This is a genomic window from Phaeobacter italicus, from assembly GCF_001258055.1.
GTDB classification, from domain to species: domain Bacteria; phylum Pseudomonadota; class Alphaproteobacteria; order Rhodobacterales; family Rhodobacteraceae; genus Phaeobacter; species Phaeobacter italicus.
In genome coordinates this window covers 335,377-391,389 of sequence record NZ_CVRM01000022.1, presented here as the reverse complement: position 1 = coordinate 391,389, position 56,013 = coordinate 335,377, and the positions used below count along the sequence as shown (strand labels likewise).

Sequence of the window (56,013 nt, the reverse complement as noted above, 5' to 3'; positions counted from 1 at the left end):
CTGTTTGACCCAACAGCCGGAGGCGATGTGGTCCAGCGCCTGCAACGCGACGCCCGCATCAACATCATTGCAGGGGTGCTGTTGCCCTTTGGCTTGCCCGCCGCCGCCAAAATGCTGAGCGGGATTGCCGATCCGACGCTGCTGTCGTCGCCTCAGACCCTTGTCTGGGTGATGTCGTTCTGGGCCTTTCTCCCCGCCTCCATGATCATGCGGGGGTTGGCGATGCAACGGATTGCCGAACTGATCACCTTCAAACGGCGCGCAGCCTATGCCGACGCCGAAGCCTTGCAGATCGCATGAGGTTTTGGGCCGCCCTCTGCACGGCCCTCCTGCTGCCGCTCGCTGCGCAAGCCGAAACAGCAATAGCACTGCAGACAGATCGAATTCGGATTGCGACGTTCAACACGGAACTGTCACGCAAGGGACCGGGCCTGCTGCTGCGCGACCTGCTCCGACAAAAGGATCCGCAGATCGCCGCAGTGGCAAAGACAATCACCGCGGCTGACCCTGATATCCTTCTATTGCAAGGGATGGACTGGGATTTGAACAGCGCGACCCTAAACGCCTTTGCCGACCTCCTGGCAGAGACCATCGCCCCTTATCCTCATCGTTTTGCCCCCCGCCCAAACAGCGGTCTCGCAACGGGGCTTGATATGGATAGCAATGGCAGACTGGGAGAAGCGCGCGACGCCCAGGGATATGGTCGTTTCACGGGCCAGGGGGGCATGGCCCTGTTGTCCCGTCACCCCATCCATTCAAGCCAAGTTCGTGATCTCTCTGCCCTGTTGTGGAAAGATCTGCCGGGGGCGGTGCTGCCTGTCCATCCTGATGGCTCTCCCTTTCCATCGGCAGAGGCGAGAGACGCGCAACGTCTATCGAGTACGGGCCATTGGGTTGTGCCGATCCAACTGCGAGATGACGTCACCCTGACGCTCATGGCGTTTCAGGCAACCACGCCGCTCTTTGACGGAGAGGAAGATCGCAACGGCCTGCGAAACCGCGATGAAATCCGGCTCTGGCAGGTGCTGCTGGATGGAGATCTCGGCCCGGTGCCAACGCCCCCATTTGTCATTGCAGGCGGCGCCAGTCTGGACCCCAGACGCGGCGCGGGCCACCGCGATACAATCTCCCGCCTGCTGCAAGACCCACGCCTGCAGGATCCCCGCCCAACTGGCGCAGACGGGCGTGTTGCAACAGTGGATTGGGGCAAGTCAGGTCGCATGCGGGTGGATTATCTGGTGCCGTCCCGCGCCATGAACGTGCTGGACGCGAGGCTGATCTGGCCCGCAGAAATTCCAGCCCCGGATGGCGACGGCGACCGGCTGGCCAGCCGCCATGCCCTCGTCTGGATAGATCTGGAAATTCCCAGCAGCGCCGACTGAAACAACATGGCGCGAAAACCCCACTTTTAGCCATAAAAATAAAGCGACGCGGCGCTATATATGGCCCCGAACATTGACCCAAGAGCGATGTGCCGTTACCCCGGCGGCAACGGTTTCAAGGAGTACCCATATGTCCAACCCATCGATTCTGATTCTGCCCGGTGACGGCATCGGCCCCGAGGTCATGGCAGAGGTTCGCAAGATCATCACATGGTTCGGCGACAAGCGCGATCTGGCCTTTGATGTGAGCGAGGATCTGGTTGGCGGCGCGGCATATGACGTGCACGGCAAACCGCTCGCGGATGAGACCATGGACAAGGCCCAGAATGTGGACGCAGTTCTGCTGGGTGCTGTGGGTGGTCCGAAATACGACGATCTTGATTTCTCGGTGAAGCCCGAGCGCGGCCTGTTGCGTCTGCGCAAGGAAATGGACCTCTACTCCAACCTGCGCCCTGCCCAGTGCTTTGATGCGCTGGCTGATTTCTCTTCGCTGAAAAAGGACATCGTGGCCGGTCTCGATATCATGATCGTGCGCGAACTGACCTCCGGCGTCTACTTCGGCGAGCCGCGCGGCATCTTTGAAGAGGGCAACGAGCGCGTTGGCATCAACACCCAGCGCTACACCGAATCCGAGATCGAGCGCGCGGCACGTTCCGCGTTTGAGCTGGCGATGCGCCGCAACAAAAAGCTCTGCTCGATGGAAAAAGCCAACGTGATGGAATCCGGCATCCTGTGGCGCGAGGTGGTGACCCGCGTTGCAGCGGATTATCCCGAAGTAGAGCTTTCCCACATGTACGCCGACAATGGCGCCATGCAGCTGGTGCGCGCGCCCAAACAGTTCGACGTGATCCTGACCGACAACCTGTTCGGCGACATCCTGTCCGACTGCGCCGCAATGCTGACCGGTTCGCTGGGCATGCTGCCCTCCGCGTCTCTTGGTGCACCAATGGCAAACGGCCGCCCCAAGGCGCTCTATGAGCCGGTGCACGGCTCGGCCCCCGACATTGCGGGCCAGGGCAAGGCAAACCCGATTGCCTGTATCCTCAGCTTTGCGATGGCGCTGCGCTACAGCTTTGATCAGGGCGCCGAGGCTGACCGCCTGGAAGCGGCGGTTGAAAAGGTGCTGGCAGACGGCCACCGCACGGCGGATCTGCTGGGTGAAGAAGGCGTATCGCCGATCAGCACCTCAGAAATGGGCGATGTGATTGTCGCGGCGCTCGACGCAAGCCTCTGAGCCGATAGATTTGCACAGTTTCAGGAAAGGGCCGGGTCACCGGCCCTTTTCGCTTTCTCGGACCTCACGCACCATCTAGGCGCAAAAGCCGATTTCTGTTAAGTCACCACCATCTGTTAGCGCTAGCCGCTCGCGGAACCTGTCAGCCCAGCATAAATCAGCGATTTCACATGAACGTCAAAGCCGCCCTGCTTGCCCTGCTTGCCTATGCGATTTTCTCCACCCACGATGTCGTGGTTAAGGTCTTGGGCGCAAATATCTCGCCGATTCAGCTGGTTTTCTTCAGCAGCCTTCTGTCCTTTCCGCTGATCATGCTGATGCTGATCAAGGATGTGACCCCCGGCCATCTGCGCCCGGCCCATCCGTGGTGGACCGCGCTGCGCTCTATCACGATGTCTCTGGTGCCGGCCTCTGCGTTTTACGCGTTTTCAGAGCTGCCGCTCGCGCAGGCCTACGCGCTGCTGTTTGTCACCCCGTTGCTGATTACACTGTTGTCGATCCCCATTCTGGGTGAACGCGTGGGACTGCCGCGATTGGGTGCCGTTCTGGTTGGATTCATCGGCGTCATGGTTGTCCTGCGTCCCGGGGCAACGACACTTGGCCTGGGCCACGCTGCCGCCTTGTTTGCCGCGTTGTGTGCAGCGTTCCAGTCGGTTGTGCTGCGCAAGATCAGCGCCGATGAACGCCGGGTGGTTCTGATGATTTACCCAATGCTCACCACATTTGCCGTCATGGGGATTGCACTGCCTCTCGTCTACGTCCCGATGGAAGGCAGCATGTTCGCAGGAATCGCGGTTGTGGCGTTGTTTGGTTTCTGCGCCACCTTGTTGACGGTCAGTGCATACACCATCGGCGAAGCCGCCATCGTGGCGCCGATGCAGTATTCGCAGATCATCTGGGCCACTTTGTTTTCAGTGCTGATGTTTGGAGAAACGGTCGATGTGATGACCCTGACAGGCGCCGCAATTATCATCGCCAGCGGTATTTTTATCGTTTTGCGCGAAGCATTTGGCGGCCGGTCGGACAATACGCCAGTGCTGCGGACCCGCACCCGTGGCTACACCGCCGGCGGCACCAATGTGTCGCTGATCCTCAAACGCAAAGGCGTGCAAAAAGCCAGCGAATAGGGCTTGCATATCCCGGTCACCCCGTGTACTCCCGCGCCACGGTCGGAGCGTAGCTCAGCCTGGTAGAGCACTGTCTTCGGGAGGCAGGGGCCGGAGGTTCGAATCCTCTCGCTCCGACCAATAAAACAAGGCGCCCTTGGGCGCCTTTTGTTTTGTCTGCAACCCGCAAAAAAACGGGCCACAGCAGATTTCTACCGAGGCCCGATTGAATTACAGACAGTGATGGGGCGATTACCCGTTGTGCAGTCGGTCCAAAAGCGCGCCCAGCACCTTTTTCTCGTCGGCCGAGCATTTTGCCGTGCGGCTGCGCCAAAGGGTCGCCTGAGACCGCAAGACCGGGCCATCTGACAAAAGCTTCAGGTGGTTTGCACGCAGGGTTTCGCCGGTGGAGGTGATATCTGCCACCATCTCGGCGGTTTCATTCTTCACCGTGCCTTCGGTCGCACCTTGGCTGTCAACCAGCTGATAGTCCGCCACCCCGGCATCCATCAGGTATTCACGCACCAGGCGATGGTATTTCGTTGCAATCCGCAGGCGGTGGCCATGTTTGCGACGAAATGCGGCTGCAACCGCATCAAGGTCATCCAGCGTGTCCACATCGACCCAAAGCTGAGGAACAGCCAAGATCAGATCCGCATGACCGAACCCAAGCGGTGCAACTTCCTCGACCTGTTGCTCCCAGAGCGGCAGCTTTTCCTGCACAAGGTCAGTGCCCGTCACCCCGAGGTGGATCCGCCCCGCCGCCAGTTCACGCGGAACTTCCCCAGCGGACAGCAGCACAAGGTCGACGCCATCGACGCCCTCAACAGCGCCCGCGTATTCGCGATCAGAGCCCGTGCGGCTCAGCGTGATGCCACGCTTGGCAAACCACTCAAAGGTCTTTTCCATCAGCCGCCCCTTGGACGGCACACCAAGTTTGAGGGTCATTGCTCTGCCCCTTCCAGTCGCAGCATCAAGTCCGGGCGCAGTACGCCACCCACGGCGGGAATCTCGGCGCCCTGCCCCAGTTGGCGGGTCAGAGCATCATAGCGACCGCCGCTGGCGATCACCGGCAGATCCGGGCGCGCATCAGCGTAGAAGCCGAACACAAAGCCATCGTAGTATTCCATCGATGTCCGACCATAAGACGCTTCGAAGTCGAGCGTTTCGATATCAATTCCGCGGGCTTTCATTGCTGCCGTGCGCGCATCAAGGCGATCAAGCGCAGGATTGATGGATGGCAGATCCACCGCGATGTCGCGCAGCTGCTCAGACGCGTATGGGATGGTTTCCCGCACCGCCATCAGCGCCTCAAGCGCGAGAATCTCATGCTCTGCGATCGGGGGTTCCGCCGCATCGGCGCGCAGCGCATCAACCCGCGCATCGATTTCAGCCGGGCGGCGTTTGCCGATTGCGGGAACCTGTCCAGTCAGCACGCCTTCAGTTGACAGAAGCTTGCGCCGGCTGTCCGCAAGCGGAGCGCGGCCCGCAAACCGGTCAAGAAGCGCACGGAACCGGCGCGGGCGCCAGATATGGCGCATCAGCGCGGCCTTGCGCAGGTCCGTCGTGTTCAGCCCCTGAACCGCAGCCATCAGAATACCAATATCACCGGTTGCCGCGCGAACGGGCATGTCGCGCAACTGCAGTGCGATCAGGGCAAAGACTTCGGCATCTGCGCTGGCGGGATCCTTGCGGTCGAAGACCTCATACCCCACCTGGAGATACTCGTTTGCACGGTCTTCGTCGTGCTCCTGGCGACGAAACACCTCTCCTGCATAGGTATAGCGCGCCGGTTCAGCGCCGTGGCTCATATGCATCTGCACGACCGGTACGGTGAAATCGGGGCGCAGCATCTGCTCCCCGCGCAGCGCATCGGTAGTCACATAGGCACGGGCGCGAATGTCCTCGCCATAGAGATCAAGCAGGGTTTCTGCAGGTTGCAGATAAGGCGGTTCGACCACGCGGGCCCCTGCGGCTTCAAAATTCATCCGAAGCCGGGCGGCCAGCGCCAAGGCGTTCATACGATCGCTCATCGGTTCAGTCCTGACTTGCGAGGATTTCCCGCACTTTCGCCACCAGATCACCGCGTGGCACCTCAAACTGGCTGGGGCGTTCTTTCCACTCTTCCAGCGTCGCGCTCTCGGCGATCTTGGCCCCAAGGATGAGATCCTTGATCTGGATGACGCCGCGCTCTTTTTCCTCACCACCTTCGATGATGGCGATGGGAGAATTGCGTTTGTCTGCGTATTTCAGCTGGTTGCCAAAATTCTTGGGGTTGCCGAGATAAACCTCTGCCCGGATGCCTGCGTTGCGCAGTTCAGCGACCATTGCCTGATAATCCGCCATGCGGGCCTTATCCATGACCGTGACCACAACAGGGCCAGTCGGTGTCGTGGACAGACGTCCCTTTTCACGCAGCGCAGCCAGCAGGCGATCGACACCAATCGACACACCAACCGCCGGGACTTCCTGACCGATGAAGCGTTTGACAAGCCCATCATAGCGGCCACCACCTGAGACAGAACCGAACTGACGCTTGCGGCCCTTTTCATCCAGGATTTCAAAGGTCAGCTCAGCCTCAAAGACCGGGCCGGTGTAATAGCCAAGCCCGCGCACGATAGAGGGGTCAATCAGCACCTGATCGGCACCGTAACCACCGGCGGCGATCAACTCACCGATCTGTTCCAGTTCCGCGATGCCTTCGGCCCCGACTTTGCTGTCGCCGACAGCTGCACGCAGGTTGGCCATGGTTCCGGCGACATCATCCGCACGGGAGGTCAGGAATGCGATCACAGGGTCGGCCTGCGCCTCGCCCAGACCGACACCGTCGATATAGGCACCAGATGCATCCAGACGTCCTTTGCCCAGCAGCTCGCGCACGCCTGCTTCGCCGACCTTGTCGAACTTGTCGATGGTGCGCAGAACGTCGTCGCGTTTGGGGTCGTCTTCTGCCAGGCCCATTGCTTCCAGAACGCCGTTCAGCACCTTGCGGTTGTTGACACGCACCAAATAGTCACCGCGCGGAATGCCGACGGTTTCCAGCGTGTCAGACAGCATCATGCAGATTTCGGCATCTGCTGCCATCGAAGCGGTGCCAACGGTATCAGCATCACACTGATAGAACTGGCGGTAGCGGCCAGGACCGGGTTTCTCGTTGCGCCAGACCGGCCCCATCGCGTAGCGGCGATAGGGGTTGGGCAGATGATTGCGGTGCTGGGCATAGACGCGGGCCAGGGGCGCCGTCAGATCGTAACGCAGCGCCATCCAGTCGCCCTTGCCATCGTCATCCGCTTCTTGCCAGGCAAAGACGCCTTCATTGGGGCGGTCGACATCGGGCAGGAATTTACCCAGCGCTTCGACCGTCTCAACAGCCGAGGATTCAAGCGCATCAAAGCCGTAATGATGATAGACACCCGCGATGGCCTGCAACATCTCAGTGCGCTGGCTCACCTCTTCGCCGAAATAGTCACGGAATCCTTTGGGCGTGATCGCCTTTGGACGGGGCTGTTTCTTGACTTTGGCCATCTTGGCCTCCTCGGGGTGTCGAAATGGGACAATTACTCGCCCGGCGGTCTAGCCCAAGGCAGGCTCAACAGCAAGGCGGCAGAGCGGCATGCCCCCTCGCCCACCCCTGCGGCGCCTCATATGCGGGCAGAGTGTTTCAGATCCGTGACAGCATGGACCTACCCGCCCCAACCGCATATGAGAGCATCAGACCAAGGAGACAGCCATGCAACATCTCGAAGAGCAGATCGCCCACCTGACCCGAACTGTCGACGAGCTGAGCGATGTGATCAGCCGCCAGCAAGGCGAGATCGACCGGCTGACCCACCGTGTCGCCATGCTGATGGAGCGCGAACGCGCCCGTGATCAGGAAGGCAACGGTGGTGTTATTCTGGGTGACGAACGTCCCCCCCACTATTGATCCGGATCTGATTGGGCCAAGCCTGCTTCTGTGCCGCAACGGCGCACTTGGCTGACATCGTGAACCGGTTAGTCTCGCCCTGACAACAGATTTGGGGAGAGCGCATCATGCTGCAGGGCATTCGGATCATCGAAATCGAAGGGCTGGGGCCCGGTCCGTTTGCGGCGATGATGCTGGCGGATCTTGGGGCGGATGTCATCTGCGTTCATCGCAAGGGCAAAAAGCCAGATGGCCTTGCTCCGGCCCAGGCGATTTTGGATCGCGGCAAACGTTCCATCGAGCTGGATCTCAAAGACCCGCAGGACGTCGAGACCCTGTTGCAACTGCTGGAGACGGCCGATGGTCTGATCGAAGGGTTCCGCCCCGGTGTGATGGAACGGCTGGGACTGGGCCCTGACGAATGTCACGCGCGCAATCCGGGCCTGATTTTTGGCCGCATGACGGGCTGGGGTCAGGACAGCCCCCTGTCCCAATCCGCAGGCCATGACATGAACTATATCGCCATGTCCGGCGCGCTTTGGCACAGCTCTCTGCCCGGCACCCCACCGATGGCAACGCCTACGTTGGTCGGCGACATCGGCGGAGGCGCGCTTTACCTTGTGGCCGGCATTCTGTCGGCCCTGCTTGCCCGCAAGGACCGTGCAAGCGATGGATGCGTGGTGGATGCCGCAATCTATGACGGCTCAGCCCATATGATGAACCTGTTGATGACGCTGCAGCAGGCAGGTCAGTTCGGTCATCCCCGTGGCGAAAATCTACTGGACGGCCCCCACTGGAGCCGGGCTTATACCTGTGCTGACGGGGGCCATATCACGGTGCAGTGCCTTGAGCCGCAATTCTATCAGGTGTTTTTGAAACACATGGAGCTGACGGACGATCCCGACTTTGCCCGCCAATATGACAAGTCGATGTGGCCCGTTCTCAGCGCCCGGCTTGCCGGGATTTTTGTGACCCGACCGCGCGATCACTGGGCAGCGATGTTCGAGGGAAGCGATGCCTGCGTTGCGCCTATTCTATCCCCCGAGGAAGCGCGGGATCATCAGATGAACACGCGCGGAACGTGGGTGCAGACAGGTGGGGGTCTTCAGGCCGCCCCAGCCCCCCGGTTTTCCAAAGGGATGGACGAGGGCACAAAATGGTCACCACCAGAAAGCCCCACCCGCGGACAGCACACCGCCGAAATCCTGAGAGACCTTGAAGACCTCAGGCGCTGAGGTCTTTCTTTCCCTTGGCAGCAGCGGCCTTCATGCGCTCCAGCAGCTCTGCTTTGTCAGATTTCTTGTCATAGGGGTTCTTTGCCGTCCCCTTGGCATTGTGCTCTGCGTGGCGGGGTTTGTTGCGGCCCGGCTTCACGCCGCCCATTCGGCTGTAGTCCATCGTAACACCTCCGGAAGGTTATGAAGATGCCGCTGATGCCGCATCTTCGCTGCCTTGGCAAGGTCAGTCGCCGCCGGTTCAGCCGTTGCGAACCGTGTCGATCATCAGTTGCACATTGTCCGGATCAGCATCCGGTGTGATCCCATGACCAAGGTTGAAGATATGCGGCCCGTTCTTGAAGGCCGCGACGATGCGCCGGGTCTCGTCGATCAGATCCTGTCCGCCGGTGACCATGTGGCGTGATGCAAGGTTGCCCTGAACGCAGCCATCGACCTGCACATTCGCAGCGGCCCATTCCGGATCAACAGAGTTGTCGAGCGCAACGCAGTCGATGCCCGTCGCCTTGGCAAAGCCAACATATTTATCGCCCGCCTCACGGGGGAAGCCGATGACCGGAATATGCGGATACCGTTCCTTCAGCGCAGCGGTGATCTGGCGGCAGGGTTCCAGCGCGTATTTCTCGAACGCCTCTCCCTTGAGCGATCCGGCCCAGCTGTCAAAAATCTTGACCACTTCTGCGCCCGCGTCGATCTGCATAGACAGATATTCGATGGTTGCCTCGGTAATGCGCGCCAGCAGGGCCTCGAACAGGGCCGTGTTTTCTTCGCGCAAGGCATGAGCCGGGCCCTGATCCGGGGTGCCACGACCTGCGATCATATAGGTCGCTACCGTCCAGGGCGCACCGGCAAAGCCAATCAGAGTTGTCTCGGACGGCAGCTCGCGCGAGAGGATGCGAACAGTCTCGTAGATCGGGTTCAGGGTCTCGTGGATGTCACTGACGGGGCCCAGTTTGGCAAAGTCTGCTTCGCTTGTGATCGTGGACAAGCGCGGCCCTTCGCCGGTCACAAACCACAAGTCTGCACCGAGTGCCTGCGGAATCAAAAGGATATCTGCAAACAGGATCGCCGCATCAAAGCCATAGCGGCGAATGGGCTGCAGCGTCACCTCTGCAGCGAGTTCGGGATTATAGCACAGCGACAGAAAATCACCGGCCTGCGCGCGGGTCGCGCGGTATTCGGGCAGATACCGGCCCGCCTGACGCATCATCCAGATCGGTGGGACATCCTGCGTCTCACCCGCCAATGCGCGCAGCAGCTTTTTCTGTTCGGCCATGTTCACCCTCATTTCTTTGCTGTCACTGAGGTCTAGCCTTGGCGGCAAATTGTCAAGGGCAGCAGGTGGGGTGCTTGTCATGGCATTATGTCGCGATTAAGGGTCAATACATGACACAGATTGACCTGCCCTCTCCCGCTTCGCCCCTGAAAATCGGCACCCGCGGATCGCCGCTGGCCCTGGCTCAGGCCTATGAAACACGCGCGCGACTGGCAGCCGCTTTTGACCTGCCCGACGATGCCTTCGAGATTGTGGTCATCAAGACCACAGGCGACAATCAGGCGCTGATTGCAGCTGACAAGCCACTGAAGGAGCTGGGCGGCAAAGGTCTGTTCACCAAGGAAATCGAGGAAGACCTGCTGTCAGGCGCCATCGACATTGCCGTGCACTCGATGAAGGACATGCCGGTCCAGCAACCCGAGGGGCTGATGCTCGACACCTATCTTCCCCGCGAAGATGTGCGTGATGCCTTTATTTCGCCCTCGCTGACATCGATCCATGATCTGCCCAAAGGGGCAGTCGTGGGCACCTCCTCGCTGCGGCGGCGGGCGCAGCTGCTGCACCGTCGGCCCGATCTGAACGTGGTGCAATTCCGTGGCAATGTGCAAACCCGATTGCGCAAGCTGTCGGAAGGCGTTGCGGAATGCACCTTTCTCGCCATGGCCGGTCTGAACCGGCTGGCGATGGCAGATGTCCCTGCCAATGCGATCGAAACGAATGACATGCTGCCGGCGGTTGCCCAGGGCGCCATCGGGATCGAGCGACGCACCAGTGACAGTCGCGCTGCCGACATGCTGGCCGCAATCCACGATCAGCAGACGGGACAGCGACTGGCCGCTGAACGCGCCTTTCTTGCGGCGCTGGATGGATCCTGCGAAACCCCTATTGCCGGTCTTGCAGAGCTGGACGGCACAACCCTGCGCCTGCGCGGAGAAGTGCTGCGCCCCGACGGCTCCGAGGCAATCAGCGACGATCAGAGCTGCCCAATCGAAGATGGCGCAGAGTTGGGCCGCGCCATGGCAGCAAAGCTTCTTGATCAGGCGGGCGAGGGTTTCTTCGACTGGAAACGCTGAGTTTTTGCTCAGATCTGGCCGGACCAGCGCAGCCAACGCTCTGGTCCGCCACCAAAAACATTCAGGTCCACGTTGCCCTCGATACCCGGCACCCGCCCTGTCCCGGTATATTGCCAGAAGCGCCACAGCGCACCGGGATAGGTGATATGGGGATGGTCCGCCACAGAGCGCAGCCAGAATTCGGTTCCGGGCAAGCGCCCAATCCCGGTGTCGCGGTAGAAATCAACTGTCGTGTAGAGCACCGGTCGACGGCCATAGTGGGCCTCAAGCAGATCCAGAAACCGTTTCGCTTCGGCCCGCACCTTGGCACCTGAGGGACGTTTGGTGCAGGTGCGCGAATGCGGCGTCCACTCCATATCCAGAACATGAGGCAAGGCCGCGCGATCGCGTGGCACGTGGCGAATGAACCAGCGGGCTTGCTCGGCGGCCGGTCTGCAGAAATAGAAATAGTGATAGGCACCGCGCTTCACGCCCGCGCGCCGGGCCGCCTGCCAGTGATCGCGAAATTTGGGATCCAGAAGATCCCCGCCTTCTGTCGCTTTGATATAGGCAAAACTAACGCCCGACCGGCGCGCCCGCTGCCAGTCTATGTCTCCCTGCCAGCGCGACACGTCGATACCGTGAATGGGATAAGACCAAGGTGTGCGCCCCTCCCAAGAATGGGGATCGCTGTCGGCAAATTTGGGGTTCGTAATCAGCCGCGCCTTCGCGGCCTCTAGTGCTGCCTCTGTCGCGCCGGGTTGAACCGGAACACCAATCGGCGGCGTCGGAGGTGGAGCAGAAACACGCGGCGCACACGCCATTGCCAGAAGCAACGCAACCAGACCGATCCCCTGCACCGCTTTGCCAATCCGCATGCCCTGCCCTCCCAAACCCTGCGCGTTCAATCGCGCTTTGGTTTAGTAGAGCCTGTTTGCCACCACCGGGCAATCACCAAGGACAAACAACCGAAAGATCAGCGATAAACCGCAGGAGCGGTTGCACGCCCATCAGATCCATTTCGCGAGCGGCGGCAGGCTCATCAGGACGGCGTTGGCGTCATGACCCGTTTCAAGGCCGAATTTGGTGCCCCGGTCATAGACGAGATTGTATTCCGCATAGAGCCCACGATGCACCAACTGGGCATCCTTTTCTGCCGCACCAAATGCAAGCGTGCGCCGCTGTTCCACCAAGGGCAGATAAGCCGGCAGAAACGCGCGTCCGATGTCCTGCGTCAGGGCGAAATCCGCCTCCCAATCGCCAGAGTTTCGATCGTCCATAAAGATGCCGCCGACCCCGCGGGCCCGCTTGCGGTGGGGGATGTAGAAATAGTCATCCGCCCATTCCTTCAGGCGGGGATACAGATCTTCGCCATGAGGGTCGAGGTGACGCTTTTGCACATGGTGGAAGTGTGCCGTGTCTTCGTCATATTCCAGACAAGGGTTGAGATCCGAACCGCCGCCGAACCACCAGGCGTGGGGCGTCCAGAACATCCGGGTGTTCATGTGGACCGCGGGCACATGCGGGTTCTGCATATGCGCCACCAGCGAAATCCCAGAGGCCCAGAACCGGGGATCATCCTTCATGCCCGGAATACCCTTGCGCGCGGCCATCGCGTGCTGCGCGCGCTCGCCCAGGGTGCCGTAGACTTCTGAAATGTTGACGCCCACCTTTTCAAACACACGGCCACCGCGCATGACGCTCATCAATCCGCCGCCCGCGTCGCTTCCATCCTCTGCTGTCCGTTTGGTTTCGCTGACATCGAAACGACCGGCAGGCTGGTCGCTGAACGGGCCCGTGTCATGGCTGTCTTCCAGCCCCTCAAACGCGGCAACGATGCTGTCTCGCAGGGATTTGAACCAGGCCGCGGCGCGAGCCTTTTCGTCGATCATGTCAGTGCTCATTGCGCAACCTCTGGCAACGGTGGGGGCGTTAGTGGACGGGGACTTCGACGGTGTCGAGCAGCGTGCGCCCACCATCAAGCGTGACGATCTGACCGGTCATGAAGGCAGCCGCGTCCGATGCAAGGAACTGTGCGGCCTCAGTGAGTTCGCTTGGCGAAGCAATCCGCCCCAAGGGGGTGTGTCGTTCGATATCCTGGCGAAAGGCCCGGTTGTCCTTGAGCGTTGCCTGCATCGAGGCACTCATGACGGAACCAAACGCAATAGAGTTCACCCGGATCCGATGCGGCGCCAGCGAGACCGACAGAGAGCGTGTCAGCTGATCCAACGCGGCGGAGGCAACGCAATAGGCCATCAGTTCGGGATGTGATCTGCGTGCCGCAATGGAGGACAAGTTGATGATTGCCCCGTTCGGGCCACCGTTGTCCCGTTCTTCGCCCTGTTTGATCATTCGGCGCGCCACTTGCTGCGACAGCCGCATGGTCGGCAGAAGGGTTTGATTGAGCAGCAATTCGAGCGACTGATCTTCGGGATCGAGCGGATCGGTTTGAACCACCTGACGCGCGCCATTCACCAGAATGTCCACCTCGTCAAAGGCATCAATGGTTGCCGACAAAAGGTTTGCAATCGTCAGTCGTTCACGCAGATCTCCGGCGAAATAGCGGATATTGCTTTCGTCTGCCTGCGTGCCCAGCTCTGCCAACAACGCGGCCTCATCCGTATCGGCAAACATCACGTTTGCTCCGGCAGCGGCGAATTGCTTGCCGATTGCCAAACCGATCCCGCTAGATGAACCGGTTACGATGGCGGTTTTGCCAGAGATGGAAAAAGACATGAATGACCTCCGTCATGTTCCCTGCCGCGCGAGGCGCTGCACGCTAGTGGCAACCTAAACTGCAGGGCGCGGCAAGGAAACCATCGTATTGCGGCACCCTTAGCGGCGATGCCGACGCGGACGGCTGGCGTGAAGCACTTTGAACCGATTGTCACCCGCGACCTCTTCTACCACGGCAAACTGCTCTGCCAGGGTGGTCTCATATGGCAGGTGCCGATTGGCCACCAACCAAAGAGAGCCCGCAGGCGCCAACATGCCCGAGGCCGCAGTGATAAAGGCCTGCCCAAGCGAGGGCTCTGCCGCGCGACCGGTGTGGAAGGGTGGGTTGGAAACGACGCAATCAACCCGGTCTGGTGCTTTCCATCCCCGCGCGTCAGCCCAGTGAAACTGGACCCGGTCATCAGAGATATTCTGCCGCGCACAAGACAGGGCAATATGATCAGCCTCGACCAGATGCAGAGACTGAACGTTTTCCCGTTTGAGAATTTCGGCAGACAGATAGCCCCATCCGCCCCCCAGATCGACGACATTGCGCCCCAGCTTTTCAGGCAACGCCGCCGCCAGAAGGGCCGAGGCCGGGTCGATGTCATCTGCAGAAAAGACACCTGGTGCCGTGGTAAACCCACCTGTGATCTGCTGCGGACCAGCCCGCCAATCTGCCAGATCAGCAGACGCCGCCTCAAACCAAAACGCCTTGCCGTGGGCCTTTGAGATCGCGCTGGAGAGGGTTGCGCGGGGTTTCAGTGCCTTCAGGATCGAATCGATTCCGTCAGTCTTGTTGCCATCAATCAGGACAGGGCCATCACAGACCGCGGTTGCGTCGGCAATCAGACTACGGGCCAAAGCCTTGGCGCGGGGCAGGAACACCACCGCAGCGGCGAAGCGATCATCCCCGGGCAGATCGGGCGAACAGGTATACCCTGCAGCGGCAAAGATTTCATGATCGGGGGCGAATGGCTGGACAATCAGCACCCTTTCTTTAGGCAAATCTGACAGATCCAGACCCGAGGCCGGATTGAAAACAGCGATGCGGCCAGTTTCGGGCACGGAAAATCCGCCCGTCTCGACGGCCAGGGACAGGCGAATAGACATGTTCTGGGGCCTCGTTATTCTTCTTTTTCCATCGTGCACTGCAGCGGATGCTGGTGACGATGCGCAAAATCCATGACCTGCCCAACCTTGGTTTCGGCAATTTCATGACTGAAGACACCCACAACAGCGACGCCTTTCTTGTGAACGGTCAGCATGACCTCGAACGCCTCGGCGTGGGTCATGTTGAAAAACCGCTCCAGAACCATGACGACAAATTCCATTGGCGTGTAGTCATCATTCAACAGCAGCACCTTGTACCGCGGCGGACGCTGTGTCTTCGGTCGGGTCTTGGTCAGGACACCGAATTCGGTATCGTCATCTGAATGGTCCGACATCATTACTGGCGTAGGCAGCATGGGCACTGAATTCCGATCATGGATGGATTTTGGTGTCCCGCTTATATAGCGTTTCTGACGGATAGGAAAAGGGATTGAGCGTGTTCGATTGACCCGAAATTTGACAACAATCGGCTTCGATGCCGACGATACCCTTTGGCATAATGAACGGTTTTTCCGTGTCACGCAGGACCGCTTTGCCGAATTGCTGATGGATCATGTTCCTGACACGGTTGATTCCCGGTCGCTCTCCGAACGCCTGTTGGCAGCTGAAAAACGCAATCTGGGCCGCTACGGCTATGGGGTGAAGGGGTTCACGCTGTCGATGATCGAAACCGCCATCGACGTGACCGAGGCACAGGTGCCTGCCAGCGTCATCCAGGAATTGATCACGGCAGGGCAGATGATGCTGTCCTATCCGATCGAACTGCTGCCTGCAGCACAAACCGCGGTGGAGGCACTCGCCGACAGTCACCGGGTGGTTCTGATCACCAAGGGGGATCTGTTGGATCAGGAGCGCAAGCTCGCCCAGTCTGGTCTGGGAGAGCTGTTTGACGGGGTAGAGATCGTGTCCGAGAAAACCCCCGCAGTTTACACCGACATCTTTGCGCGTCACGGCGACGGAGCCGAGAGATCAATGATGGTGGGGAATTCCATGCGCTCTGACGTGGTTCCTGTCATCGATGCAGGAGGTTGGGGCACCTATGTGCCGCATGGTCTGGTGTGGGAGGTGGAATATGCCCCCGCTCCCGAACACAGCGCACGCTACCGCGAAATTGCCGACCTCTCTGCCCTGCCCGATCTTGTGGCCGGTATCGGGTAGTCCGGCCGTAAGCCTTCATCACATTACACCACGACATTTCATAACATTCGACAGTTCGGACGGCCTTCATCATGCCTCACGCAGAAATCAAATATACCCAAGATATCACCCTCGACGCGCCCGCCATTCTGGAACGCATTGAACAGATCATTCTTGAACATGACGATGGCGCAGGAGCCTGTAAGGGCCGCGCCTTTCGCGTAGACGCGCATCACCACACACACGTCGACATCAAGGTGGCGCTGCTGGTGAAGGCCCATCGCGACGACGCCTTTTCGAACAGGCTGCTGGATTCGCTGAAAGCTGCGGTCATGGCGATGATTCCCCAAAACTGCCATTTTTCGCTGGAACTCATCTATTCCGGCCCCTTCTACTTCACCGGCACCCACGAGGTTTAGCGCCATCTGCGCACCCCAGCGATGACAGGTAGGGCTTGGCTGTTGCGCGGTGGCATCAACTGCCGCCGCTCCGGGCAGGATGACAGCAGTTCTGCAAGGTTTTTTTGCTAACCTTTCATTAACCAACAGCGCATTTAGTGGAGGGTGCGACTTTCATCCACTAGATATCGAAACACCTCACCTGTTCACGAAATTATGTAAAAAACCTCAAGGTTTATTCGGAACTGCCCCTGTGTTAGGGTTTTGCTAATCAGGCAAAAAAAGTCAGTCGGAAAACCGACGGCATAGAGGCATAGATGGCAGATAACGTGCAGGTCAGGCGGACTCCGCTGATCCTTGCGCAGCAGGTATCGCACCGGCTGTCGCGTTGGGTCTTGGGACTAGTTGTTTTTCTCACCATGATCATGGCTGCGCCTCCCAATGTTGGTGCGGCACCCTATGCTGCGATGGTGATTGACGCGCGCACCGGTGAGGTGCTGCACTCCCGCAACGCCGATACCCGTTTGCACCCGGCGTCTCTGACCAAGATGATGACGCTGTACATTGCGTTTGAGGCCGTCCGAAACGGCGAGATCACTCTCGACACCAAGGTGAAAATCAGCCGTAACGCGGCAGCGGAACCTCCATCAAAGCTGGGCCTCAAGGCAGGTCAACGCATTGCATTTCGCTATCTCATCCGCGCCGCAGCCATCAAATCCGCAAATGACGCAGCCACGGCAATTGGTGAAACACTGTCCGGATCCGAAGCTGCCTTTGCACGGCGCATGACCCGTACAGCCAAGGCGCTTGGCATGTCGCGTACCACATTCAAGAACGCGCATGGTCTGACCGAGAATGGCCATATGTCCACGGCGCGAGATATGACGACACTCGGGCGTCATATCCTTTATGACTATCCCGAATACTACAATCTGTTCTCTCGCAAATCAGCCGATGCCGGGGTGCGCACGGTGCCAAACACCAACCGCCGACTGCTTGCGGCTTATCGTGGTGCTGACGGCATCAAAACCGGTTACACTCGCGCTGCCGGTTTCAATCTGGTTGCGTCAGCCCAGCGAGGCAACGAACGGGTAATCGCGACGGTGTTTGGCGGCAAGTCCTCGACCTCGCGCAATGCAAAGGTTGCTGAACTTCTGGATCTGGGGTTCCGCCGGGCCCCCAGTCACGCAAAACTGCGCCGCCCGGCGCAGCCGCCTTATCAGGGCAACCGGGGGCTTGGCACTCAGGTCGCAAACGCTGACGGCACCGCAGGAAAAACAGTGCGCGTGTCCGGCCTTGTCAAAACCAGCCTGCGACCGAAACAACGACCAGAGAGCGAGACACAAGAACCAGCCACCCTGCTGGCGGAAGCAGACACTGAAGTCGACGCAGAGGCCATCGCGCAGCAAGTCGCAGAAGCGCAGGCAGCCGAAGTGCTGGCGACCGACGTTCTCGCAGCGGAGGCCACGCCGCAGCTGGATCGCGACGTTCTGCGCGCCAGCATCACCGCCGCCATTGAAGAGGCAGAAATCGTCTCTGCTGTTGCTGCGCAACCGACGACACCCATTGCGCAGACCTTGGCACGTCCCCGTCCCTTTACCGGTCTGCGCCCACAGGCGCGCCCTGCCCGCCTCGCCGAAAGCCAGGATGCAGCAGATCCGGAACCTGTGATCGTGACCCGCCTTTCCACCTCTGGCGGTCGCTACTGGGGCATCAATGTCGGACGCTACGGCAGCCGTTATCAGGCAGAAAAGGTGCTCCTGCGCACAGCACTGGCTGAGATGGCAACGTTGGACGGTTCCTTGCGCAAGGTGGTGAAAACGCCCCGCGGTTTCGACGCAAATTTCCTGGGCATGACCAAGGAAAGCGCAGCCCTCGCCTGTCGTCGCCTCACAGCCCGCAACATCAGCTGCGAGACGGTTGGTCCATCCTGACGCCAAACACAGACACCACCATCCATCAAAAAAGGCGCCCAAGCGGCGCCTTTTTCGTGTCTGTTCTATCCACCGGATCAGGGTTTGGGATGATCATCCCATTCATCACTCAGGATGCGCCGTGCATCCCCCTCGGGATCGTCATATTGGTTTGATCGTACCGTGTAGAGAAACCCCACAAGGCCAACTCCTCCGAGAAGAAGCGAAATCGGGATGAGATAGGACAAAACACTCATGTCAGGGCTTTCCAGTCAGCGCGCCAGTCACATTCAGCGCAAGCGCAAGGCGTTCAGGGACACCGTAATCGACGAGGTGGACATCGCCAAGGCCGCAACAAAGGGAGTGGCGAGCCCAGCGACTGCCAGCGGCACGGCAATGACATTGTAAAGCGTCGCGATCCGGAAATTCTCGCTGATCCGGCGGGTCGCCTTTTGTGCAACGCTGCAGGCCTCTGCGATCGGCGACAGATCCTGCCCCAACAAAACGATGTCCGAGGCCACCCGCGCTGCATCAAGGGCGGACGCAGGGGAAATCGACACATGCGCAGCAGCCAATGCCGCTGTATCGTTCAGCCCGTCGCCCACCATCAGAACGTGCTGGCCGGCCTCTGACAGCCCCATGATCCGCGCAGATTTGTCCTGAGGAAGCGCAGAGGAAACCCAGTTGGTGATCCCAAGGCGCTGCGCCAGATCGCGCACGGCACCGTCTGTATCGCCAGAGATCAGCCAGACCTCCTTTCCTGCCTCCAGCAGCGCCGATACGGCCTCTGCCGCGCCGGGGCGCAGACTGTCTGAAAAGGTGATCGACTGCGCCGCCCCGTCTCCCCGGTCAAGGAAAGCCGCCGTCTTGCTGCCAGCCTCGGCCCCAACCCAAGCCGCGCGCCCCAGGCGCACGCGCGTTCCATCATGCATGGCTTCGGTGCCAAAGCCGGGAATTTCGCGCAACTCGGTCACCGGTGCAGGTGCGACATTGGCGGCCTCGGCGGCATTGCAGATCGCAACAGACAGCGGGTGATCCGAACCGCGCGCGAGCGCATAGGCCAGCTGCTGATCTTGCGGCGAGAGGGCCGAAAAGTCGTCAGCCTGCGGGGTGCCGTTTGTCAGGGTGCCGGTCTTGTCAAAGACCACGGTGTCCACCTCTGCCAGCCGCTCAAGTGCGGTGGCATCCTTGATCAGCATTCCTCGTTTGAAGAGCCGACCGGACGCCGCCGTTGTCACCGCCGGAACCGCCAGCCCCAATGCACAGGGGCAGGTGATAATCAAAACCGCCGCCGCAATATTCAGCGCCACACGCATGTCAAAGGTGAAAAGATACCAACCAAGAAACGCCAATGCCGACAGGATGTGCACCCCGGGCGCATAGAGTTTGGCAGCACGATCCGCGAGCGACGTATAGCGGGAGCGACCAGATTCTGCGATGGCGACAAGATCCGCGAGCTGATGCAGAGAGCTCTCTTTACCCACTGCCGTCGCCTTGATGACCAGCGGCCCGGTCAGATTGACCTCACCGGCAGAAACGACACTGCCCGCCTCCGCAAAGACAGGCAGGGTCTCACCAGTCAGCAAAGAACGGTCCAGTTCAGACTGGCCTTCCACGACCTGCCCGTCCACCGGCATACGGCCACCCGGACGCACCAGAATGTGGTCTCCCACCGCCAAGTCACCAACCGCCACCTCGGCGGGCTCTCCCCCATCATCCAGACGAAGCGCCCGTGGCACCTCCAGTGCCGCCAGTTCCTCGGCCGCTGAGCGCGCCACGGCGCGGGTGCGGTGATCCAGATAGCGACCCGCGAGCAACAGAAACGTAAGTGTCAGCGCGGCATCGAAATAGGCGTGTTCGCCCGACAGAGATGTCTCCCACAAGGAAGTAACCAGCGTCAGCACCAAGGCCAGGACAATCGGCACGTCCATGTTCAGACGTTTGACCCGAAGCGCCTGCCAGGCATTGCGAAAGAACGGCTGGGCAGAGAACAGAATCGCGGGGAAGGTAATCGCGGCCGAAATCCAGTGAAACAGATCGCGGGTTGCGTCGCTTGCCCCGGACCAGACCGATACGGACAAGAGCATCACATTCATCGCAGCAAAGCCCGCGACGGCAAGCCGCATCAACAATTCGCGCCCGGCCTTGTCGGTTTCTGTTGCGCTCAGCGCCGCGATGTCCAGTTCGTGAGCCTCAAAACCAAGCCCTTCCAGAACCGGGATCAGGTCTGCCGCCTTCATGTCTGGGTCGGCTTCGATCAAAGCCCGTTTCAGGGTCAGGTTCACCCGCGCGCTGCGCACGCCCGGTTGCGCATTGAGACCGCGCTCGACAGTTGAGATGCAGGCCTGGCAATGAATGGTCGGCAATGACAGCGCCAGACGTGCCTCGGTTGGTGCGTCATCCACGGCCCCGTTGGGGGCCGCGACACAGCCGGGACATACGGCCATTTGCGGGCGCACTGCAGTCGTCATGTCAGCTCACCGCGCCACATGCAGGATGACCCGCTGTTCAAACTCGGTCCCGTCATCGGCGCGCGCCTTCATGCGAATATTCCAATTGCCCGGGCTCAGCTCAGCCGGAGCAACATAGGCTTTGCCGTCGAACCGGAAATCAGGGGTCTGGTCATCTTTGACATGGGTCGCCCGCCCCAAGGTGGCAGACAGCGCAGCCACTTCGACCGGCGCACCATCTGCATCGGTGATTTCCAGCTTGATCTGATCGCCTGCGGCAGAGGCATAGACAGACCAGCCCAACGCCTCTTGTGCATCACGGCGGGCGTCAAAACTCTGGCTCGCCACATAGCTGTTCTTCACCTCAAGCCCCGGAAAGGTGCTGACTGCGCTCACCGCCAGTGCGATGTTGACCGCGATGATGATGCCGAATGCACCGCCAAAGACCATCAGCGCGTGCCACCCTGTGAACTGTCGCGCGGGTTTTCCTTCGCTCATTGGTCCGCTCCCTTTCCGTTGAAGCTGCTGTCCTTGAAGGCACGTTCACCATTTGCCACATCCGCGACCCAGATGCGAACCGGCGTGCTGCGGGCCTGCGCTGCGTCGGATCCTTTGGGCGCAACAATATAGACGCGCTGCAAGAGGCTCGTATCGGCTGGGACGTCAACGATGGTACCATCGACCCCTTCCAGCGTCATTTGCAATTCACCTTCGCCCTTGAGCGACAGCTCGAACGGACGCGGCTCTCCGGTTTTGTTGCGCAGACGCACATCATAGGTGTTGCGGATCGACCCATCGGAAAGCGTGACAAAGGTCGGGTTGCGGACCGGTGCGACCGTCAATTCGATGTCCGAGCGAATAAACAAGGCAAACAGCAGCGCCAGGCCAACTGCGCCCCAAAGCGAGGTATACATGATGGTGCGCGGACGCAGGATGTGTTTCCACACACTCTTGGGAGGCTGGCCTGCCCGTTCGTTGGCCTCGTCGCTCAGCGCCATGTAATCGATCAGGCCACGCGGCTTGCCGATCTTGTCCATGATGTCGTCGCAGGCATCAATACACAGCGCACAGGTGATACACTCCATCTGCTGACCATCGCGGATGTCGATGCCCATCGGGCAGACGTTCACGCAGGCCATACAGTCGATGCAATCACCGTGCTGTGTGCCGGGCTCATCGGTTTTGCGGGCTTTGCCCCGCGGTTCGCCACGCCATTCCCGATAGCCTACGGTCAGCGTGTCCTCGTCCATCATCGCGGCCTGAATGCGCGGCCAGGGGCACGCGTAGATACAGATCTGCTCGCGGGCAAAACCACCAAAGAAGAAGGTCGTCCCGGTCAGGATCGCCATCGTGGTATAGGCAACCGGATGGGCATTGCCGGTCACGAGATCCCGCAAGAGCGTCGGCGCATCGGCAAAATAGAACACCCAGGCACCGCCTGTTGCCAAGCCGATCAACAGCCAGACCACCCATTTGGTGACCCGCAGCCGTGCCTTGCGGAAGTCGAGTTTCTTTTGTCGGTGCAGACGCAGACGCGCGTTCCGGTCGCCTTCGATCCAGCGTTCCACCAGGATGAAGAGATCGGTCCAGACAGTCTGCGGGCAGGCGTAGCCACACCACACCCGACCCAAAGCCGAGGTGAAAAGGAACAAGCCCAAGCCTGCCATGATCAAGAGCCCGGCAACGAAATAGAATTCATGTGGCCAGATCTCGATCCAGAAGAAATAGAACCGACGGTTGGCAAGATCGAGCAGCACCGCCTGATCCGGCAGAGCCGGTCCACGGTCCCAACGGATCCAGGGCGTGAGATAGTAGATCCCCAGCGTCACGGCCATGATGTACCATTTCAGATTACGAAACGCGCCCGAGACACGGCGTGGGAAAATCGGCTCTCTCGGGGCGTACAGGCTGGGGGCGGGATCGGAATCGCTCACGGACTCACTCCAAATCTTGCGTTATGGGTGCGGTTGTCCCAGATGCGTCAGGCGCTAACCTTGACGTGGATCAAACGCATATGCAGAACGCATCTTTCGCGTTGCGCGGGCGTGGTCAACGGGGCGTGGCATTGTGTCCACGACAGGAAATTCTGAAATTTCCCTTTTAAAGCAATGACCTAAAATCCCGCACCCCAATTGTCGCGCGGCGCCCTGCCGCAATGTGACACCAGAGCGCAGGCCCGACACTCGCGCATTTGTGACCACCTGCATGAGCTGCAGCATAGGGCAAAACCCCGTTTGCGCACAGGGGTCATGCAAAGCCATATCTTGACACGGAAAAACCGCCTGCGCGGGGTCAGCAGCGGCGGCGGAAAAATGAGCGTCGGCTTTCCAGGAAACGCGCGAACAGATCGAAAAGCCGACGCTGCCCCACCTGCCAAACACGCGGCGGCGGGATGGGAACACCCATGCCTTGGGGTCAGGCCCTCAGGCGGGTGCAACTCTCACCGTTATGTTTAAGACGGCGCTGCCACGGCCGCTTTGATGCAAATCAAGAGCATGCAAATTGACCAAAGAAAAAGCCCCGCGCGATTGGCGGGGCTTTCGATTGTTTCAGGCAACGGTGGGTTATTCACCACCACCCAGCTGGTGCACATAGGCAGAAACCGCTCGGATCTGGGCCTCGCTCAGGCGGGTGTTCCACGGGGGCATCACGCCATAGCGGGAATTGTAGATCGTCTCGGTCAGGGTGTCGTAGTCACCACCATAGAGCCAAATCGCATCCGCAAGGTTTGGTGCCCCCTGGAAGCGGTCACCAGTGCCGTCTTCCATGTGACAGGATGCACAGTTGTCGGCAAAGATCACCGCGCCTGCGTCCACTTTGGATGCGTCCTGCGGTTCACCCGACAGGGACATGACAAAATTCACGACCTGATCGATCTCTTCCTTTTCCAACAGCTCGTCCCGGCCAAAGGCAGGCATCTCGGAGTAGCGCGCTTCGTCGCTCTCTTCGTTGCGGATACCGTGGGTGACGGTCACGTGGATGTCCTCCATCGTGCCACCCCAAAGCCAATCGTCATCCAGAAGGTTCGGATAGCCCTTGGCACCCGCAGCGCCAGCACCGTGACACTGGGCACACCAGGTCTTGAAAACCGCAGCACCGGACGAGACGGCATAGCCGTTCAGATCCGCGTCAGCGGCGATCTCGGTCAGCTCGGTTTCCACCAGGCGGGCGTTGATCGGCGCGTTGGCCTCTTCGACGGCTGCGATTTCCTCAGCCACCAGGGCGCGGGAATTCCAGCCAAGCACGCCTGCAGTCGCTGCCTGGATGCCAGGCCAAGCGGGATAGGCGATGGTATAGCCGATGCCCCAGATGATGGTGGCGTAGAATGTCCACAACCACCAGCGCGGCATTGGATTGTCGAATTCTTCGATACCGTCCCAGCTGTGGCCGGTTGTGTTCGGATCGTCGTCGAACTTCTTCACTTTTTTGCTCATGACCGCGCCTCCTCGGCTTTACCCATTTCTGGGGCGGGTTTGTCTTCATGCCGGAACGGGATGTTGGCGGTGTCCTTGTAGACCTTGGTTGAACCTGGGCGGAACGCCCAGACCACGATGCCCATGAAGAACATAAACAGGAACAGCAGCATCCAGCTGTCCGCGAATTGTCTTAGCAGCGAATAGATATCCATCTCTGCCTCCAATCAGCGGTTAGCGACCGGGGTAAAGGTCGAGAAATCAACCAAAGTCCCCAGCATTTGCAGGTATGCGATCAGCGCGTCCGCCTCGGAAACACCGGGCTGGCCATCGAAGTTGCGCACGTTGATCCCCTCACCATAGCGTTCCAGCAGGCCGTCATAGTCTGCATCCGGATCCGCCTGAACACGGAAGTCCATCTGCGCGCTTTCGATCATCGCGTCGGTGTAGGGCACACCAACAAAGGCGTTGGCGGCCATGACATCACCGATGTATTTGCCGTCGATCATCTTGTCCTCAAGGAAGCCATATTTGGGCATCACCGATTCAGGGACAACCGACTGCGGATCGCGCAGGTGGTCGACGTGCCATTCATCCGAATAGCGGCCGCCCACGCGAGCCAGATCCGGCCCGGTCCGCTTGGAGCCCCACTGGAACGGATGGTCATACATCGACTCCGCCGCCAGAGAGTAGGGACCGTAGCGTTCGACTTCATCGCGCATCGGGCGGATCATCTGGCTGTGGCAGACATAGCAGCCTTCACGGATGTAGATATCGCGACCTGCCAGTTCCAGCGGGGTGTAAGGACGCATGCCCTCCACCTCTTCGATGGTGTTTTCCAGCCAGAACAGCGGTGCGATCTGGACCAGACCACCGATGGTGACAACCAGGAAGCTGCACACCAACAGGAGGGTCGCGTTGGTCTCGAGGATTTTGTGTTTATCGAGAATTGCCATTGTCCGGCCCTCCTTATTCAGCCGGAACCGCGACGGTCAGGCTGGCCTCTTTGGCCGGTGCCCGTCGTACGGTCATCCAAAGGTTGTAGCACATGATCAGGGCACCAGCGAGGAACATGACCCCACCAAGAGCGCGAACCACATACATCGGGAACTTGGCTGCCACGGTGTCTGCAAAGGAGTTCACGAGGAACCCGTTGGCATCGACTTCACGCCACATCAGGCCTTCCATGATGCCGGTCACCCACATGGATGCCGCGTAAAGAATGATACCGATAGTGGCGAGCCAGAAGTGCCAGGACACCAGGCTGAGGCTGTAGAGACGCTCACGTTTCCACAGAACCGGCACCAGGAAGTACAGCGCACCAAAGGTGATCATGCCGTTCCAGCCAAGCGCACCAGAGTGAACGTGACCGATGGTCCAGTCGGTGTAGTGCGACAGCGAGTTCACGGCGCGGATCGACATCATCGGGCCTTCAAAGGTGGACATGCCGTAAAAGCCGATCGAGATCACCATCATCCGGATGACCGGGTCAGTGCGCAGCTTGTCCCAGGCGCCAGAGAGGGTCATCAGGCCGTTGATCATGCCACCCCAGCTGGGCATCCACAGAACAATCGAGAACACCATGCCAAGGGTCGAAGCCCAATCCGGCAGCGCGGTGTAGTGCAGGTGGTGCGGACCCGCCCAGATGTACAGGAAGATCAGCGCCCAGAAGTGGATGATCGACAGCTTGTACGAGAAAACCGGACGTTCGGCCTGCTTCGGCACGAAGTAGTACATCATGCCCAGGAAACCCGCGGTCAGGAAGAAGCCCACCGCATTGTGGCCGTACCACCACTGAACCATCGCATCCTGAACGCCAGCCCAGACGATCACGGATTTGGAACCCCAGATCGAAACCGGAATGGTCAGGTTGTTCACCACATGCAGCATGGCGACAGTGACGATAAACGCAAGGTAGAACCAGTTTGCCACGTAGATGTGCGGCTCCTTGCGTTTGATGACGGTGCCCAGGAACACGGCCAGATAGGCAACCCACACAACGGTCAGCCACAGGTCAACATACCACTCGGGTTCTGCATATTCCTTGGACTGGGTACCGCCCAGAAGATAACCGGTCGCCGCCAGAACGATGAACAGCTGATAGCCCCAAAACACAAACCACGCCAGATTGCCGCCCCAGAGGCGGGCTGCCGAAGTCCGCTGGACCACGTAAAATGAAGTTGCCAGCAGCGCGTTGCCACCAAATGCAAAAATCACTGCAGAAGTATGCAGCGGGCGCAGACGTCCAAAATTGGCAAAGCCTTGGGCCCAATCGAAATTCAGGACCGGAAAGGCCAGCTGAAAGGCGATGTAGACACCGACGAGAAAGCCGACAACGCCCCAGAAGGCGGTGGCGATCACACCGTAGCGGACCACACTGTCGAAATACTCCCTCTGCAACGATCCGGTCGCAGCAACAGGTTCATCAGTATGGCGGAGAGTGTAGAGAAAAAGCCCACCAGCAACGAGCATTACGATAATCGCATGCACCTGGTAGGCCAAATCCCGCGCGTAATTGGTCGCGATCATCGCGAAAAGCGTGATCAGACCAAGCGCTATTAGCTTGATATAATTAGACATCTTGCGTCCCTTTCCTTGTCCACCACGATTCTCTGGGGCGTGCCGGACCAACTTTTTATGTGCTTTGAATGCAAAAATGCGCCCATGCATGCCTTGATCTGCATCAAGACGCGTAAAGGCGGAATGTGACATGCAGTTCCATGATGCAGCGAAAGCGCGAAAAAACCAAACTTCGCCGCCGCCCTTGAGACTTGCGAGGCTGACATGTCCTACAAAACCATACTCACCGTCCTGACCACCCCCGCCAATACGGCGACCCAGCTGGAACAGACCATCTCCCTTACCCGTCAGGTGGACGGCCATGCAGATGCGCTCTGCCTTGGTGTCGACCGCACCCAGACCGGATATTACTACGCCGGTGCAAACGCCATGGTGCTGCAAGAGACCCTTGCCCGGGCCAAGGAAGAGGTCGGAGAAATTGAAAAAACCGTGACCAAACGTCTTGGTCAATCTGGCGTCGCTTTCAACGTGGAAACCGGTGTTGCCCAGATCGCGGATCTCGGGCGCCATGTCGCCCGCTTGGCCCGATTTTCCGATCTGGTGGTGCTAAGCCAACCCTATGGCAAGGACCGCCCGGCCGAGGCCGAGGCAATTGTCGAAAGCGCCCTGTTTGAAGGTCGCGCGCCGGTTCTTGTGGTGCCTGATGACGTCACCCTGCCGGAGCGTCCCAAAACCGTTCTGGTTGCCTGGAACGAAAGCATCGAGGCGATGACTGCCATCCGCAAGGCCCTGCCGATGTTGCAGGCCGCTGACCTTGTCCGTGTCGTGGTGATTGATCCGCCTCAGCACGGGCCGGAGCGCTCTGATCCTGGCGGGTTGCTTTGCCAGATGCTGTCGCGCCACGGGGTGAAATGCGAAATCGACGTGCTGAGCAAATCAATGACTCGGGTGTCCGATGTGCTGAACCGGCATGCGGTGGATACCGCTGCAGACCTGATCGTGATGGGGGCCTATGGCCACTCTCGCTTCCGCGAGGCGATCCTTGGTGGCGCGACACGGAATATGCTCGAAAAGGCAAAGGTGCCGGTTCTGATGGCGCATTAAGCGCAGGTAAGCTGGCAGAAACAACAAAGGGGCCGATTGGCCCCTTTTCGTTTGAACAACCTCAGAGGAAGCCGCCCCCGTCGCTGTCATCACCGGCCTCTTCCATCAGGCGCCCCATGTCAGGGACGGTCACATGGCGTTTGCCTTCCAGCTCAATCACGCCGTCCTTTCGCAGGGCGGAAACCTGGCGGCTCACGGTCTCCAGCGTCAGGCCGAGATAATCCGCCATCGCTTCGCGTGTCAGCGGCAGGTCAAAAACCCGGCGGTTGCTGTCCTTTTCGGGTCGCAGCGATGCGTCCCGTCGCGCCAGAATGGACAACAGGCTCGCGATTTTCTCCCGCGCAGTCTTGCGCCCCAGAACCAACATCCACTCGCGGGCGGCGTCCAGTTCATCCAGCGTCATCTCCAGCAGACGATGAGCGATATGGGGCGTGCGCGACATCAGATCTTCAAAAGGTTTGCGGCGGAAACAGCACATCACCACGGTTGAGGTCGCAACGACGTTGTAGGCCGCAGTGTCCCGCCCCGGCCGCCCCACAAAATCGCTGGGCAGCAAGAGACCCACCATCTGGGTGCGCCCGTCCTCCATCGTCTGGGTCAGGGTCGCAATCCCGGACACGACCGAGCCTACAAAATCCATCCGGTCGCCAGACCATGTAATCGACTGACCGGCATCATAGGTCCGGTAGTATTTGATCGCGTCCAGCGCCTCCAGCTCGTCGGAATCACAGCGGGCACAGACAGCCCGGTGGCGGATGGGGCAATCACCGCAATCAAAGGTTTGGATGGTTGGAACGTTCATGTCTGGTCCGATTTGATCTGGGTCAAGGCTAGGAGCCGGGATCAGAAACTAGGTTAGCCGGATGGAGCAAAAATCACAATTGGCGACGCGCGCATTATTCGACGCAAAGACCCCGCGTTATTCAAGCTATCCGTCGGTGTCACACTTCAGCCCAGAGGTCAATTCTGGGCTTAAACGTCAATGGCTTAGCTCCATTCCTGCGAATAGCTCCATCTCCATCTACCTGCATGTGCCATTCTGTCGCAAACTCTGCTGGTTCTGCGCTTACCGCACGCAAAGCAGCCAGAGCGATGGCCCGATCCGGTCGTATGTCGAGGCTTTGAAACGGGAAATTTCACTTGTATTACAATCCCTTCCGCCCGGCACAACTGTATCCCGGCTGCATTTCGGCGGCGGAACACCAACGATTCTCCCTGCGGATGTGTTTGCGGACCTCTGCGCAACCCTGACCTCTGCCATACCTTTGGCGTCGGATTACGAATTCGCGGTTGAAGTGGATCCGAACGATGTCGATCTTGACCGGGTCGCGGCCTTGCAGGCTGCCGGGGTCAACAGTGTCAGCATGGGCATTCAGGACTTTGATCCCGAAGTCCAGGCCGCGATTGGACGGACGCTCAGCTTTGACAGGGTGTCAGCCGTTGTCGAAGATCTGCGCGCGCACCACATCGGCCAGCTGACATTTGACGTGCTCTATGGCCTGCCACATCAGACCGGTCCGCGACTGACCGACACTTTGCAGATGTTGCTGTCTTTGTCGCCAGATCGATTTTCAGTCTGCAACTACTCCCACGTCCCGGCGCTCGCACGACGCCAGAGCATGATCCCCTCCGAAGCCCTGCCGCCGCCTCCGGACCGCCTGCGCCTGTTTGAAACGGCCGAGCGGCTACTTCAGTGGGATGGCTACCAGCCTATCGGAATGGATCATTTCAGCCGCCCTGATGACAGATTGGCGATTGCCAACCGGCTTGGGAGGCTCCGCCGGGATTTCCGCGGCTACTCCGATGATCCCAACGATGTGCTGATCGGGCTTGGCGCCTCGGCTGTATCCCGGTTCCCGCAAGGCTACTGTCAGAACGAAATCAGCACCTCAGGGTACGAACAGGCGATTGCAGGTGGTCATCACGCCACAACCCGCGGTCACGTCTTCAAGAACGACGACAAGCTGCGAGGCGAGATGATCGAGCGGCTGCTGTGCGACCTGCATTTGTCGGGCACGTCGCTTGCGCGGGATCTGGACATGCCGGTTGCGGTGCTGGACCTGTACCTGGATCAGATCGCAACCGGGCTGTCGGAAATGCTACAGCGAGACGAGCACGGCATCGCAATCAAACCCGAGGCCCGCCCCTTTGCCCGCATGATTGCAAGCCGGTTGGACCGCTACGCGCTACCGGCAATCTGACGTCAGCCGACCGCTGCCAGCAGTTGCTGCGTATAGGGGTCGCTGGCGTTGGAGAACAGATGTTCTGCCGTACCGGCTTCGACCACATCGCCCTGTTTCATCACGATCATCTTGTGCGACATCGCCCGCACCACGTTCAGATCGTGCGAAATGAACAGATATGCCAGCCCATAGCGGGCCTGCAGGTCTCGCAAAAGGTCAACGATCTGCACCTGAACCGTCATGTCGAGGGCCGACGTCGGCTCGTCCAGCACAACCAGTTTGGGGCGCAGAACCATCGCACGCGCAATGGCGATCCGTTGACGCTGGCCGCCGGAAAACTCGTGCGGGTAACGGTCCATGAACGCCGGATCCAGCCCCACCTCGCTCATGACCTCCGCCACCAGTTCGCGGGGATCGCGGTCCTGGTCGACATTGTGGATCGCCAGCCCCTCGGCAATGATCTGAGCACAGGTCATCCGCGGGCTGAGCGCCCCAAAGGGATCCTGAAACACGATCTGCATGTCCGCGCGCAAGCGGCGCAAATCCCGGGTGGACCACTGCCGCAGATCCTGGCCCTGAAACTCGACACGCCCCTCAGAGGCAATCAATCGCATGATCGCCAGCGCCAGAGTGGTCTTGCCACTGCCGCTTTCGCCGACAATGCCCAATGTCTCGCCTGCGCGCACAGAGATTGAGGTCGGGTTGACCGCTTTGACATGGCCGACAGTGCGCTTCAGCAGGCCCCGTTGGATCGGGAACCAGACCTTTAGATCTTCGGTCCGGATTAGTTCCTCGGCACCGTCAGGCACGGGGGCGGGCTGGCCCGTTGGCTCTGCATCCAGAAGTTTCTGCGTATAGGGATGCTGTGGGTTGGCAAACAGCTCCGCTGTTGGCCCCTCCTCGACAATCTCGCCCCCCTTCATCACACAGACCCGGTCTGCGATCCGGCGCACGATGCTGAGGTCATGGGTGATGAACAACAGCCCCATGCCTTCGCTTTTCTTGAGATCCGCCAGCAATTCGAGGATCTGCTGCTGGATCGTCACATCCAAAGCTGTCGTTGGCTCATCCGCGATCAGGATATCGGGCTTGTTAGCCAGCGCCATTGCGATCATCACCCGCTGACGTTGTCCCCCCGAAAGCTGATGGGGATACGCCCCCAGCCGGTTTTCCGAATCGCGGATCCCTACCCGGTTCAGGAGGTCAACGATCCGTACACGCGCCGCTTTGCCGTCGAGGCCCTGATGCAACGCCAGAGATTCCGCCAGCTGTTTTTCGATGGTGTGCAGCGGGTTGAGAGAGGTCATCGGCTCTTGAAAGATAAAGCTGATATCGTTGCCCCGCACCTGCCGCAGGTGACGTTCGGAGGCGCCGACCATTTCCTGCCCATCATACGTTACAGAGCCGCTGACTGACGCGCTGTCACCCAAAAGGGAAACCGTCGAGAGGGCAGTGACCGACTTGCCCGAACCGCTTTCGCCGACAAGAGCCACGGTTTCACCGCGTCCAACAGAGAAGGACACACCGCGCACCGCCTCTGTCACCTTGCCGTCCTGACGGAAGGAAACCCGCAGATCGCGGACATTCAGGAGCTGAGAGGTGTCAGTGTTCATGAGAATGTCTTTCTCGGATCAAAGGCATCGCGCACACCTTCAAAGATGAAGACCAGCAGGGACAGCATGATCGCAAAGGTGAAAAACGCGGTGAAAGCGAGCCAGGGCGCCTCCAGGTTTTGTTTTGCCTGCAGCGTCAGCTCTCCCAGAGAGGGCGCTGATGACGGCAGGCCAAAGCCGAGGAAATCCAGCCCAGCCAAGGTGCCGATCGTTCCTGTGACGATGAACGGCAGAAAGGTCAGCGTCGCCACCATCGCATTGGGCAGCATATGGCGGAACATGATGGTCATGTTCCCAACCCCAAGCGCCTTGGCCGCGCGGACGTATTCCAGATTGCGCGCCCGCAGGAACTCAGCCCGCACGACGCTCACCAAGGCGGTCCAGCTGAACAGGATCATAAGGATCACAAGCAGCCAGAAACTGCGCCCCAGTATCGCAAACATGATGATGATGACGTAAAGCTGCGGGATAGAGCCCCAGATTTCGATCACGCGCTGGAACACCAGATCCAGCCAACCTCCGAAAAATCCCTGAACCGCGCCCGCAGCAATGCCAACCAGCGTTGCAGCACCTGTCACCATCAACGTGAACAGGATGGACAGGCGGAAACCGTGGATCACCCGTGCCAAGACATCCCGCTTGGTGTCATCCGTGCCCAACAGGTTCTGTCCGTTCGGTGGCAAAGGGGCAGCACCTGGCCGGTCGACGGTGGTGTTGTAGCTGTAGGGAATGACTGGCCAAATCGCCCAGCCCTCGTCAAACCCGTCACCCGCATATGTACCAGCCTCTATCTCTTCCAGGATGCCTTCAGGATCATCAAAACAGTCCTCCACCCCGCCAGAGGCGATGAGGCACTGAACCTCCGGGTCGCGGTAGGCGGCCTCGGTCTGGAAGTCTCCACCAAAGGTGGTTTCCGGGTAAAAGTTGAAAATCGGGGTGAAATACTCCCCGCGATAGTTCACAAGGATCGGCTTGTCGTTGGCGATGAACTCGGCAAACAGCGAGATCCCGAACAGCACGGAGAAGATCCACAACGACCAAAAGGCCCGTTTGTTGCGGCGGAAGTTATTCCAACGGCGCTGGTTGAGCGGAGACAAAGCCATCTGTCAGCCCTCTCTCTTTTCAAAATCGATCCGCGGATCGACGATCACATACATGATGTCGGAAATGATACCGACAACGAGGCTCATCAAACCAAAGATGAACAGCGTGCCAAAGATCACAGGATAATCCCGCGCCACTGCCGCTTCAAAGCCAAGGCGCCCCAGACCGTCGAGCGAAAAGATCGTCTCGATGATCAAGCTGCCCGAAAAGAACACGCCGATAAAGACAGCCGGGAATCCCGCAATCACAATCAGCATGGCGTTGCGAAAAACATGGCCGTAAAGGACCCGCCGCTCGCTCAGGCCCTTGGCGCGGGCCGTCATGACATATTGCTTTTTGATCTCGTCCAGGAACGAGTTCTTCGTGAGAAGCGTCAATGTGGCAAAGGCCGAGATGGTCGAGGCCACAACGGGCAGTGTGATATGCCAGAAATAGTCTGCAATCTTGCCAAACAGGCTGAGGTTTTCCCAGTTGTCAGAGGTCAGCCCCCGCAGCGGGAAGATCTGCCAGTACGAACCACCCGCGAACAACACCAGCAGCAAGATCGCGAACAAAAATCCCGGAATGGCGTAGGCTGCGATGATGATGCCACTGGTCCAGGTGTCAAAGCGCGACCCATCGCGCAACGCCTTGCGGATGCCCAGCGGGATCGACACGAGATAGGCAATCAGCGTTGACCAAAGACCCAGAGAAATCGACACCGGCATCTTTTCCAGAACCAGATCAAGCACGTCGATCTTGCGGAAATAGCTCTCGCCAAAATCAAACTGCGCGTAGTTGCCAAGCATGATCAGAAAGCGTTCGACCGGTGGCTTATCCAGACCGAATTGCTCTTCCAGCTCAGCGATCAGTTCAGGTGGCAGACCTTGCCGACCCGCATAATTGTCGTTTGCCGCAATCGCCTCTCCTCCGGCGTCGCCTCCGCCGCCGGCAAAGCCTTCGAACACATCACCGCCGCCTTCCAGCTGGGCGATCATCTGTTCCACAGGCCCACCGGGCACGAACTGCACCAAAGCAAAATTGATCACCAGGATCCCGAACAGTGTCGGGATCACCAGCAAGAGACGTCGAAGGATATAAGCTGCCATGTCAGGCGCTTACCGCAATGCACCAGAGGATTTCAATGCCGCTTCCTTATCGGCATTGACCCACCAGATATCCCGAAGGCCCAGATCAAAGGGGGGCAGGTTTTCCGGATGCTCGTAGAAATCCCAATACGCCACCCAGCTCACGTCCAGATACCATGTCGGCACCATGAAACGCTTGGCCCGCAGCACGCGATCCAGCGCCCGAACATTGCTTTGCAGGGTCTCCTGATCAGTTGCTTCGACGATTGCCGCAATCAGTTTATCCACCGCGGGATCTGCAAGCCCCGCAGGATTGAAAACGGAATATTCATGCGCCTCTGACCCGAACTGCTGATAGAGCCCGGTCGAAGGTTCCAGATACTTCGGGTAAGCGAAGGTGATCATGTCAAAGTCTTTTTCACGCCGGCGGCTGGTGTACTGAGCATAGTCCACCCGGCTCGCAATGGCTTCGACCCCCATCTGGCGCAGGTTTGCCACATAGGGCTGCACGATCCGTTCGATGGTCGGGGAATCCAGCAAGAACTCGACTTTCAGCAGCTCACCATCAGCGTTTCTGCGCAAACCATCGTCACCAACGCTCCAGCCCGCGTCATCCAGCAACTTCATTGCACGGCGCAAATTGCGGCGATCACCGGGGCGGTCAGCCTTTGAACTATGCGCCATCACCGGTTCACTGCTAAGGAGCGCGGGATCGATCATGTCCCCCAGCCCGGTCAGCACCTCCAGCTCGGCCCCTTGCGGCACGCCCTTGGCTTCCAGCGCGCTATCCTGCCAGAAGGAGTGGCGCTGACGGAACAGGCCGTACTGCAGGCTCTCGTTCGTCCAATCGAAGTTATAGGCCAGCTGCATCGCTTCGCGCACGCGCGGATCTTGGAACTTCGGGCGCAACAGGTTCATCACAAAACCACTGGCTGCAGGGACATTACCGTCGGCAAATTCGCCCCTGACCACATGCCCATCGGCCACAGCATCGAATTCATACGCAGTTGCCCAGCTTTTGGAGCTGTTCTCGGGGCGCATCGTGTAGACGCCTGCTTTGAACCCTTCCATCGCAGCGACCGCATCGCCGAAATACTCGATCCTGATCCGATCGTAGTTGTGGCGCCCTACGTTCACATTCACGTCTTTGCCCCAATAGTCCGGGTTGCGCTTGTATGTGATGCGCTGGTTCACATCGAGAGATTCCAGAACATAGGGACCAGATCCGATGCCCGGATCAAGCCGCGGCTCATCCAGACGCCGGTTTTCCGGGTCCGCATCAAACCACGCTTTGGAAAAGACAGACGTGCCGCCAACCTGAGTGATCATGGCGCGACGGGGAAAATCAGGAGAGAAGTAGAATTTCACCCGATGCGGCCCCAGGACCTCGGCCTTGGGAATGCGTTTCTTGACCGCCTCGGCGTAGGATTTCAGGCCCTGTTCCAGCAGCAGATTGTGTGAAAACACCACATCTTCAGCCGTCAGTGGGCTCCCATCAGAGAACCGCGCTTCGGGGCGGAGGTTAAAAACCACCCAATCCTGCGTTTCCGGGTACTCTAGGCTCTCTGCCAACAAACCATAATAGCTGCCCGGCTCGTCATAGGATTCGACCAAGAGAGATTCGAAATGGTCCGCCGACATCGCGCCGCCGCGCCCCTTGCGGGTGTAGGGGTTCATGCTGTCGAACGTCCCGACCGCGGATAGGGACAATTCGCCCCCCTTGGGCGCTTCCGGATTTACATAATCGAAATGCGCAAAACCTGCCGGATACTTCAGCTCGCCGAATTCAGCGAAGCCGTGGCTCTTGATGATCTCCCCCTCTGCCCGGGCAATCGTGGCCAGCAGACACATCACAATCAACGCCAGAAAGCTGGCTGCGATGCTGCGGAAAAACGGTTGCGGATCAATAACTCTGGCCGAAACGGCACGGCGAGCGGTGAGGGGCGTTTTCATCTGCAAGAACCTCCTTGGTGCGGCGTTCACTGTCAGGAACACTTGGTGCAAAGCTAAGCGGCTGCACCGGGAACATTCAAGTTCAGATTGGCTGAATTTCCCGTGTGTCAAGGCGTGAACCCGCCGATCCGCTGCTCTGCACCCTGTCAGAGCACTGCAGACAAAAAAAGACCGCGCTCAAAGCGCGGCCTTTCGAAATTGTCAGAGCCTGCCGGATCAGTTGTCGAGGCTGTCCAGATAGGCGATCAGGTTCACACGATCGCTTTGTTTCTTCAGGCCGCTAAAGCTCATGGTGGTGCCAGGCACGTACGAAGACGGCTTGGTCAGGAAGGCGTCCAGTTCCTCTGCGGTCCAAGTGCCGGACATGCCGGACAGGGCGCCAGAGTAGCCAAAGCCATCTGCGGCGGCAAATTCACGACCCACAACACCATAAAGGTAAGGGCCGGTCGCATTCGCGCCTGCTTCAAGTTTGTGGCAAGCAGAGCATTTCTTGAAGACCTTGGCACCTTTGCCAACGTCTGCAGAGGCCATCAGTTCACCAAAGTCTACAACTTCGGCAACTTCTTCTGCACCTGCCTCTTCCACTTCAATCACATAGGAAGCTTCACCATGTGCTTCGGTGTGATACAGTTCCTCTGCGGCCCATTTGCCCAGAAGGAACACGAGGAACGCGCCGCAAAGACCTGCGGTCGCTTTGGTAAGGGTCATCGTGTCAAACATGATCGCGAGTCCATTTCAGCTGTCTGAGGGGTTGTCTAAGGCTTCCCCTCTCAAGTGGCAAGGTATAGACAGCGCGACGAAACGCCCGTTTTTTGAAGTTTTGCACGGATGCCGCAGTTATGACCCAGAGAATTGCCATTCAGGGGGAGCTTGGCTCCTACAGTCACGAGGCCTGTCGTAACGAACGGCCAGATATGGACGTGCTGCCGTGCCGCAACTTTGAGGACGCAATCAATGCGGTCCGCAGCGGTGAAGCAGAGCTTGCCATGTTGCCTGTCGAAAACTCCACCTACGGGCGGGTCGCCGACATTCACCGGCTTCTACCCCATAGCGGGCTGCACATCATCGACGAGACATTCGTGAGGGTTCACATCAATGTCCTCGGCGTGCCCGGCGCCAAGCTGGAAGACATCACCGATGCGCATTCCCACCTTGTTCTGCTGCCGCAGTGCGCCCGTTTTCTCAATGAAAACAACATCCGCGGCCGTGTCAGCCCAGACAATGCCCGCGCCGCACGCGACGTTGCAGAAGCCAAAGACAAGACCCACGCAGCCCTGGCAAGCGAGCTGGCGGGAGAGATCTATGGGCTGGATGTTCTGGCCCGCCACATCGAAGATCAGGGCGACAACACCACCCGGTTCCTCACCATGTCGCGCACGCCGGACCACAGCCGCCGGGGCGAGCATGGTATGATTACCAGTTTTGTTTTCGAGGTCCGCAACATCCCCGCTGCGCTTTACAAGGCGATGGGCGGATTTGCGACGAACGGCGTCAACATGACGAAACTCGAAAGTTACATGGTCGGCGGCTCATTCACCGCGACGCAGTTCTATGCAGACATCGATGGCCACCCGGATGACCCAAATGTGCGCCTCGCCATGGACGAGCTGGCCTATTTCACAACAAATATCGAGATTCTCGGCGTTTACCCTGCAAATCGCGACCGCCTCTGATTCTCTGTTGCTGCCGACCAACAAAAAGCCGCGCCAGTATTCGCTGACGCGGCTTTCTTTTATCTTGGCACGTCAACGTACCGCAGAACACTTCAGACGGTGCCGCTCAACCTCGCCTCGGTCTGGCGGGCAAATTCGCTCACACGGCGTTCAAATCCCCGCACAAGCCGGGTCTTGGCCAGTTTCAGCGACTGAACCATCAACCGGCCCGACAGCGTCTTGGGCGACAGCGCCAGTTTCACCACCATCCGGGTTCGTTGTGGCGAAAGAGCGAGAAGTTCCACCTCCAGATTGCCATCAACCCCACTGCCCGTTCCTGTCACAGCCATCATGGTGACCGGCTCGTAGGTGGTCAGCGCGACGTTCAGCTTGCGGTCCTTGCCACGGAACTGAAATGCCACGTCCCACGCCAATCCGTTCTCGGGATGCGCAGCATCGCCCATGCGCTGAACCTCGGCACCGCGACGCAGGGCCTGGCGCTCCATATTCTCAAAGTCACACAGCGCGTGAAACACCTCCGCAATCGGGGCATCAATGTCCTCTTTGCCGGAAAACTCCATACGGTCTCTGCCTTTACGCCATGTCTCGGAAGATAGATCTGAAATCTACTATTCGTCTCAATCCAACGTATCCGCAAGCCAGTTCTGCAATAGAAAATGTGCAATTGCGCCTTTGCGCGGCTGGCGGATCGTGGGGTGGTCTCCCGCAAAAACCGTCATCATGTCCTGCCGACTGACCCACAGGGCGTCTTCGATCTCGTTCGGGTCAATCTTGATATCGCGTCCCAGCGCCTCGCCCGCGCAGCCAAACATCAGTGACATTGGAAACGGCCAGGGTTGACTGGACAGATAGGAAACGGCGCCGACTTTCACTCCGGTTTCCTCCTCGACCTCTCGCCGGACCGCAGCTTCCAGCGTCTCGCCCGGCTCCACAAAGCCCGCAAGAAGCGAATACATTCCCTCCGGCCAACCGGGTGAACGCCCTACCAGAACCGATTCGCCATGTGTGATCAGCATGATCACAACCGGATCGGTGCGTGGGAAATGCGCGCCTCCACAGCTCGGGCAAATCCGCTGCCAGCCGGCCTGGGCCATATTGCTCTTCTCGCCACATCGCGCGCAGAAACGATGTGTTTCATGCCAGCCAAAGATCGCTCTTGCTGTGGCGGCAAACTCGGCTTCGGCACGGTTCAGATGGGCCATGATGCGGCGCAGCTCTGCAAATCCGCCGTCCTGCGGCAGCTCAGGATGCCGCTGCTCACTGAGATCAACGAACCCACCGACACTATCGGTGTCCTGCGCCTCTGGCTCCCATGTGCTGATATCTATCGCAAACCGCGCAACACCTTTGGCACACCGCCCAAGAAAGACCGCCTCTGTCTCTTGGCCCTTCACGACGGGATGCGTGGCAGGCAACCACGCCAGCGCGCCCGGCACATCGCCGGCCGCGGCCAGCTGGCACAAAGGCTTGCCGCGCCACATCACCAACACCTGCGCCGTCTGCCATTGCTCGGCCAAGGCCTGTGGGTCATCGCGCAACTGCGCTGCGCGATCGATGTTGCCACCCCCAAAGGTGACCTGCTCTGCATTCTTCATGGACCCGTCCTTAACCTGTCTCTGCCCCGCGCGGCGCTGTTGCACACGTGCTAGCTGCTTGAAATAACCGCACAAACTCCCCCATTGGTTGCAACGCTGTCTCTTCAGGGTCACAGTCAGGGAGAAAACCGTTTTCCCATATAAATCTTGAAAATCGCAAATCACACTTATCTCAAGGGGGAAGAAGCATTTTGTGTCTAATTCTCCGCAAAAAACAGCTTTCCAGTTCGGAGTTTGGTTGCTTCAAACTGCGCCGGTGAGTTGTTAATAAATTCGCAACCTTCGCCATTGCCTGGAAACACCGTGAGATTTGCAAGAAGCGCAACATGACAGGATCGGAGCAAACCGACGACCACGAAGTTGGATGTCTGCGCATTCTGGCGACGACGGACCTGCATGCCAACCTGTTGAGTTATGACTATTATTCGGATCGACCAGATCCGACCGTCGGTCTGTCGCGGGTTGCAAGCCTGATTGATCAGGCCCGTGCAGAGGCAGAAAAGACGCGTGCCAGCACTGTGCTGGTCGACAACGGCGATAGTCTGTTCGGCACGCCACTGGCCGAACTGCCCACCCGTATCGGCGATCCCACTCAGGCCGCTGTTCCGCTTGCCTTTGACCTGCTGGGATATGATGCCATCGGATTGGGCAATCATGATTTCGATTTTGGCATCGACGTGCTGAGCCAGACAGTGGCCCAGATGGACTGCAGTGTGATTTGCTCCAATGTCCGCGCACTCGACCCCGAGTTGTCTTTGCCGTTTTCCACGACCACGATCATTCACCGCGATTTGCATCTTGGAACCGGCACCTGTCCAATCAGGCTGGGCCTGCTGTCGGTGCTGCCACCACATACGATGAAATGGGGCGCCTATCAGCTGCGCGACAAGGTCGAAATCGACCAGATGGTCACCAGCGCCCAACGGACGGCTGCATCCTTGCGCGACGCAGGCTGCGATCTGGTGATTGCATTGGCCCACACCGGTCTTGACCCGCATGACGGCGAAGATGACGCCGAAAACGCGCTAAAGCCGCTCAGCATGTTGACGGAACTGGACGCAATCGTCGCGGGTCACACCCATCTGACCTTGCCGGACGGGCGCCACACATTTGCCAAACCGGTTGTGATGCCCGGCGCCCATGGTTCACACCTTGGTATCATCGACCTTTTCCTGACGCACAGCGCGCAGGATGGATGGCAGATCACGGATCATTCCGTGGATCTGAAGCCAATCATCAAACGTGGACCGGACGGTACGGTCCAACCCCAGTCGCCAGAGCAACAGACCCTGACCGAGGCACTGGCCCCGCAGCATGAACGCACCCGCAGGCGCATGGCGCAACCCGTAGGGGGGACCGCGCAGTCGCTGCACTCGTTCTTTTCCTTCGTGACAGAGGACCGCGCCCTTTCGCTTGCCGCCTGGGCCCAGGCCGCTGCGGTGCGTCCATTGCTGCAAAACACCGTTGCTGCGAATCTCCCCCTTTTGTCGGCCTGTGCACCGGGCAAGTTTGGCGCCCGTTCCGGGCCAAGCAACTACACCGACGTCCCCGAAGGACCGATGTACATGCGCCATGTGGTCGACATTCAGCCCTTCCCCAACGAGCTGCGCGCAGTGGTCGTTGACGGGGCGCAGCTGCGGGATTGGCTCGAGATGTCGGCGGGGCTTTTCAACACAATCCGCCCAGGTGAAGGCGACCAACCCCTCATTGATGAGGACCGCGCAGGCCATAACTTTGATGTGATTTTCGGCCTCGAATACGACATCGATGTCTCGGCGCCACCGCGTTTCAGTAGCAACGGGACCCTCTGCGATCCGCAGTCCAGCCGTATCCGCAACCTGTGCTGGCAGGGTGCACCGGTACGCGACAGCCAGCATTTTGCCATTACAGTGAACAGTTTCCGGATCGGCGGTGGTGGCAATTTCGCCGTACCGCAAACCGCAACACGCCTGCCGCTGCCCTCTGTCAGGGTGCGCGATGCTATCTGTGACTACGTTGCAGGTCGACTTCCCCGCGACCCGCTGGAGGATGCGCCATACCCGTGGCGCCTGAGGCAGATGCCGCAGACCCAGGTAGAAATCTTCACTGGTCCCGATGCCAGGGCCCACCTGCATGAACTGGACCCCGCAACCCACCGTGTCGCCGGTTTGACCCCCGATGGGTTTTTGAAAGTGGTTGTCTCTCTCTGAGTTTTGCAGCGGCCATTGGTTTGATTGCAGACAGGCTTGCCATTCCTGGTCACCCCCCCTATATCGGGCCTTGAGAGGTTGGCGCGGGCGAGCGCCTCGCCAACCTGGTCAGGTCCGGAAGGAAGCAGCCACAACGAGCCCCGCTTGGGTCGATGTCCAACCTCTCACCTTATCCCCCAATCAACCGGTCTCTGCCCCTTTGGGGACGCCTATTGGATCGCATGATCCCAAATCCGGGCCGATGAGGTTGATTGCGCACAACATCTGCCGCCTTCCAGAGTCTTTTCCACAATTTATGGATCCAATGCTTGACGACTCGTCGCGCATCCCGCTAGCCATTGGGTGATGGTTCCCGCGCTGCATTGTGGCCGGGATGAAAAGGGAACACGGTGCGATCGGCTCATTTCAAGCAGATCAATGCCGCGACTGCCCCCGCAACTGTAAGCGGCGAGCGACCCCGGACAAAGCCACTGATGCAGGCACCAAGCCACGGCATCGGGAAGGCCCGGATCAGCTGCGACCCGCAAGTCAGGAGACCTGCCATCTCGTAAGAAACCACAACCGGGCGGGGTGTCCTGGCAGGGTCTGCATGTCCTTCTCAGGCTTGCCAGCTCTGTCCGAATGCGCCGCCAACGCGCGGAGGGCGCAATGAACTGGACCGACACAACACACAGCTACTCTGTCAGCAGCTGCCGTCATTTGGGGCGCCCCTGCCCCGCTGTTGAACGCATGATTGCGCGCCTTGGGATGGCGCTGGATCAGGCCCGACCATCGACAACGGATGATTTTGAAATCACCGGCACCTGCCTGCTTGAACGCTGCGACGCGCGCTGTGCCAGCCGCTGTTCTGCACGATTTGTCGCCAGCCACAGCCGCATCCGTATTTTCACGGGCGTTGGCGAAGACGCCTCGCTCAGCGGTCTGGATCAATTCGCCGATGCCATCTTTGATCCGGCGGCATCGCCCTTTGTGCCGAAACGCAATCAAACCTATCCCAGCGGCCTTGCCCAGGCACTGCCGCGCCGCTCACTGCCGTCACAGCCAAAGGCGCAGGCTGCTTTAGCATCGGCCTGAGCGCCGACAGGAGTTTTGCACTGCAGATCAGTCAGCCGTCACTGCCCGCGCTGGGGATCCGGCGCGGGCCATAGGCCCAGGCCATCTGGGCGTCGGTCTCAATGGCACAAGGGCGCACCTGCCTCAGCCGGGCCAGGGCAAGCTCTGGCTTTTCGCCGCATTCCGTCATCAGGCGCAACACCACCATTCCCGACCGTCCACATCCCCCCCGGCAGTGCACCAACACCCGCCCACCGCCGACAAGCGCCTTGCGCGCCAGATGGCTGACCTCGGGCCACCGTGCCAGAATATCCGGCGGTGGAGGGCTGAAATCCGGCACCGGCAAATGGATCCAGCGACAGCCCATGCCTTGCAAATCCGCGCCAAGCGTTCTTGCGCCGAGCGTTTCGTGCTCTTCTGTGGTGGTCATGGAAATTACCAGCCCCGGTTGCCACTCACGAATATGGGCCATATCCGCCTCATAGTCCCCACCAGCGCCGGGCAAGGGACAAAGGGCCAGGATACCGTCAGCGACAGAGAGCGCATGCAGGGTCAGACCGTCCCCCGGCCCGCCCTTCTGTGTCTCATCGCAGTGTTGCGATCCGTCCTCCACGTCACGCCCCCCATCCCACGTTTCCGCGCATTTCCATATGACAGCCCGGCATAGAACCAGGCGCCAGATCCACGACAGCAGCCAGTCTATCCTCAGCCCGGCGCCGGACCTAATGGAATCTCTCGACCGTATCACGGACCGCAACAGCGGTGGACGAAATGCGCCCGCTTGCCTAGGTTACAGTCTCAACCAAGGCGACAGCGAATCTGGTACGGGGCATCATGAACGAGACAGCAGGCGACACCGGTCAGGCCACCGGCCAATATCAGGTTCTGGCCCGGAAATACCGCCCCGAGACCTTTGCCGATCTGGTCGGTCAGGACGCGATGGTGCGCACGCTGAAGAACGCCTTTGCTGCCGACCGCATTGCCCAGGCTTTCATCATGACCGGTATCCGCGGCACCGGAAAAACCACGACCGCCCGGATCATCGCCAAAGGCATGAACTGCATCGGAGAAGACGGCCAGGGTGGCCCCACCACCGACCCCTGCGGTAAATGCGAACACTGCACCGCGATCATGGAAGGTCGGCATGTCGATGTGATGGAGATGGACGCCGCCAGCCGAACAGGTGTGGGCGACATCCGCGAGATCATCGATTCGGTTCAGTACCGCGCCGCCTCCGCCCGCTATAAGATTTACATCATCGACGAGGTGCACATGCTGTCGACCTCCGCCTTCAACGCCCTGTTGAAGACGCTGGAGGAACCGCCTGCACATGTGAAATTCATCTTTGCCACCACCGAAATTCGCAAGGTGCCGGTGACGGTGCTGTCGCGCTGCCAGCGCTTCGATTTGCGGCGGATCGAGCCAGAGGTGATGATCGACCTTCTTCGCAGGATCGCCACCGCCGAAGGCGCAGACATTGCTGAAGACGCTCTAGCCCTTATCACCCGCGCCGCCGAAGGCTCTGCCCGAGACGCGACCTCGCTGCTGGATCAGGCCATTTCTCACGGCGCTGGAGAGACCACCGCCGATCAGGTCCGTGCCATGCTGGGCCTCGCGGACCGCGGCCGGGTGCTGGACCTGATGGACATGATCCTGCGCGGCGATGCTGCCGCCGCCCTGACGGAACTCAGCGCACAATATGCCGAGGGCGCAGACCCACTGGCGGTGCTGCGCGACCTGGCCGAAATCACCCATTGGGTGTCGGTCGTTAAAATCACCCCCGACGCAGCCGAAGACCCCACCGTCAGCCCCGACGAACGCGCCCGTGGCAGCCAGATGGCCGAAGCACTGCCGATGCGGGTGCTGACGCGGATGTGGCAGATGCTGCTGAAAGCACTGGAAGAAGTCGCCGCCGCGCCGAACGCAATGATGGCGGCAGAAATGGCTGTGATCCGCCTGACCCATGTCGCCGACCTGCCGACGCCCGAACAACTGATGCGCACGCTGCAAGACACGCCGCCCCCGCCGCATCCAGGTGGCGGGCAGATGAACGCCCCTCACATGAACGCCCCTATGGGGGGCGCGGGCGGCCCGTCCAGCGGTGGCCCCGGCGGCTATGTCCCACAGCAGGGCGCCCCCTCCGGAGGGCCTCAGGGTGGGCCGACGATGTCGGCTGGCAACGGACAGGCCACAGCCCTCGCACCACAGGCCGACCTTGCGCTGGCGCGCTATCCCAGCTTTGAACATGTGCTGGAACTGATCCGGGTCAAACGGGACGGCCTGCTGCTGGAGTATGTGAAAACCTACCTGCGGCTGGTGTCCTATCAGCCCGGTCGTATCACCATCCAACCGACAGACGACGCGCCCAAGGATCTTGCCGCCCGTCTGGGTCAGCAGCTGCAGAACTGGACCCATGCCCGCTGGGTGATCTCGCTCGCCAACGAGGGCGGTGGCGAAACCATCACCGAACGCGAAAACGCGGCAGAGAACGCCTTGCGCGCCGAAGCCAGCAAACACCCGATCGTTCAGGCCGTCTTGGAAAACTTCCCGAAAGCCAAGATCACCAAAATCCGCACCGCCGAGGATCTCGCAGCTGAAGTGCAGGCCGAAGCCCTGCCGGAAGTCGAGGATGAATGGGATCCCTTCGAGGAAGAGTAACGCTCACCCTCGCAGCCTGCGCCTATGCCTCGTCGGCAATCGCAGGCGCATCGCCCTGCCTTGAGGGGGACAGTCGCGATCAGGGCGGCTGGGTTTTCCTCCTTGATCTGTCGACCAAGCCTGCGGTTGTCGCCCTCTACCTCCTCGTTGCCATCGCGCTCTACAGCCGTCGGCGCGCCGTCTATGCCGCTGCGGGCCTCCTGTGGGGGCTATTGGCCCTTGTCATCACGGTGGACAGCCAAGAGCAGCTCTTTGATGACAAGAGAGCCCTGGGTATTATCCAGGACTGCGTGGCCTCCCCCCACTTGTTCATCGGGCTCGCAATTGCGATATGTGCAGGGATGACTTACGGCGCCCTGCGCCCCCGCACTTAGGAGAAATACCATGCTCAAAGGCCTCGGTGGTCTTGGCGATATGGCCAAGATGATGAAATCGGCACAGGAACTGCAAACCAAAATGGCGCAGATGCAGGAAGACCTGCACAACGTCATGGTCACCGGCGAAGCAGGCGCAGGCCTGGTAAAGGCGACCGCCTCGGCCAAGGGCGACCTGAAGGCGCTGGATATCGATCCGTCGATCTTCAATGGTGACGACAAGGAAGTGGTCGAAGACCTGATCCTCGCCGCGATCAAGGATGCACAGGCCAAAGCGGCTGAAAAGGCGCAGGACGAAATGGGCAAGCTGACCGAAAGCATGGGCCTGCCCAAGGACATCAAGCTGCCCTTCTAAGGGCAGCCCGATCCGGCAGACAAAGGCAGCTTCGGCTGCCTTTTTTGTTGTCCGGTGGAAGAAGAGCCATAAAACAAAACCTGAACATTTCACCGCGCCGCCCTTGCACTTTGCGGCGGCGGCTGGCCTATATGGCATAGATAAAAAGGGCCACTGAGATGCGCGACACCTCGACCAGCGAAATCGAAAACCTGATCGCATTGATGGCCAAGCTGCCAGGGCTTGGCCCCCGGTCCGCGCGACGGGCTGTCCTGCATCTGATCCGAAAACGCGCGCTGCTGCTTACGCCCCTTGCCGACTCGATCACCGAAGTGGCCGCGACCGCCCGTGAGTGTCTCAACTGTGGCAACATCGGCACCAACGACATCTGCCCGATCTGTGAAGACAACGAACGCGCCAATGGCGAGCTTTGCGTGGTCGAGGACGTCTCGGACCTTTGGGCAATGGAACGTGCAGGCGTCTTCAAGGGCCGCTACCATGTATTGGGCGGGACCCTCTCTGCACTGGATGCAGTCGGGCCAGACGATCTGCGCATTCCGCGCCTGCTGGACCGGGTGCCTGCCGAAGCCGTGACCGAGGTTATTCTGGCATTGAATGCCACCATCGATGGGCAGACCACGGCCCATTACATCGCGGATCAACTCTCGGGTCAGGTGCGCCTGACATCGCTGGCGCAGGGTGTCCCCATCGGAGGAGAGCTGGACTATCTCGACGAAGGCACCATCAGCGCCGCCCTGCGCGCCCGCAAGGAAATCTGATCCGCGGCTCGCGAGAACAACAGATTGAAAACAAAGTGATAAACCGGCAATTTTAGCCAGTCGGTCGAGTCATTTTTGTAAGAGAGAAGTGGTGGCGTGGGGGAGACTCGAACTCCCGACCTAACGATTATGAGTCGTTCGCTCTAACCAACTGAGCTACCGCGCCGTTGGGGGCGAATTACGCCAGCCACAGTCCAGCGTCAAGGCAGAAATGTCATAAAAATGCAGAGATCCACAGGATAATGCAGATTTTTTCGACCACCCACCAATTGCCCCAAAGTCAGCGCCCCATGTGATGAACTGCAACGCGCTTTCGATGGCGTCAGGCAACAAAAAACCCCGATACGCAACACGTATCGGGGTCCTTGCAATTGCGGCTGCAGCTCAGGCGCAGCAGAAATCAGAAGCGCGGATCTGCGTCGTCGTCCTCATCATCGTCGCCACCACCTGCAGGCAGGTTGAAGAAGCTGTCCGCATCGCGAACGGTGTCTTCCTCATCGGTGCTCGACTTGTCGCCACCACCAAGAGTGAAGGTCTCCAGACCCTCGATCGCGGTCGGAATGCGCGGCTCTGCGTCCATCTCCAGCGACTGTTCGGTGGACACCAGCTTGCGGCGTTCATCATCGCTCATGACACCGCCTTCAGCGGCTTTCTTGGCAGCGGCCTTTTGCACGGCAGCATCCAGTTCGGACTGTTTGCACAGACCCAGAGCAACCGGATCGATCGGCTGGATGTTTGCGATGTTCCAGTGGGTCCGCTCGCGGATCGCCTGAATGGTCGGCTTGGTGGTGCCCACCAGTTTGGAGATCTGGCCGTCCGACAGTTCTGGGTGGAATTTGACCAGCCAGTAGATCGACGCAGGACGGTCCTGACGCTTGGACAGCGGGGTGTAACGCGGGCCACGGCGTTTTTCCTCACCTGCGGCAGCAGGGTTGAACTTCAGCTTCAGTTTGTGAAGCGGGTTGGCCTCTGCCTTGTCGATCTCTTCCTGGGTCAGCTGGTTGTTTGCAACCGGGTCAAAGCCCTTCACACCAACAGCCACTTCACCATCAGCAATGCCTTGGATTTCCAGCTCGTGCATGCCCACAAAATCGGCGATCTGTTTGAAGCTGATCGTGGTATTGTCCACCAGCCACACGGCGGTAGCCTTGGCCATCAACGGTTTTGCCATGTGCTCATCTCCTTAAAACACTCAAACCCCCGGATACATCTTTCCCGTCGCCTGAAAGAGGCTTCCCCGATGTGGGGCGGTTTCCGTTGTCGGGGAACTTCAGTCCTATATAGTCGCGTTGTTTCTATAAGGAAAGAGGCGAATGCGCAGGATGATCCGGGCCCTCATGGCCGCCTTTCTCACGGCTGTCACCGCCACCCATGCCACAACGGCCCAAGCCGAAGGCGAGCGGGCGGGGGTTTTCGACTACTACGTTCTCGCCCTCAGCTGGTCCCCAAACTGGTGCGCTGTTGAAGGGGACGCAAAGGGCTCTGATCAATGTGACCCCCGCCACGATCATGGCTGGATCCTGCACGGTCTCTGGCCGCAGTTCCACCGAGGCTGGCCCAGCTACTGCCGCACGCCCGAAGCCCCGCCAAGCCGCCGCCAAACTGCGGAAATGGCTGATATCATGGGCACATCCGGGCTCGCCTGGCATCAATGGAAGAAACATGGCACCTGTTCAGGCCTGTCAGCCAATGACTATTTCGCGCTGTCACGACAAGCCTATGATCAGATCAACAGACCGCAGATCTTTCGCAAACTGACGCAGGAAATCACCCTGCCCGCCAGCTTGGTCGAACAGGCGTTCCTGAAGGAAAACGAAACCCTCGCGCCTGATACGCTGACGATCACCTGCCGGGATGGCCACATACAGGAAGCCCGCATTTGCCTGTCGCGCGATCTCAGGCCGGTGCCCTGTGGCCGTGATGTCATAAAGGACTGCCAGATGAAGAACGCGGTCTTTGCTCCCATCCGCTGAGGGCGGGCCACCCCTGGCTTCACCAACGTGTCACGCCTGTGTGACACGCAAGTGACCGCAGTTGCGATGGTTTTATGGTAGACTGATCTCACGCACCGATCTCGGTCGCCACAGATCTGGCCTCTCCAGGCGGTGTGAAACCGCTGTTGTCGGGAGGATAGGATCATGGAACGTACAATCGGAAATCCCATCAGCTGGCTTGCCAAACACCTCGGGCAAACCGGCGCACATATGTCAAACTCGGTAGATCATTTGGGCAGTGATCGGGCGACCGAAACACCTAAGGTTCAGCAGTTGGACATGTCAGATCTCAGCGCGGCACTGCGCGCAGGCTGGCAGGATTTCAGCGCGTGCCGCTCTGATGCGATGGCGCTGGTGTTTCTCTATCCGCTTATCGGATTGGCGATGGTCGTGCTCAGCCTGTCGATGGATCTTCTGCCACTGATCTTTCCTTTGGTGATGGGCTTTGCCCTGATCGGTCCGGTTGCTGCCGTTGCGTTCTATGAGATGTCAGCGCGCCGCGAAGCCGGATTCAAGCCGCGCTGGATGGATGCGTTCTCGGTCCTGCGCTCTCCTGCATTTCTTTCAATTGTCATGCTGGGCCTTTACCTGGCGGCTCTGTTCATTCTCTGGCTGATGTTTGCAGCGGCCATCTACAACCGCACCCTGGGGCCAGAACCGCCGAGCTCTCTGATGGCCTTTGCCCGCGATGCTCTGATGACAGGACCGGGCTGGGCCATGATCCTGATCGGCTCTACTGTGGGTGCGCTTTTTGCATTTGCTGCGCTGGCGGTAAGTCTCGTGTCGTTTCCATTGCTTTTGGATCGGCACACCGGTTTGCCCGTCGCTGTTGCGACCTCCCTTCGGGTAGTCCGCAGGAACCCGATGGTAACGCTTGCCTGGGGGGTGATTGTGGGGGCTCTGCTGCTGATTGGCGCCCTGCCCATGTTCGCCGGTATGATCGTGGTCATACCGCTGCTCGGTCACGCGACCTGGCACCTTTACAGGCGTGCAGTCGCGTAACCCACAATTAGCTGCTGTTGGCGGGGCTCAGGCCTCGCCACCAACCTCCAGGACAATCTTGCCGATGTGGGTCGAGCCCTCCATCCGTGCATGGGCTGCCGCCGCATCGGCCAGCGCAAAGGTCTGATCCATCACCGGGGCAACCGTGCCTGCCTCAATCAGGGGCCAAACCACCTCTCGCAGATCCTGCGCAATCCGTGCCTTGGCCAGATCACTCTGCGGACGCAGGGTGGATCCGGTCACGGTCAACCGCCGTGCCATGATCTGAGCAAAGTTCAACTCGGCCTTGGGGCCGGACAGGAACGCGATGTGAACCATCCGCCCATCGTCTGCCAAGGCGCGGATATTGCGGGGAATGTACTCCCCGCCCACCATATCGAGAATCAGATCCGCACCGCCCTCGCCTTTCATCACCTCGACGAAATCTTCGGTGCGGTAGTTGATTGCCCTCTCTGCCCCAAGCGACAGGCAGGCGGCGCATTTCTCGTCAGAGCCTGCCGTCGTGAAAACACGCGCCCCAAGGGTCGACGCAAGCTGAATTGCGGTCGTGCCGATCCCGGACGACCCACCATGCACGAGAAAGCGCTCCCCGGCCTTCAGCCCACCGCGGGTAAAAACGTTGGACCACACGGTAAAGAAAGTCTCGGGAAGGCAGGCCGCTTGTTTCATCGACAGGCCCGCAGGAACAGGCAGACAATGTGCAGCCGGGGTGGCGACGTATTCCGCATAGCCGCCACCGGGCAAAAGGGCACAAACCGCATCCCCCAGCGCAAGGCCGCTCACACCGGGCCCGATTGCAACCACCACGCCGGACGCTTCCAGCCCGGGCAGGTCACTGGCAGTGGGAGGCGGAGCGTATTTGCCTGCACGCTGCAACGCGTCAGGTCGGTTCACACCGGCATAAGCCACCTTGAGGACAACCTGACCATGCGCTGGTGCCGGGATTGGTCGGTCACATTCCCGCAGGACATCCGGCCCACCGGGCTCGCTGATTTCGATCGCCCGCATCATGTCACTCATAGGTCCGTCCTTCTCGTCCTGCTGTGCGTCATGCCTAACATCCACCCCCGCCTGCGCAAACAGCAAAGGCGCCCCCAGCGGGACGCCCTTTCGTCACATCAGCGTAAATTCGTATCCGGACTCAGGTGCGCGGCCCGACAGATCCGGGCAGGTCATCCCGCGCTTCGGGGGCGCGAATTTGCTGTGCCAACCAGTTCGGCCCAATCATCAGGGGTTTCAGCAGCGGATTGGACTGCACCTTGGCCTTCAGCTTTTCGAACTGCATCACATTGTCGATGCGCCGGTCCAGGAACTCCCAAGTGGCCTGATGGTCAAGGCTGTCATCTCCCAGCCAATACAGCACAGTCGCCGAATACACCGCCGAAAGCGTGCCTCGCTTGGTGTACCAGTTTATGTCCTCAGATGAATCGCCAAGCGCCGTCCAGATGGCGTCGACTGTTCCCCAGATCAGCTTCACACCATCGCCAGCATATTGTGGCAGGGAAAACAGTGTCGTGCCCCGTCGCACCGCTTCCTTGTCGTCGATGACTTCCAGCCGCAGCTGAACCGCGCGGGCGATCTTGTCGCGAAAGCGCAGGCCGGTCATGTCTTCGGCAGCCAGCTGCTCCAACATCAGCGCATCGCCGCGTTTGTGATAGGCCACGGCGAGATCAACCGCGCCCCGGGGACAGATGGCATCAGCCACAATCCGGTCAACGCCTGCATCCGACACCGCAGCTGCAAACGTCGCATCACTCCATCCGTCAAACGGCACATGCATGAGAGCGGCATCCAAAAGCTGGTTCACCACGTCATCAGCGGCGGGGGCGGTATCATGCTTTAGGGTCATCTCAATGCCTTCCGGTTTTTAGGATCTCATAACGCAAATTTCCGGCCGGAACAGCAGGTCAAACGCCTCAGGACCGGACACTGGACAAACTAGTGCAGGCTTGCTATATGGCCACCTCCTGCAAATCCTTGCAACTCAACTTAGAAAGGTGGTGAAAACCACATGCAGGTTAGTGTTCGCGACAACAACGTCGATCAGGCGCTTCGTGCCCTGAAGAAAAAGCTGCAGCGCGAAGGCGTCTTCCGCGAAATGAAGCTGAAGCAACATTTCGAGAAGCCGTCCGAGAAAAAAGCGCGTGAGAAAGCTGAAGCGATTCGCCGTGCCCGTAAACTGGCACGTAAGAAAGCACAGCGCGAAGGTCTCCTCTGAGCCCTTCGATCCGCTTTTTCGGATACATTTGACGACCCCCGAGGCCCAGCCGCGGGGGTTTGTCGTTTTTGGGCTAGCCAGATATGGGGAGGCCCCTTCGATTTCCACGACGGAAGCCGGAATTTTATCGAAAATAATAGCCTTGCCTCATGTTCATTCGGTCGAATTACGCTAAACTCTTAGTCGAGCGGGCAGGCTGACGCGTTTCCCCAGCACTGCCCGTCCCGTCGGACCTGGAACACCCGGCGGTGTAACCCGGAGTTGGCAGCGTCTCCCCCCCATCAGGCGCTTGTCTTACCCCCTAATGACCAAGACATTTTGCCGCTCCGGGTTTTTTACCTTCCCGTATTTTCCGACAGTTCCCTGACACTCCGCCCAGCCCCCACACATGACAAAGCGACCCGCAGGGCGGATCGCTTCTCTTTCGCATCCCGCGCCTAACTCCATCGCTGCGATGCGTCAGGACTGGCGCGCCACGTCAGCCCAGCTCAGTAGATCTTGGGCACATACAGATCATCAGGCAGAACCCGCCGCTCGTAGTCGGGATTGTAATTCCGGTCAGGCAGGGACACGCGCTCGCTGGGGACGTCTTCGTATGGGATCTTGGTCAGAAGATGCTCGATGCAGTTCAGCCGTTCGCGCTTTTTGTCGTTGCCCTCGACAATATACCACGGCGCCTCCGGAATATTGGTGCGCTCGAACATGTCTTCCTTGGCTTTGGTGTACTGCTCCCAGCGGATCCGGCTCTCCAGATCCATGGGCGAGAGCTTCCACTGCTTCATGGGATCATGGATCCGCATCATGAACCGCAGCTGCTGTTCTTCATCAGTGATCGAGAACCAGTATTTCAACAAGATGATGCCCGACCGCACCAGCATGCGTTCAAATTCCGGAACGTCCTGAAAGAACTGTTCGACCTGATCGTCACTGGCAAACCCCATGACCCGCTCGACCCCCGCGCGGTTATACCAGGACCGGTCAAAGAGAACGATTTCACCAGCCGCTGGCAGATGCGGCACATAGCGCTGAAAATACCACTGGCTTTGTTCCCGCCGACTGGGGGCAGGCAGGGCCACGACACGGGCAACCCGCGGATTGAGCCGCTGCGTGATCCGCTTGATCACGCCCCCCTTGCCTGCGCTGTCACGCCCCTCAAACAGGATACAAACCTTCGCGCCTGTGTGCTGCACCCAGTCCTGCACCTTGATCAGTTCCGCCTGCAGCCTCAGGAGGTTGCGGAAATAGACCTTGCGGTCCAGCATCTCCGGATGCTGCGATCGATAGATCTTGCGCAGCTCCATCGAGAGCATCGGCTCGGCAAACTCGATTTCGAAATCCTCATCAAGCGTGTCCTGAAGCTCTGCATCCAACCAATCAAAGGCATCAAGGTCATTGTCGCTGGTCACGCTGGGGCTCCTTCAAAGTCATCTCTTGGAACGCCGCCCTAACAGTCGGATGTGATCGTTTCATGTCACGACACGCAAAAGGCAGACGGAGCACGGAACTCTCCGAAATCGCCTGGGCTCGACCTGGGATAGCGTTGGCCGACTGACATCAGTCGGGTCCACTTCAGGGAATCGGATATCCGGGACAGACGCAAGGGGACAAAACGCGCCGGACCATCAAATGGCGCTGATCTGCCTGCAATTTATCCTCGCCCCAGCCCTTTGGCACTCTCTGCGCTAGCCGGCCGCAGCCTCCTCAAGGATCAAGTCAGCGGCTTTTTCCGCGATCATGATGGTGGGGGCATTGGTGTTGCCGCTGGGAATGGTCGGCATCACGCTGGCATCCGCCACCCGCAGGCCCGCCACCCCTCGCAACCGCAGCGCGCCATCCAACGGCGCATCGTCATCCACGCCCATCCGAACCGTACAGGTGGGATGAAAAATCGTCGTCCCCACATCCCCGGCCGCCTGAACCAGATCCTCGACGCTATCACCAACCCCAAGGCCGGGCTTGATCTCCTGCGGGGCATATCGCTGCATCGCACCCTTGGACATGATCGCACGCGCCTGCCGGATTGCTGCGACAGCCACCTGCCGGTCGCCCTCGGTAGAGAGATAGTTTGGCGCGATACGCGGCGCCCGCATCGGGTCGGCACTGGTGATTGCAACCTCACCCCTGCTTTCGGGACGCAGATTGCAGACGCTGGCGGTCAGACCCGGAAAATCATGCAAAGGCTGGCCAAAGGCCTCCAGTGTCAGGGGTTGCACGTGATATTCCAGATCCGGGGTCGCCAGATCCGGACGCGAGCGGGAAAACGCCCCCAGCTGACTGGGGGCCATAGACATCGGGCCCGACCGCCGCAGCGCATATTCAGCCGCGATCTTGGCCTTTCCGATGATCGAGTTTGCCAAGGTGTTCAACGTCTGCGCCCCCTCCAGACGCCAGGCGCACCGTAGCTGCAGATGGTCCTGCAGATTCTGCCCGATCTGGGGCATATCTCGCAGCACCTCAATTCCGTGGGCGCGCAACAGGTCAGCCGGACCAAACCCAGACAATTGCAGAATCTGAGGGCTGTTGATGGCCCCGGCCGATAGAATGACCTCGCCCCGGCTGCGGGCGGTCTTGATCTCTCCACCTTGCATGTATTCGACGCCGACGGCCCGGCCGTTCTCTACCAGAATGCGCCGAGTATGTGCGCCGGTCTCGACTTTCAGGTTCTCCCCCGTTGCCGTGCGCAAAAACGCCTTTGCGGTATTCATCCGCCAGCCCGCACGCTGGTTGACCCGGAAATAGCCAACGCCCTCGTTGTTGCCGGTGTTAAAGTCCGTAACCTTGGGCAGCCCCCATTCTGCGGCGGCCTCCATCCAGTGGTCCAGCACGTCCCAATGCAGGCGCTGGTTCTCAACCCGCCACTCGCCGCCCGCCCCATGCATGTCGGACGGGCCATCAACATAATCCTCGGATTTCTTGAAATAGGGCAGCACATCATCCCAGCCCCAGCCGACAAGCCCACGCTGCCGCCAGCCATCGTAGTCAGCCGCCTGTCCGCGCAGATAAAGCATGCCGTTGATCGAAGAACATCCACCCAGCACCTTGCCACGGGGATAGATCAATGCCCTGCCGTTCAGGCCTGCCTCCGCTTCGGTCCGGTACATCCAGTCGGTACGGGGGTTGTTGATGCAGTAAAGATACCCCATCGGGATATGCACCCAATGGTAATTGTCCTTCCCGCCTGCCTCAAGGATGAGCACCCGCTGCCCGACCGCGCTCAGCCGGTTTGCCAGAACACAGCCCGCGCTGCCTGCACCAACGATGATATAATCCCAGTCCATCTGCCCCCCGACCGCAGCTGTATCAGCCGCCCTCTTCCCTTTTGCGGCAGTCTTTCCCAGATCAACGGGTCAGGCAAGCACGACAGAGGTCGCAGAAGGTCGCAGTGCGCTCGACCCGTCAGACCGGCAGGGCTGTCGTCTTGAACACGGTACGCAGCGCAAAGCTCGACTGCATTTGTGCGACGCCCGGCAGTCGGGCCAGATGCTGGCGGTGGATACGGGCGAAATCTTCGGTGTTCTCTGCCACCACCTTCAGGATGTAATCCGCCGTCCCTGCCATCAGATGACATTCCAGAACATCCGGGATTCGCGCCACAGCCTTTTCAAAGGCATCCAGAACTTCATCCGCTTGACCAGAGAGGGTGATTTCAACAAAAACCGTGGTTGGCACTGCCATTTTTCGGGCATCCAGCAACGCCACATAGTCGCGAATATAGCCGTCGGTCTCCAGCCGCTGCACCCGCCGGTGACAGGCCGATGCCGACAGGTTCACCCGTTCGGACAGATCCGCATTCGAAATGCGCCCCTGCTTTTGCAACACCGACAGTATGCGACGATCCGTTTCATCAAGAGACATTTTCGCGAAGATCCTTGCTAGATCTAACCAATATACGCGAAGATTCTTCGAAAGACATGTTTTAATTCTGCTCAAAAAAGCAGCACATTTTGTCGCACCTCACTCAGGCTATAGGCAAAGAGTTTGGAGGACTTTTGCAATGAAAATCGGATGCCCCACCGAGATCAAACCCCAGGAATTCCGCGTCGGCATGACGCCTGACGCGGCGCGCGAAGCCGTCAACCACGGTCACTCCGTGCTGATCCAGAAAGGCGCCGGCATGGGCGCTGGCTTCACGGACGAAGACTATGTCGCAGCTGGCGCAGCCATCATCGACACCGCAGAGGAAATTTTTGCCACCGCCGACATGATCGTGAAGGTAAAAGAGCCCCAGGCCGTCGAGCGCAAGATGCTGCGCGAAGGTCAGCTGCTGTTTAC

The 56,013-nt window shown here is 59.5% G+C and carries 56 protein-coding genes, 2 tRNA genes, 1 other RNA gene and 1 riboswitch (2 of these 60 cut by a window edge); of the genes, 25 read left to right on the top strand and 34 right to left on the bottom strand.

Going from position 1 to position 56,013, the window contains the following annotated elements; translation table 11 throughout:
- From NIT7645_RS10670 to NIT7645_RS10650, 5 genes are all read left to right on the top strand, one after another.
- Nucleotides 1–300: the 3' portion of a hypothetical protein gene (locus NIT7645_RS10670; protein WP_046211852.1), read on the top strand. The gene continues 534 nt to the left of window position 1, outside the view; 300 of the gene's 834 nt are visible here — the last part of the coding sequence; its start codon lies off the left edge, out of view; it ends in the stop codon at nt 298–300.
- Nucleotides 297–1,382 carry an endonuclease/exonuclease/phosphatase family protein gene (locus tag NIT7645_RS10665; RefSeq protein WP_050687022.1) on the top strand — a complete coding sequence of 362 codons (1,086 nt, stop codon included), beginning with the start codon at nt 297–299 and terminating at the stop codon, nt 1,380–1,382. Before NIT7645_RS10670 ends, NIT7645_RS10665 begins: the two co-directional genes overlap by 4 nt.
- Before the next feature lie 130 nt (nt 1,383–1,512).
- Nucleotides 1,513–2,616, top strand: coding sequence for a 3-isopropylmalate dehydrogenase (gene leuB, locus NIT7645_RS10660; protein WP_008559825.1), 1,104 nt, complete (start codon nt 1,513–1,515; stop codon nt 2,614–2,616).
- 170 nt (nt 2,617–2,786) lie between these two features.
- A complete protein-coding gene (locus NIT7645_RS10655) occupies nt 2,787–3,743 on the top strand; it encodes a DMT family transporter (protein ID WP_046211850.1) in 957 nt (318 codons plus the stop codon).
- Between the two features lie 43 nt (nt 3,744–3,786).
- Nucleotides 3,787–3,863 (top strand) — tRNA-Pro (locus tag NIT7645_RS10650).
- Nucleotides 3,864–3,974: 111 nt separating this feature from the next.
- On the opposite strand, the gene hisG is transcribed toward NIT7645_RS10650, so the two are convergent.
- Genes hisG through hisS form a run of 3 tightly spaced genes read right to left on the bottom strand, consistent with a single transcriptional unit; the run spans nt 3,975 to nt 7,247 of the window.
- Nucleotides 3,975–4,670 carry an ATP phosphoribosyltransferase gene (gene hisG, locus NIT7645_RS10645; RefSeq protein ID WP_050674414.1) on the bottom strand — a complete coding sequence of 232 codons (696 nt, stop codon included), beginning with the start codon at nt 4,668–4,670 and terminating at the stop codon, nt 3,975–3,977.
- On the bottom strand, nt 4,667–5,755 hold the full coding sequence (locus tag NIT7645_RS10640; RefSeq protein WP_046211848.1) for an ATP phosphoribosyltransferase regulatory subunit: 1,089 nt from the start codon (nt 5,753–5,755) through the stop codon (nt 4,667–4,669). The genes hisG and NIT7645_RS10640 overlap by 4 nt, the downstream gene beginning before the upstream one ends.
- Nucleotides 5,756–5,759: 4 nt before the next feature.
- Nucleotides 5,760–7,247 carry a histidine--tRNA ligase gene (gene hisS / locus NIT7645_RS10635; protein ID WP_050687019.1) on the bottom strand — a complete coding sequence of 496 codons (1,488 nt, stop codon included), beginning with the start codon at nt 7,245–7,247 and terminating at the stop codon, nt 5,760–5,762.
- Nucleotides 7,248–7,452: 205 nt separating this feature from the next.
- On the opposite strand from hisS, the gene NIT7645_RS10630 reads away from it, so the two are divergent.
- Both NIT7645_RS10630 and NIT7645_RS10625 read left to right on the top strand, forming a co-directional pair.
- On the top strand, nt 7,453–7,647 hold the full coding sequence (locus tag NIT7645_RS10630; protein ID WP_008562355.1) for a SlyX family protein: 195 nt from the start codon (nt 7,453–7,455) through the stop codon (nt 7,645–7,647).
- A 107-nt stretch (nt 7,648–7,754) separates the two neighbouring features.
- Nucleotides 7,755–8,861, top strand: coding sequence for a CaiB/BaiF CoA transferase family protein (locus tag NIT7645_RS10625; protein WP_050687018.1), 1,107 nt, complete (start codon nt 7,755–7,757; stop codon nt 8,859–8,861).
- Here NIT7645_RS10625 and NIT7645_RS19515 read toward each other — a convergent pair.
- Nucleotides 8,851–9,024 (bottom strand): hypothetical protein, encoded by a 174-nt coding sequence (locus NIT7645_RS19515; protein ID WP_037302667.1) that lies wholly within the window; start codon nt 9,022–9,024, stop codon nt 8,851–8,853. The genes NIT7645_RS10625 and NIT7645_RS19515 overlap by 11 nt on opposite strands.
- 78 nt (nt 9,025–9,102) lie before the next feature.
- On the bottom strand, nt 9,103–10,137 hold the full coding sequence (hemE, locus tag NIT7645_RS10615; protein ID WP_050687111.1) for a uroporphyrinogen decarboxylase: 1,035 nt from the start codon (nt 10,135–10,137) through the stop codon (nt 9,103–9,105).
- A 110-nt stretch (nt 10,138–10,247) separates the two neighbouring features.
- Here hemE and hemC point away from each other — a divergent pair, with 110 nt between their 5' ends.
- Entirely contained in the window at nt 10,248–11,210 is a 963-nt protein-coding gene (gene hemC, locus NIT7645_RS10610; protein ID WP_050687016.1) for a hydroxymethylbilane synthase, read from the top strand.
- 8 nt (nt 11,211–11,218) lie between these two features.
- Here the strand turns inward: hemC and NIT7645_RS10605 are convergent, their stop codons facing one another.
- From NIT7645_RS10605 to clpS, 5 genes are all read right to left on the bottom strand, one after another.
- A complete protein-coding gene (locus NIT7645_RS10605; RefSeq protein ID WP_050687014.1) occupies nt 11,219–12,067 on the bottom strand; it encodes a glycoside hydrolase family 25 protein in 849 nt (282 codons plus the stop codon).
- Between the two features lie 132 nt (nt 12,068–12,199).
- On the bottom strand, nt 12,200–13,093 hold the full coding sequence (hemF, locus tag NIT7645_RS10600; protein ID WP_046211844.1) for an oxygen-dependent coproporphyrinogen oxidase: 894 nt from the start codon (nt 13,091–13,093) through the stop codon (nt 12,200–12,202).
- A 28-nt stretch (nt 13,094–13,121) separates the two neighbouring features.
- Nucleotides 13,122–13,925: an SDR family NAD(P)-dependent oxidoreductase gene (locus NIT7645_RS10595; RefSeq protein WP_008560396.1), complete on the bottom strand. Its 804-nt coding sequence runs from the start codon at nt 13,923–13,925 to the stop codon at nt 13,122–13,124.
- 99 nt (nt 13,926–14,024) lie between these two features.
- Nucleotides 14,025–15,017 carry a class I SAM-dependent methyltransferase gene (locus tag NIT7645_RS10590; RefSeq protein WP_050687012.1) on the bottom strand — a complete coding sequence of 331 codons (993 nt, stop codon included), beginning with the start codon at nt 15,015–15,017 and terminating at the stop codon, nt 14,025–14,027.
- A 14-nt stretch (nt 15,018–15,031) separates the two neighbouring features.
- Nucleotides 15,032–15,373 (bottom strand): ATP-dependent Clp protease adapter ClpS, encoded by a 342-nt coding sequence (gene clpS, locus NIT7645_RS10585; RefSeq protein ID WP_037302665.1) that lies wholly within the window; start codon nt 15,371–15,373, stop codon nt 15,032–15,034.
- 88 nt (nt 15,374–15,461) lie between these two features.
- On the opposite strand from clpS, the gene NIT7645_RS10580 reads away from it, so the two are divergent.
- The 3 genes from NIT7645_RS10580 to NIT7645_RS10570 all read left to right on the top strand — a co-directional run bounded on the left by NIT7645_RS10580 (nt 15,462) and on the right by NIT7645_RS10570 (nt 18,486).
- Nucleotides 15,462–16,175, top strand: coding sequence for an HAD family hydrolase (locus tag NIT7645_RS10580; RefSeq protein ID WP_037302664.1), 714 nt, complete (start codon nt 15,462–15,464; stop codon nt 16,173–16,175).
- 71 nt (nt 16,176–16,246) lie between these two features.
- Nucleotides 16,247–16,573, top strand: a complete 327-nt coding sequence (locus tag NIT7645_RS10575) for a hypothetical protein (protein WP_050687009.1) — start codon at nt 16,247–16,249, stop codon at nt 16,571–16,573.
- Nucleotides 16,574–16,869: 296 nt separating this feature from the next.
- A complete protein-coding gene (locus NIT7645_RS10570) occupies nt 16,870–18,486 on the top strand; it encodes a D-alanyl-D-alanine carboxypeptidase family protein (RefSeq protein ID WP_050687007.1) in 1,617 nt (538 codons plus the stop codon).
- A 77-nt stretch (nt 18,487–18,563) separates the two neighbouring features.
- On the opposite strand, the gene ccoS is transcribed toward NIT7645_RS10570, so the two are convergent.
- The 8 genes from ccoS to ccoN all read right to left on the bottom strand — a co-directional run bounded on the left by ccoS (nt 18,564) and on the right by ccoN (nt 26,908).
- On the bottom strand, nt 18,564–18,722 hold the full coding sequence (gene ccoS / locus NIT7645_RS19285) for a cbb3-type cytochrome oxidase assembly protein CcoS (protein ID WP_008561556.1): 159 nt from the start codon (nt 18,720–18,722) through the stop codon (nt 18,564–18,566).
- Nucleotides 18,723–18,755: 33 nt separating this feature from the next.
- Nucleotides 18,756–20,936, bottom strand: a complete 2,181-nt coding sequence (locus NIT7645_RS10565; RefSeq protein ID WP_050687005.1) for a heavy metal translocating P-type ATPase — start codon at nt 20,934–20,936, stop codon at nt 18,756–18,758.
- Between the two features lie 6 nt (nt 20,937–20,942).
- Nucleotides 20,943–21,413, bottom strand: coding sequence for a FixH family protein (locus tag NIT7645_RS10560; protein ID WP_046211839.1), 471 nt, complete (start codon nt 21,411–21,413; stop codon nt 20,943–20,945).
- The gene (gene ccoG / locus NIT7645_RS10555; protein ID WP_037302662.1) at nt 21,410–22,849 is read right to left on the bottom strand and encodes a cytochrome c oxidase accessory protein CcoG; all 1,440 of its coding nucleotides are present in this window, start codon (nt 22,847–22,849) and stop codon (nt 21,410–21,412) included. The genes NIT7645_RS10560 and ccoG overlap by 4 nt, the downstream gene beginning before the upstream one ends.
- 630 nt (nt 22,850–23,479) lie before the next feature.
- Nucleotides 23,480–24,349, bottom strand: coding sequence for a cytochrome-c oxidase, cbb3-type subunit III (ccoP, locus tag NIT7645_RS10550; RefSeq protein ID WP_008560667.1), 870 nt, complete (start codon nt 24,347–24,349; stop codon nt 23,480–23,482).
- Nucleotides 24,346–24,543, bottom strand: a complete 198-nt coding sequence (locus NIT7645_RS10545) for a CcoQ/FixQ family Cbb3-type cytochrome c oxidase assembly chaperone (RefSeq protein ID WP_008559541.1) — start codon at nt 24,541–24,543, stop codon at nt 24,346–24,348. Before NIT7645_RS10545 ends, ccoP begins: the two co-directional genes overlap by 4 nt.
- Nucleotides 24,544–24,555: 12 nt before the next feature.
- Entirely contained in the window at nt 24,556–25,284 is a 729-nt protein-coding gene (gene ccoO, locus NIT7645_RS10540) for a cytochrome-c oxidase, cbb3-type subunit II (protein ID WP_050687003.1), read from the bottom strand.
- 13 nt (nt 25,285–25,297) lie between these two features.
- Nucleotides 25,298–26,908, bottom strand: a complete 1,611-nt coding sequence (gene ccoN, locus NIT7645_RS10535) for a cytochrome-c oxidase, cbb3-type subunit I (protein ID WP_050687110.1) — start codon at nt 26,906–26,908, stop codon at nt 25,298–25,300.
- A gap of 204 nt (nt 26,909–27,112) precedes the next feature.
- On the opposite strand from ccoN, the gene NIT7645_RS10530 reads away from it, so the two are divergent.
- A complete protein-coding gene (locus NIT7645_RS10530) occupies nt 27,113–27,952 on the top strand; it encodes a universal stress protein (RefSeq protein WP_008562472.1) in 840 nt (279 codons plus the stop codon).
- 61 nt (nt 27,953–28,013) lie between these two features.
- Here the strand turns inward: NIT7645_RS10530 and fnrL are convergent, their stop codons facing one another.
- Nucleotides 28,014–28,754 (bottom strand): transcriptional regulator FnrL, encoded by a 741-nt coding sequence (gene fnrL / locus NIT7645_RS10525; RefSeq protein WP_008559190.1) that lies wholly within the window; start codon nt 28,752–28,754, stop codon nt 28,014–28,016.
- Nucleotides 28,755–28,815: 61 nt separating this feature from the next.
- Here fnrL and hemN point away from each other — a divergent pair, with 61 nt between their 5' ends.
- Nucleotides 28,816–30,153 carry an oxygen-independent coproporphyrinogen III oxidase gene (gene hemN / locus NIT7645_RS10520; RefSeq protein WP_050687001.1) on the top strand — a complete coding sequence of 446 codons (1,338 nt, stop codon included), beginning with the start codon at nt 28,816–28,818 and terminating at the stop codon, nt 30,151–30,153.
- Between the two features lie 2 nt (nt 30,154–30,155).
- Here hemN and NIT7645_RS10515 read toward each other — a convergent pair whose 3' ends face one another.
- The 5 genes from NIT7645_RS10515 to NIT7645_RS10495 form a co-directional block, all read right to left on the bottom strand.
- Complete coding sequence (locus tag NIT7645_RS10515; RefSeq protein ID WP_050686999.1) at nt 30,156–31,748, bottom strand: ABC transporter ATP-binding protein; 1,593 nt, start codon at nt 31,746–31,748, stop codon at nt 30,156–30,158.
- Nucleotides 31,745–32,851 (bottom strand): ABC transporter permease, encoded by a 1,107-nt coding sequence (locus NIT7645_RS10510; protein WP_050686997.1) that lies wholly within the window; start codon nt 32,849–32,851, stop codon nt 31,745–31,747. Before NIT7645_RS10510 ends, NIT7645_RS10515 begins: the two co-directional genes overlap by 4 nt.
- Before the next feature lie 3 nt (nt 32,852–32,854).
- Nucleotides 32,855–33,940 carry a microcin C ABC transporter permease YejB gene (locus NIT7645_RS10505; protein WP_008560946.1) on the bottom strand — a complete coding sequence of 362 codons (1,086 nt, stop codon included), beginning with the start codon at nt 33,938–33,940 and terminating at the stop codon, nt 32,855–32,857.
- 9 nt (nt 33,941–33,949) lie between these two features.
- Nucleotides 33,950–35,872: an extracellular solute-binding protein gene (locus tag NIT7645_RS10500; protein WP_050686995.1), complete on the bottom strand. Its 1,923-nt coding sequence runs from the start codon at nt 35,870–35,872 to the stop codon at nt 33,950–33,952.
- Nucleotides 35,873–36,088: 216 nt separating this feature from the next.
- Entirely contained in the window at nt 36,089–36,592 is a 504-nt protein-coding gene (locus NIT7645_RS10495) for a c-type cytochrome (protein WP_008562572.1), read from the bottom strand.
- Between the two features lie 119 nt (nt 36,593–36,711).
- Here NIT7645_RS10495 and NIT7645_RS10490 point away from each other — a divergent pair, with 119 nt between their 5' ends.
- Nucleotides 36,712–37,545: a prephenate dehydratase gene (locus NIT7645_RS10490; RefSeq protein WP_037302661.1), complete on the top strand. Its 834-nt coding sequence runs from the start codon at nt 36,712–36,714 to the stop codon at nt 37,543–37,545.
- A 92-nt stretch (nt 37,546–37,637) separates the two neighbouring features.
- Here the strand turns inward: NIT7645_RS10490 and NIT7645_RS10485 are convergent, their stop codons facing one another.
- Together NIT7645_RS10485 and nudC are read right to left on the bottom strand one after the other, a co-directional pair.
- Nucleotides 37,638–38,105: an SRPBCC family protein gene (locus tag NIT7645_RS10485; RefSeq protein WP_008562905.1), complete on the bottom strand. Its 468-nt coding sequence runs from the start codon at nt 38,103–38,105 to the stop codon at nt 37,638–37,640.
- A 57-nt stretch (nt 38,106–38,162) separates the two neighbouring features.
- Complete coding sequence (nudC, locus tag NIT7645_RS10480; protein WP_050687109.1) at nt 38,163–39,140, bottom strand: NAD(+) diphosphatase; 978 nt, start codon at nt 39,138–39,140, stop codon at nt 38,163–38,165.
- A gap of 326 nt (nt 39,141–39,466) precedes the next feature.
- Here nudC and NIT7645_RS10475 point away from each other — a divergent pair, with 326 nt between their 5' ends.
- The 3 genes from NIT7645_RS10475 to NIT7645_RS10470 all read left to right on the top strand — a co-directional run bounded on the left by NIT7645_RS10475 (nt 39,467) and on the right by NIT7645_RS10470 (nt 42,403).
- Nucleotides 39,467–41,329, top strand: a complete 1,863-nt coding sequence (locus NIT7645_RS10475; RefSeq protein WP_050686991.1) for a 5'-nucleotidase C-terminal domain-containing protein — start codon at nt 39,467–39,469, stop codon at nt 41,327–41,329.
- Between the two features lie 71 nt (nt 41,330–41,400).
- Nucleotides 41,401–41,499: signal recognition particle sRNA small type (gene ffs / locus NIT7645_RS19280), an RNA gene on the top strand.
- 159 nt (nt 41,500–41,658) lie between these two features.
- Nucleotides 41,659–41,888, top strand: a riboswitch (cobalamin riboswitch).
- A gap of 89 nt (nt 41,889–41,977) precedes the next feature.
- Nucleotides 41,978–42,403, top strand: a complete 426-nt coding sequence (locus NIT7645_RS10470; protein ID WP_050687106.1) for a hypothetical protein — start codon at nt 41,978–41,980, stop codon at nt 42,401–42,403.
- Between the two features lie 31 nt (nt 42,404–42,434).
- Here the strand turns inward: NIT7645_RS10470 and NIT7645_RS10465 are convergent, their stop codons facing one another.
- A complete protein-coding gene (locus tag NIT7645_RS10465; protein ID WP_008558910.1) occupies nt 42,435–42,995 on the bottom strand; it encodes a protein-tyrosine phosphatase family protein in 561 nt (186 codons plus the stop codon).
- A 221-nt stretch (nt 42,996–43,216) separates the two neighbouring features.
- Here NIT7645_RS10465 and NIT7645_RS10460 point away from each other — a divergent pair, with 221 nt between their 5' ends.
- From NIT7645_RS10460 to recR, 4 genes are all read left to right on the top strand, one after another.
- Nucleotides 43,217–45,040, top strand: a complete 1,824-nt coding sequence (locus tag NIT7645_RS10460) for a DNA polymerase III subunit gamma/tau (protein WP_050686990.1) — start codon at nt 43,217–43,219, stop codon at nt 45,038–45,040.
- The gene (locus tag NIT7645_RS10455; protein ID WP_008562538.1) at nt 45,016–45,414 is read left to right on the top strand and encodes a hypothetical protein; all 399 of its coding nucleotides are present in this window, start codon (nt 45,016–45,018) and stop codon (nt 45,412–45,414) included. The genes NIT7645_RS10460 and NIT7645_RS10455 overlap by 25 nt, the downstream gene beginning before the upstream one ends.
- A gap of 10 nt (nt 45,415–45,424) precedes the next feature.
- Nucleotides 45,425–45,769, top strand: a complete 345-nt coding sequence (locus tag NIT7645_RS10450) for a YbaB/EbfC family nucleoid-associated protein (RefSeq protein WP_008560119.1) — start codon at nt 45,425–45,427, stop codon at nt 45,767–45,769.
- Between the two features lie 158 nt (nt 45,770–45,927).
- Entirely contained in the window at nt 45,928–46,527 is a 600-nt protein-coding gene (recR, locus tag NIT7645_RS10445; protein ID WP_008561330.1) for a recombination mediator RecR, read from the top strand.
- A gap of 89 nt (nt 46,528–46,616) precedes the next feature.
- Here recR and NIT7645_RS10440 read toward each other — a convergent pair.
- Nucleotides 46,617–46,693 (bottom strand) — tRNA-Met (locus tag NIT7645_RS10440).
- Nucleotides 46,694–46,927: 234 nt separating this feature from the next.
- A complete protein-coding gene (locus tag NIT7645_RS10435) occupies nt 46,928–47,698 on the bottom strand; it encodes a DUF1013 domain-containing protein (RefSeq protein WP_008559735.1) in 771 nt (256 codons plus the stop codon).
- Between the two features lie 142 nt (nt 47,699–47,840).
- Here NIT7645_RS10435 and NIT7645_RS10430 point away from each other — a divergent pair, with 142 nt between their 5' ends.
- Complete coding sequence (locus tag NIT7645_RS10430) at nt 47,841–48,500, top strand: ribonuclease T2 family protein (protein WP_008561508.1); 660 nt, start codon at nt 47,841–47,843, stop codon at nt 48,498–48,500.
- A 165-nt stretch (nt 48,501–48,665) separates the two neighbouring features.
- Nucleotides 48,666–49,523, top strand: coding sequence for a DUF2189 domain-containing protein (locus NIT7645_RS10425; RefSeq protein ID WP_046211829.1), 858 nt, complete (start codon nt 48,666–48,668; stop codon nt 49,521–49,523).
- 27 nt (nt 49,524–49,550) lie between these two features.
- On the opposite strand, the gene NIT7645_RS10420 is transcribed toward NIT7645_RS10425, so the two are convergent.
- On the bottom strand, nt 49,551–50,543 hold the full coding sequence (locus NIT7645_RS10420; protein WP_046211828.1) for an NAD(P)H-quinone oxidoreductase: 993 nt from the start codon (nt 50,541–50,543) through the stop codon (nt 49,551–49,553).
- A 121-nt stretch (nt 50,544–50,664) separates the two neighbouring features.
- The gene (locus NIT7645_RS10415; protein ID WP_050686989.1) at nt 50,665–51,372 is read right to left on the bottom strand and encodes a COQ9 family protein; all 708 of its coding nucleotides are present in this window, start codon (nt 51,370–51,372) and stop codon (nt 50,665–50,667) included.
- Nucleotides 51,373–51,534: 162 nt separating this feature from the next.
- Here NIT7645_RS10415 and rpsU point away from each other — a divergent pair, with 162 nt between their 5' ends.
- A complete protein-coding gene (rpsU, locus tag NIT7645_RS10410) occupies nt 51,535–51,741 on the top strand; it encodes a 30S ribosomal protein S21 (protein WP_005614280.1) in 207 nt (68 codons plus the stop codon).
- Between the two features lie 488 nt (nt 51,742–52,229).
- Here rpsU and ppk2 read toward each other — a convergent pair whose 3' ends face one another.
- The 3 genes from ppk2 to NIT7645_RS10395 form a co-directional block, all read right to left on the bottom strand.
- Entirely contained in the window at nt 52,230–53,147 is a 918-nt protein-coding gene (gene ppk2 / locus NIT7645_RS10405) for a polyphosphate kinase 2 (protein WP_008560785.1), read from the bottom strand.
- Between the two features lie 276 nt (nt 53,148–53,423).
- Nucleotides 53,424–55,019, bottom strand: coding sequence for a GMC family oxidoreductase (locus tag NIT7645_RS10400; RefSeq protein WP_050686987.1), 1,596 nt, complete (start codon nt 55,017–55,019; stop codon nt 53,424–53,426).
- A gap of 118 nt (nt 55,020–55,137) precedes the next feature.
- The gene (locus tag NIT7645_RS10395) at nt 55,138–55,596 is read right to left on the bottom strand and encodes an Lrp/AsnC family transcriptional regulator (protein ID WP_008563173.1); all 459 of its coding nucleotides are present in this window, start codon (nt 55,594–55,596) and stop codon (nt 55,138–55,140) included.
- 139 nt (nt 55,597–55,735) lie between these two features.
- Here NIT7645_RS10395 and ald point away from each other — a divergent pair, with 139 nt between their 5' ends.
- On the top strand, nt 55,736–56,013 hold the beginning of the coding sequence (ald, locus tag NIT7645_RS10390; RefSeq protein WP_008562844.1) for an alanine dehydrogenase. Its footprint extends 838 nt past the window's final position; the window shows 278 of its 1,116 coding nt (coding positions 1–278); it begins with the start codon at nt 55,736–55,738; its stop codon lies off the right edge, out of view.

Coding starts and splice junctions, on each gene's coding strand:
- NIT7645_RS10665 (WP_050687022.1), top strand. CDS start 297: ATGAGGTTTTGGGCCGCCCTCTGCACGGCCCTCCTGCTGCCGCTCGCT.
- leuB (WP_008559825.1), top strand. CDS start 1,513: ATGTCCAACCCATCGATTCTGATTCTGCCCGGTGACGGCATCGGCCCC.
- NIT7645_RS10655 (WP_046211850.1), top strand. CDS start 2,787: ATGAACGTCAAAGCCGCCCTGCTTGCCCTGCTTGCCTATGCGATTTTC.
- hisG (WP_050674414.1), bottom strand. CDS start 4,670: ATGACCCTCAAACTTGGTGTGCCGTCCAAGGGGCGGCTGATGGAAAAG.
- NIT7645_RS10640 (WP_046211848.1), bottom strand. CDS start 5,755: ATGAGCGATCGTATGAACGCCTTGGCGCTGGCCGCCCGGCTTCGGATG.
- hisS (WP_050687019.1), bottom strand. CDS start 7,247: ATGGCCAAAGTCAAGAAACAGCCCCGTCCAAAGGCGATCACGCCCAAA.
- NIT7645_RS10630 (WP_008562355.1), top strand. CDS start 7,453: ATGCAACATCTCGAAGAGCAGATCGCCCACCTGACCCGAACTGTCGAC.
- NIT7645_RS10625 (WP_050687018.1), top strand. CDS start 7,755: ATGCTGCAGGGCATTCGGATCATCGAAATCGAAGGGCTGGGGCCCGGT.
- NIT7645_RS19515 (WP_037302667.1), bottom strand. CDS start 9,024: ATGGACTACAGCCGAATGGGCGGCGTGAAGCCGGGCCGCAACAAACCC.
- hemE (WP_050687111.1), bottom strand. CDS start 10,137: ATGGCCGAACAGAAAAAGCTGCTGCGCGCATTGGCGGGTGAGACGCAG.
- hemC (WP_050687016.1), top strand. CDS start 10,248: ATGACACAGATTGACCTGCCCTCTCCCGCTTCGCCCCTGAAAATCGGC.
- NIT7645_RS10605 (WP_050687014.1), bottom strand. CDS start 12,067: ATGCGGATTGGCAAAGCGGTGCAGGGGATCGGTCTGGTTGCGTTGCTT.
- hemF (WP_046211844.1), bottom strand. CDS start 13,093: ATGAGCACTGACATGATCGACGAAAAGGCTCGCGCCGCGGCCTGGTTC.
- NIT7645_RS10595 (WP_008560396.1), bottom strand. CDS start 13,925: ATGTCTTTTTCCATCTCTGGCAAAACCGCCATCGTAACCGGTTCATCT.
- NIT7645_RS10590 (WP_050687012.1), bottom strand. CDS start 15,017: ATGTCTATTCGCCTGTCCCTGGCCGTCGAGACGGGCGGATTTTCCGTG.
- clpS (WP_037302665.1), bottom strand. CDS start 15,373: ATGCTGCCTACGCCAGTAATGATGTCGGACCATTCAGATGACGATACC.
- NIT7645_RS10575 (WP_050687009.1), top strand. CDS start 16,247: ATGCCTCACGCAGAAATCAAATATACCCAAGATATCACCCTCGACGCG.
- NIT7645_RS10570 (WP_050687007.1), top strand. CDS start 16,870: ATGGCAGATAACGTGCAGGTCAGGCGGACTCCGCTGATCCTTGCGCAG.
- ccoS (WP_008561556.1), bottom strand. CDS start 18,722: ATGAGTGTTTTGTCCTATCTCATCCCGATTTCGCTTCTTCTCGGAGGA.
- NIT7645_RS10565 (WP_050687005.1), bottom strand. CDS start 20,936: ATGACGACTGCAGTGCGCCCGCAAATGGCCGTATGTCCCGGCTGTGTC.
- NIT7645_RS10560 (WP_046211839.1), bottom strand. CDS start 21,413: ATGAGCGAAGGAAAACCCGCGCGACAGTTCACAGGGTGGCACGCGCTG.
- ccoP (WP_008560667.1), bottom strand. CDS start 24,349: ATGAGCAAAAAAGTGAAGAAGTTCGACGACGATCCGAACACAACCGGC.
- NIT7645_RS10545 (WP_008559541.1), bottom strand. CDS start 24,543: ATGGATATCTATTCGCTGCTAAGACAATTCGCGGACAGCTGGATGCTG.
- ccoO (WP_050687003.1), bottom strand. CDS start 25,284: ATGGCAATTCTCGATAAACACAAAATCCTCGAGACCAACGCGACCCTC.
- ccoN (WP_050687110.1), bottom strand. CDS start 26,908: ATGTCTAATTATATCAAGCTAATAGCGCTTGGTCTGATCACGCTTTTC.
- NIT7645_RS10530 (WP_008562472.1), top strand. CDS start 27,113: ATGTCCTACAAAACCATACTCACCGTCCTGACCACCCCCGCCAATACG.
- fnrL (WP_008559190.1), bottom strand. CDS start 28,754: ATGAACGTTCCAACCATCCAAACCTTTGATTGCGGTGATTGCCCCATC.
- hemN (WP_050687001.1), top strand. CDS start 28,816: ATGGAGCAAAAATCACAATTGGCGACGCGCGCATTATTCGACGCAAAG.
- NIT7645_RS10515 (WP_050686999.1), bottom strand. CDS start 31,748: ATGAACACTGACACCTCTCAGCTCCTGAATGTCCGCGATCTGCGGGTT.
- NIT7645_RS10510 (WP_050686997.1), bottom strand. CDS start 32,851: ATGGCTTTGTCTCCGCTCAACCAGCGCCGTTGGAATAACTTCCGCCGC.
- NIT7645_RS10505 (WP_008560946.1), bottom strand. CDS start 33,940: ATGGCAGCTTATATCCTTCGACGTCTCTTGCTGGTGATCCCGACACTG.
- NIT7645_RS10500 (WP_050686995.1), bottom strand. CDS start 35,872: ATGAAAACGCCCCTCACCGCTCGCCGTGCCGTTTCGGCCAGAGTTATT.
- NIT7645_RS10495 (WP_008562572.1), bottom strand. CDS start 36,592: ATGTTTGACACGATGACCCTTACCAAAGCGACCGCAGGTCTTTGCGGC.
- NIT7645_RS10490 (WP_037302661.1), top strand. CDS start 36,712: ATGACCCAGAGAATTGCCATTCAGGGGGAGCTTGGCTCCTACAGTCAC.
- NIT7645_RS10485 (WP_008562905.1), bottom strand. CDS start 38,105: ATGGAGTTTTCCGGCAAAGAGGACATTGATGCCCCGATTGCGGAGGTG.
- nudC (WP_050687109.1), bottom strand. CDS start 39,140: ATGAAGAATGCAGAGCAGGTCACCTTTGGGGGTGGCAACATCGATCGC.
- NIT7645_RS10475 (WP_050686991.1), top strand. CDS start 39,467: ATGACAGGATCGGAGCAAACCGACGACCACGAAGTTGGATGTCTGCGC.
- NIT7645_RS10470 (WP_050687106.1), top strand. CDS start 41,978: ATGAACTGGACCGACACAACACACAGCTACTCTGTCAGCAGCTGCCGT.
- NIT7645_RS10460 (WP_050686990.1), top strand. CDS start 43,217: ATGAACGAGACAGCAGGCGACACCGGTCAGGCCACCGGCCAATATCAG.
- NIT7645_RS10455 (WP_008562538.1), top strand. CDS start 45,016: ATGGGATCCCTTCGAGGAAGAGTAACGCTCACCCTCGCAGCCTGCGCC.
- NIT7645_RS10450 (WP_008560119.1), top strand. CDS start 45,425: ATGCTCAAAGGCCTCGGTGGTCTTGGCGATATGGCCAAGATGATGAAA.
- recR (WP_008561330.1), top strand. CDS start 45,928: ATGCGCGACACCTCGACCAGCGAAATCGAAAACCTGATCGCATTGATG.
- NIT7645_RS10435 (WP_008559735.1), bottom strand. CDS start 47,698: ATGGCAAAACCGTTGATGGCCAAGGCTACCGCCGTGTGGCTGGTGGAC.
- NIT7645_RS10430 (WP_008561508.1), top strand. CDS start 47,841: ATGCGCAGGATGATCCGGGCCCTCATGGCCGCCTTTCTCACGGCTGTC.
- NIT7645_RS10425 (WP_046211829.1), top strand. CDS start 48,666: ATGGAACGTACAATCGGAAATCCCATCAGCTGGCTTGCCAAACACCTC.
- NIT7645_RS10420 (WP_046211828.1), bottom strand. CDS start 50,543: ATGAGTGACATGATGCGGGCGATCGAAATCAGCGAGCCCGGTGGGCCG.
- NIT7645_RS10415 (WP_050686989.1), bottom strand. CDS start 51,372: ATGACCCTAAAGCATGATACCGCCCCCGCCGCTGATGACGTGGTGAAC.
- rpsU (WP_005614280.1), top strand. CDS start 51,535: ATGCAGGTTAGTGTTCGCGACAACAACGTCGATCAGGCGCTTCGTGCC.
- NIT7645_RS10400 (WP_050686987.1), bottom strand. CDS start 55,019: ATGGACTGGGATTATATCATCGTTGGTGCAGGCAGCGCGGGCTGTGTT.
- NIT7645_RS10395 (WP_008563173.1), bottom strand. CDS start 55,596: ATGTCTCTTGATGAAACGGATCGTCGCATACTGTCGGTGTTGCAAAAG.